Raw genomic sequence first — 56,418 nt, 5'->3', positions numbered from 1 at the left:
TTCTCGCGGTCGTTGGGCGCGGGCAGCGCCACCACCCGGCAGACGCGCGGATTCAGGCGCTGGGTGATGCGCTTGATGACGCCACCCTTGCCGGCCGCGTCCCGCCCCTCGAACAGGATGACCACGCGGTGGCCGGTGTGGGCCACCCAGTCCTGGAGTTTGACCAGCTCGGCCTGCAGGCGGAACAGCTCGCGGAAGTAGTGCTGGCGGGCGCTGCGGGTCTCGGGCGTGTCCTCGGTCGAGAGGCCGGGCACGGCCAGGTGGCGGTCCTCGATCTCGAGCTCCAGCTCCTCGTCGTAGCCGTCGATGAGGTCGCGCTCGATGCGGCGCATCAGTTCAAGATGGTTTTCGGGCGTCATGCAGGCAGGCTGCCGCACGTCGATGACGGGCCCATGACAAGCACCGCGGCCGGATACTTGCTTGGGGACTGTGGCAGCATCGCCGCCCCCGCCGTGGCGCCCGGGTACCGCGGGCCCGCAACGACGGACCCGTGGCCACCGCCCTCTGACCGCCGACCGGCCGCCCGAGCGTCCAGGCCGCCCGCCCTTCCCGTCTCCGCCTCTGATCCCGTCGTCCGCCGTGCGCCTCGAACATCTGTCCACCGACTGGAACCGCCTCTGGCGCCAGGCCCGCCAGCATGATGGCCTGATGCACGGCCTGAGGGCCCTGGCCGCACTCGTCGCGGTGCTGGGCCTGGCCTGGGTGCGCGACTGGAGCTGGCAGGTGATGCCGGTGCTGCTGGGCGTGGTGGCCAGCGCGCTGACCGAGACCGACGACCCCTGGCGCGGCCGGCTGCGCATGCAGCTGTGCACGCTGGCGGTCTTCGGCCTGCTGGCGGCCGTCGTCGGTGCGGTGCTGCCCTGGCCGCTGGCGCTGACGGCGGCCACGGCGGTCGGCGCGGTGGTGCTGACGCTGGCCGGAGCGCTCGGCGAGCGCTGGCGCGCGCTCGGCTTCGGCGCGCTGGTGTTCGGCCTCTACGTCGCGCTGTCGGCCCAGTCCAGCCGGCGGCCGGCCGGTGAGCTGACCCCGCTGCTGCTGGGCGGTGCGGCCTGGTACGGCCTGGTCTCGGTGCTGTGGTCGGCCGCCGTGGCGCGCGCGCCGGTGCGCCAGCGCCTGGCCCAGGTCTATGCGCTGCTGGGCGAGTACCTGCAGTTGAAGTCACGCCTGCTGGAGCCGATCCGCGATGCCGACATCGCCCAGCGCCGCATGGCGCTGGCGCTCTACAACGGCCTGGTCGTCGATGCGCTGGGCGCGGCGCGCGATGCGCTGTTCTGCCGCCTGCGCGGCCGCAGGGCGCCACCGGCCTGGCTGCAGGACGCACTGCACCAGTACCTGAGCGCGCAGGACATCCACGAGCGCACCTCGTCCTCGCATGAGGACTACGCGCGCCTGGCCGACGCCTTCTTCCGCAGCGATGCGCTCTACCGCTGCCAACGCGTCCTGGGGCTGCAGGGCCAGCAATGCCTGAAGCTGTCGCTGGCCATCGGCCGCCGCCAGCCACTGCGCCACCAGGGCGCCACTGCCCGCGCGATCGAGGACATGCACGGCGCGATCGCCCTCCAGCTGAGCGGATCGGGCATCGGCGCCGGCCCGGGCGCGGATGCGGGTCGCGATGACGGCGCCGGCAGGGATGGCGACCCCGGTCGCCACGCCCGGGCAGGGATCCCGCCCGCGGCCCGCGCGCTGCAGGCCCTGCAGGGCCTGGGCACCAATCTGACCGAGCAGGCCACGGTGCTGGCCCGCGTGCTGCCGATGGACGCCGCGAGCGCGCCGGCCGGTACCGCCGGGGCCACGCCTCAGACCGGCGGCGACCGCAGCCTGGTCGACACCGAGCCGCGCAGCTGGGCCGAGGCCCGCGCCCGCATCCGCGCCCAGTGCCATCTTCGCAGCCCGCTGCTGCGTCACGGGCTGCGGCTGGCGCTGGCGCTGTGCGCCGGCTTCGCGCTGATGACCGCGACCGCTGATCCGCACGGTTACTGGACGCTGCTGACCATCGTCTTCGTCAGCCAGCCACACTACGCGGCCACGCTCAAGCGCCTGGGCCAGCGGCTGACCGGCACGCTGGTGGGCCTGGCGGTCGGCTGGGCGCTGGTGCGGCTGTTCCCGGACGATCTGGCCGGCAGCGTGCTGACGGCGCTCAGCGGCGCGCTGTTCCTGGGCACGCGACGCAGCCACTACGCGCTGGCCACCGGCGCCATCACCACCTTGCTGCTGCTGGCCTTCCACCAGCTGGGCATGAGCGACGGCGTGATCAGCGGCCGCCTGCTCGACACCCTGGCCGGTGGCGGCATCGCCGCGCTGGCGGCTTGGCTGGTGCTGCCGAACTGGCAGGCACGGCAATGGCCGGCGCTGGCCGCGGCCACGCTGCGGGCCCAGGCGCACTACCTGGACCAGGTGCTGGCGCAGGTGGCCGGCGGCACGCCGGACGCGCGCCCCGCCGCCCGTCAGGACCACCTGGATTACCGCATCGCACGTCGCAATGCCCACGTGGCCGATGCCGCGCTGGCCAACGCACTGGCGGCCATGCTGAAGGAGCCGGCCCGCGTGCGCCTGGACACCGGCGCCTGCGGCGCCTTTCTGATCGCCTCACACACGCTGCTGAACTACCTGTCGGCGCTCGGTGCGCATCGGGGGGAGGCGGTGGGCCGGAGCACCGATCCGAGCCTGCTGCCGCAGGCCCGGGCCCTGCGGGAGGACCTGCTGGCGCTCGCCGCCAACATCGTCAGGCCCGCCGCCGAGGAGCGGCCTGCGCCGGCTGGCGGTCACGCCGCCAGCGGCGATCCCGACGCGACGGCCTTCGCGAGCGACCCGGCCTTGCTGCACACGCAGATCGGGTTGGCCCGTGGCCTGCTGCCCGAACTGACAAGGCTGGCGCCACACATGCGCTGAAGGTCGGCGGCATCCGGGGCCGGATTCAGCGCGGCCTGGCCGTCGACCGCCGCGCTCTGACCGACACCCGCCCGCGCGGGTTGCCGTCGGATCTGGATCTGCGTGACACGCCCATCCCAGAACGGATACCGCTGGCCAGCGGCCTGGCGCGAGATCCGGAAGGCCATCGGCAGCCGCACGCCATCGACCCAGCGGTAGTCGCCGCGCGCCACGTGCTCACCCGAGCCGTGCCACGGCGTGTCCAGATCACCGTCCTCCTCGGCCTCGAAGGACAGCAGCGCGCCGTCGGGGGCGAAGCGCGCCAGCAGACGGGCCTCCAGTCCACGCCAGCGCGCGACGGCCCGCGCACGGTCCGGGCCGACGGCCTCCCAGTGCACGATGCCGCCGGGCTGCAGCGCCTGCGGCCAGAGCGGGCTCTCCAGCAGCCAGCGGCGCAGCGAGACCTGGTCGAGGGCGGGCGAGCTGCGCTCATCGACCACCGTCCACACCGACAGCACGCGGGCCTGCATCTCCATGCGGCCGTCGATCCACGCATCCCAGGCCCGTGCCCAGAGGCCGGGCCCGATGCCGGTGGTGGCATCGAACATCAGCGCGGGCACGCCCGAGCTCGCGGTCTGGCGGGCGGTGGTGGCCGAGAAGCTCTGGCTGCGCGGACGACGGAACTGCCCGGCCATCTCCAGCTCGACGACCACCGGCGGCTGCGGACCGCCCGGCATCGCGTAGCGCAGATAGCGCAGCACCGGCGGGGGCAGACCGGCGCTCTCCCAGTCCGGCTGCGCGGCAGCGGCCGGTGATGGCGCCACGGCCGCGGCGACCTGCCGCACCTGGCGGTGGTGCGCGCGCAGTTCCCGCGACAGCGCGGCATCGACCCCCCACAGCAGCAGCGCACCCAGGCCCGCGCCGACCACCAGCCCCCCGGCGACCCTCCGTGCCCACCGTGCCCGCCACCCACCGCGCCCGACGCGCTCCGATGCATCCATGTCCGCCCTCCTTCGATCGCCCCACCCCGGGGCCTGCGGCTGTCGCCGGCGACTCTAGGCAGGACCGGACGCCCAGGCCTTAACCCGGGTTCAGACGCCGCCGGATGCGTGACAGCGCGACATCGGTGATGCCCAGCCAGGAAGCCAGGTGGCGCAGCGGCAGCGCCTGCACCCAATCCGCATGGCGTTCCTGCAGCAGGCGCCAGCGCTCGGTGGCGTCGCAGTGCAGGAACTGGCGCTCGCGCTCCATCTTGTCCTCCAGCAGCGCGGTCAGGGTGCGCAGCTGCAGGGCCTGCCAGTGCGGGTCCGGCGCGGCGGCGGCCGACCAGCCGGCCCAGTCCAGCTGCCAGACCTCGCACGGGGTGACCGCCTCCACACAGAAGGCAGACGGCTGACGCTGCAGGCCCGGCGTCACCGGCCAGAGCAGCGCGCCGGGCAGGAAGAAGTTCTTGGTCGCGGTGCGGCCGCGGCGGTCCAGGTGGTAGAGGCGCAGCGCGCCATCGGTGACGATCCACAACCGGTCCCAGACCTGACCGGGCGCCAGCAGCACCTGGCCGGCCGCCAGGCGGCGCGAGCGCGCGGCGCCGGCGGCCCGCTGCAAGTCGGGCGACAGCGCGCCGAGGGCCGCGCGCAGACGCTGCGCACAGTCCGTCGGCAGATCCGGCGGACCGCCGTCCGGCTGCGTGGCCGCAACGGAACCCACGCCCGGCCCGTGATTCGAAGTGCTCATCCGGTCCGAGTGTCGCGTGCCGGCGGCGCGTCGGCAGCGTCACCCGGCGCCTGCAGCCACACCGTTCACGACCACCGCCCCGACACCCGCCGCCCTCGCCCACGTCCGCGTGGGCCAGACGCTACACTTCACGCCATGCCCCACCGGGTGATCGCCTTCTTCCTGTCGCTGTTCCTGCTGCTCGGGTCCGGTCTGGCCTCGGCCCAGGTCGGTCGCGTCCTGGCCGCTCCGGCGGACGGGGCGGCAGCGGGCCTCACCCTGGTCCAGGTGGCCGAAGCCCTCGCCACCGAAGGCGATGCCGGACACGAGACCGGCACGCCCACCGACCCGCTGACGGAAGAACGCCCCGGCCCGGCCGAGCTGGAGTCCGTCAGCGAACCTCCGGCCCTGCCGCCGCCGCCCGGTCTGCCGACCGGCAACGTGATGGTGGCCGGCCCGCCCGTGGCCGCCATCGAGCCGGGCTTCACCCCGCCCTTCCTGGCCGGCCCCCTGCGCCCGCCCTGCAACGGCCGCCTCCCGGCGGCCTGAAGGCCCGGCTGCGCACGGTCGCCCGTCGACCGTCAGCGCCGCCCCACCGACACGCCGCCGCGACGCCCGCAGGCCCGGATCCGTCCGCGCGCCAGCCGGTCGTCCGTCGACTCCCCCCTTTTCAAACCGCTTTCCGACCCCATACTGCACACCATGAACCAGCCCACCTTCTCCCTGTTCCAGAACGCCGGGACGCTGAGTCCGGCCGAGCGCAACCGCGTGCTGCGCAACACCTACTGGCTGCTGGCCCTGTCGATGGTGCCCACCGTGCTGGGCGCCTGGCTGGGCGTGGCCACCGGCCTGTCGCGCGCGATGTCGCCGATCGTCGGCATGGTCGTCTTCCTGGCCGGCTCGTTCGGCTTCATGTTCGCGATCGAGCGCACGAAGAACTCGGCGGCCGGCGTACCCGTGCTGCTGGCCTTCACCTTCTTCATGGGCCTGATGCTGTCGCGCCTGATCGGCTCGGTGCTGGGCCTGGCCAACGGCGCCTCGCTGATCATGATGGCCTTCAGCGGCACCGGCCTGATCTTCCTGGGCATGGCCACGCTGTCGACCGTCATCAAGCGCGATCTGGGCTCGATGGGCAAGTTCCTGTTCATCGGCATGATCATGCTGTTGGTGGCCGGTGTCGCGAACATCTTCATCCAGTCCAGCGCGCTGATGATCACCCTGTCGGTGCTGGCCATCGGCATCTTCTCGGCCTTCATCCTGCATGACCTGAAGGCGGTGCAGGACGGCTACGAGACCAACTACATCAGCGCCACGCTGAACGTCTACCTGAGCCTGTACAACGTGTTCCAGTCGCTGCTGTCGCTGCTGGGCATCTTCGGCAGCCGCGACGAGTGAGTCTGCCGACCGGCGGGGACCGGCCGGAAGGCCGCGCCCCGCTGTCCCTGATGTTGCAGACCCTGGCCGGCGATGCGCGACGCGAGCGCATCACGATGGCCGATCTGCTGGACTTCCTGGGTGACCGCGCACTGGCCGCCCTGCTCTTCGTCTTCGCGGTGCCCAACGTGCTGCCGATGCCGCCGGGCACGTCCATCCTGCTGGGGGCACCGCTGGTGTTCCTGGCCGCCCAGCTGGCGCTCGGTCGCCGGCCGTGGCTGCCCGCGGTGATCGCCCAGCGCTCGCTGCGGCGCGAGGACTTCGCCGCCATCGTGCGCCGCATCCATCCCTGGCTGACCCGGGCCGAGCGCATGCTGCGCCCGCGCGCGGTGCTGCTGGCCCGGCCACCGCTCGAGTACCTGGTCGGTCTGGTCTGCCTGCTGCTGGCCATCGTCGTGCTGCTGCCGGTGCCGCTGGGCAACATGCTGCCGGCGCTCGCCATCAGCCTGATGGCGCTCGGCATCCTGGAGCACGACGGGCTGTGGATCCTGATCGGCCTGGTCACCGCGGTGATCTCGGCCGTCGTGGTCTCGGGCGTGGTGTTCGCGATGGTCAAGGCGGCGGTCTTCTTCATCACCCAGGTGCTGTGAGGCACCGCCTCCGGCCTCCCGGGCCGGACGGCAAACACGGCCGCCCGGCAGGACCTGCGGGTGCGCCGGGCCTGAGCCCGACCGCGGCACTCAGGTCGCGCGGGCGATGTTGAGCCCGCCGGCAACCCAGATCGGCTGGCCCGTCATGTACGGCAGGCGGCCGGCCGCCAGCGCGGCCACCACCTGCCCGACATCCTGCGGCGTGCCCCAGCGCGGCACCGGCACGCGGCCCTCGGCGATCCAGCGGTCGATCACCTCGCTGCCGGCCGAGGCCGTCATGTCGGTGCGGATGAAGCCCGGACGCACCTCGTGCACGGCGATACCGTGGGCCGCCAGCCGGGTCGCGAACAGCCGCGTGACGGTCGACAAGCCGGCCTTGCTGATGCAGTAGGGCGCTCGGTCCGGCGAGACCAGCTCGGCCGCGATCGAGGTGATGAAGACGATGGACGGCGGCGGCCCGTCAGCCGCAGCGACCACCGCATCCTCCGGCATCGGCACGGCCACCAGCCGCCGCGCCACCGCCTGGGTGAGAAAGAAGCTGCCCCGCAGATTGATGCCCAGGTTGCGGTCGAAGGCCTCGGGGCCGATCTCCAGCAGATCGGTCAGCGGCCGGCTGGCGATGCCGGCGTTGTTGACGAGACAGCGCGGCGGCGCGCCGAAGGCCGCCTCCAGCGCCTGCAGCACCGGGCCGTGCTGCGCCAGATCAGCGATGTCCAGCCGCTGGTAGACGACGCGCACCGCACCGCCCTGGGTAGCGGCCAGCGCCTGCACGGTGGCCTCGGTGTCCGGGCCGGGCGCATCGAGATCGACGATGGCCACGTCCAGGCCCTGGGCGCACAGGCTGTGGGCGATGGCGTGGCCGATGCCCCTCAGGCCGCCGGTGACGAGGGCCCAGGGGCGGGCGGAAGAACGGGATGCGGACATGGGGCGACAGGCTCCGTGACAGGTCAATCGATCAGTTGGCCGATGGCCTCGGCGGCCTCCAGCAGACGGGGGGCGAGGTCGCGCACGCGCTCGGGCAGCAGGCGCTGCTCGACCGCCGAGATCGACACCGCCATGTAGGGCGCTCGGCTGCGCGAGGGCACCGGTGCGGCCATGCCGGCCACGCCCGGCATCACCACGTTGGGCCCGGCGCAGTAACCCAGACGGCGCACCTCGTCGAGCTTCTCGCGCAGGCTGCGCTCGACGCCCCAGCGGTTGTGTTCCAGCCAGTCGGCCGGCGCGTCGAGCGCCAGACGCTGGATGCGCTGGCGCTGCTCGCCCTCGTCCATCGAGGCCAGCAGCGCCAGACCGGCATAGCCGGCGGTCAGCGGCTTGGTGTCGCCAGCGGCCACCAGATGGGTGCGGATCGGGTAGCTGCCCTCACAGCGCAACAGGTAGTGCACGCCGTCGAGCCGGCGCAGCGCCACGTAGACCACGTCGCCGCAGGCATCGGCCAGGCCCTGGGCGATGCGGCGCACCGCGTGCAGGTCGTGGATGGGCGTCGGTGCGGCCAGGCCGAGCGCGAACAGCGCGGGCCCCAGCACCCAGCGCCGGTCCGGCTGCTGCTGCACATAGCCGACCGCGGCCAGTTCGCCCAGCAGGCGGTGCACGGTGGGCCGGGCGATGCCGGTGTCCAGCGCCAGCTCCTTCAGTCGCGCACCCGCCGCCCCCTGGCGCGAGACGGCCGCCAGCAGGCGCGCGATGCGCTCGACGAGCTGTGGCCGGATGGCCTCGGCGACGGGTGGCGAGACGACGTCCGACGCCGCAGCGACGCGTCCGGAAGGCTCAGGGTTAGCGAGAGGCAGTACGTCCATGGGGCGGACTCAATCGATGGGTATTGATGCACGACAAACCCAATACTAAGCCTCAGACAACGCGCCTCACCCAGGTGACAGCCCTGGACAAGGCGCTGAATGTAGTCCGCTCAACGGACTCTCGACAGTCCACCTCTCGGTCCTTTTCCCTCACCGACCATGCAGACCACGATCCAGCTCAGCGGCCAGTCGGCCATCGTCACCGGTGCCGGCAGTGGCATCGGCCAGGCCGTCAGCCGGCGCTTGGGCGCCCTCGGCGTCGGTGTGCTGACGGTCGACCTCGACGGCACGGCGGCCGAGGCCACCGCCGCCCAGGTGCGAGCAGCCGGCGGCCGGGCCGAGGGCTGCGCCGGCGACGTGCGCGACGAGGCGCTGGGCCCGCGGCTGCTGGCCCGCGCGCTGGAGGCCCACGGCCGGCTCGACATCCTGGTCAACAACGCCGGTCGCGGCAGCGCGATGAAGCCGATCTGGGAGATCGATCCGGCCACCTGGCGGGAGGACCTGGAGCTCAACCTGACGAGCCAGTTCCTGCTGTGCCGCGCGGTCGTGCCGCACCTGCGCGCCGCCGGCTACGGCCGCATCGTCAACGTCGCGTCCTCGGCCGGCATGGAGGGCCATGCCCGTGCCGGCGCCTATGCGGCCGCCAAGGCCGGCGTCATCGCGCTGACCAAGACGCTGGGCAAGGAGCTGGCGGCCGACGGCGTGCTGGTCAACGCCATCGCCCCGGCGCTGATCGACTCGCCGCTGCTGCGCAGCGCCTGGTTCGACCCCGCCGTGCGCGAGGACCTGCTGCGCCGCATCCCGATGGGGCGCGCCGGCCGGCCCGAGGAAGTGGCCGAGATGGTGGCCTTCCTGGTCAGCCCGGGCCTGAGCTTCTCGACCGGCGCCGTCTTCGATCTGTCCGGCGGACGGGCCACCTATTGATCCATCGACGCGTCCTTGCGCCACCCTGCCGCTTCCGATGTCCATGCGCCACACCCCTTCAGCCCCGACCATGACCCCGACCGATCCCACCACCCGCCAGACGCTGACCGTCCGCGTCGACGACACCGACGTGCGCCTGCACGTCGCCGGCCAGCGCCGCCCGGGCCAACGCCCGCTGGTGCTGGTGCACGGCAGCACCGGCAGCACCGACAGCCACTACGGCTACCTGTTCCCGATGCTGGCCTTCGACCGCCAGGTGGTCTCGATCGACCTGGCGGCGCCGGCCGGCGACGCCCCCCTGGTGCTGGAGCAGCTCGAACGCCAGGTGCTGGCCGCCATCGAGGCAGCGTGCGGCGACCAGACGGTCGACCTGATGGGCTACTCGCTGGGCGCGGTGCTGGCCGCCGACCTCGCGGCACGGCATCCGGCGCGCGTGGGCTCGCTGGTGCTGGTGGCCGGCTGGATGCAGACCGACGGCCACCAGCGCCTGCGCAACCGCATCTGGCACGAGCTGCGTGCCGCCCGGGCCGAATCGCTGCCCGCCTACATGATGTTCTGTGCGTTCAGCCCGGCCTTCATCCGCCTGCGCACCGAGGCCGAACTGGCGCAGATGGCCGCCCGCATCCCGCTCGACGGCTTCGTCGACCGCCAGATGGCGCTGAACGCCGCCATCGACATCCGCGAGCGCATCGGCGACATCCGCGCCACCACGCTGGTGGTCGGCTGCACGCATGACCAGATGGTGCCGCCCGAGCATGCGCGGCTGCTGTTCGGTGGCATCGATGACGCCCGCTACACGCAGATCGACGCCGGCCACGCGGTGGTCTTCGAGCGCCCGGCCGAGCTGCTGTGCCAGGTCAGCCGCTTCCTCGATGCGCCGCAGCGCCATCCGGCCGGCAGCGTGATCGAGCCCGACCGCCCCTGAGCACGGCCGCCCCGTCGCCCCGCAGATCCACCGCACTGGACACCCCTCATGGACACCGTCACTTCCGCCACCCCCGTGTCACCCGAGGCACCCGACATCCTGATCATCGGCAGCGGCTTCGCCGGCCTGGGCATGGCCATCCGCCTGCTGCGCAGCGGCTGCACCTCATTCCTGGTGCTGGAACGCGCCGACGACGTCGGCGGCACCTGGCGCGACAACCACTACCCGGGCATCGCCTGCGATGTGCCCTCGCACCTGTACTCCTTCTCCTTCCGGCCCAAGGCCGACTGGTCGCGCGTGTTCTCGCCCGGCGGCGAGATCCACGCGTACCTGCGTGACTGTGCCCGCGAGGAAGGGTTGCTGCCCTACATCCGCTTCGGCACGCCGATGCTGGACGCACACTGGGACGAGGCCGCCGCCTGCTGGCACGTGCGTACGCCACAGGGCGTCCACACCTGCCGTTATCTGATCGCCTGCCCCGGCCACCTGGCCGATGCCCACCAGCCCGACATCCCGGGCCTGGAAAGCTTCAGCGGCGAGGTCTTCCACTCCGCACGTTGGCGCCATGACGTGGCGCTGGAGGGCAAGCGCATCGGCGTCGTCGGCTCCGGCGCCTCGGCGATCCAGATCGTGCCCGAGATGGCCAAGGTGGCCGGCGAGCTGACGGTGTTCCAGCGCAGCGCACCCTACATGATCCCGCGCCCCGACCGGGCCTACAGCCTGGCCGAGCGGCGGCTGTTCGTGCGCGACCCGCAGGCCGTCACCCGCGCCCGCGCCGAGATCTTCTGGGGCGGCGAGCACAACTTCATCCAGCGCCGCAACGTGCCGCGCTTCGTCGCCGAGGCCAAGGCCCTGGCACTCGGCCACCTGCACGCCCAGGTGCCGCCCGGCCCGTTGCGTGACGCGCTGACGCCGCGCTACGAGATCGGCTGCAAGCGCGTGCTGATCTCCGACACCTACTACCCCGCGCTGCAGCAGCCCCATGTGCGGCTGGTGCCGTCGGCCCTTGAACGGCTGGACGGCGACGAGGCCATCAGCGCCGACGGCCAGCGCCACCGGCTCGACGTGCTGGTGTGCGCGACCGGCTTCGAGGCCACCCGCCCGCCGTTCGCCCAGCTCATCCACGGCCGTTCAGGCATCAGCCTGGACGCGCACTGGTCCGGCGGCATGCTGGCCCACGACTCGATCGCGGTGCACGGCTGGCCCAACCTGTTCATCATCAACGGCCCCAACACCGGCCTGGGCCACAACTCGGTGGTCTACATCATCGAGGCCCAGATCGACTACATCCTGGGTGCGCTCGACCATGCCCGTCAGGCCGGCGTCGGCGTGCTGGAAGCCCAGGCGCAGGCCCAGGACGACTACATGGCCGCCCTCGACCAGCGGGCCCAGGGCAGCGTCTGGCTGGCCGGGGGCTGCCGCAGCTGGTACGTGGACGAACGCAGCCAGCGCCTGACCCTGGTGTGGCCCGGCTATGCCTGGGCCTTCCGCGACGCCAATTCCCGCTTCCGCCCCGAGACCTACCGGCAGACGCCGATGGCCGCTGCAGCCACGACCCGCCCGGTGCAGAACATCCCCCAGGAGACCGCATGACCCTCTCTCGCCGCCCCTTCCTGCGCCGGCTGGCCGCGCTGACGACCGGGCCTCTGGCCGTCACGGTGGCCACCGCGCTGGCGTTGCTGGCACCTCAGGCCAACGCCCAGAGCGAGCCGACGCCGGCCCGCATCCTGGTCGGCTTCAGCGCCGGTGGCTCCTTCGATGCCGTGGCCCGGCTGCTGGCCGAGCGGCTGCGGCTGGAGCTCAAGCGCCCGGTGATGGTCGAGAACCGGCCCGGGGCCGGCGGCCGGCTGGCCGTCGATGCGCTCAAGAGCGGCCCGCGCGACGGCAGCACCGTGATGCTGGGCCCGGACGCGCTGACCGCGATGTACCCGTTCACGCTCGCCCGCATCCAGTACGACCCGAAGAAGGACCTGCTGCCGATCGGCACCGTCACCGAGTTCCCCTTCGTGCTGGCCGTCAGTGCCCAGGCCCGTACCGCCACACTGGCCGACTACGTGCGCTGGGCCAAGGCCAATCCCCAACAGGCCAACTACGGTGTTCCGGCACGCGGCGCGCCGCACCATTTCTTCGGCATCACGCTGGGCCAGGCCATCGGGGTGCCGCTGCAGGACGTGCCCTTCCAGGGCAGCGCGCCGATGCTGGTGGGCGTGATCGGCGAGCAGGTCTCGGCCGGCATCGACGCCTACGGCAGCGTGCTGGAGCAGCACCGTGCCGGCAAGCTGCGGATGCTGGCGATCTCCGCGCCGCAGCGCATGCCGCAGACGCCCGACGTGCCCACCTTCACCGAGCAGGGCTACAAGGGCATCCAGGGCATGGGCTTCAACGCCCTGTATGCGCCGGCCGGCACGCCGCCCGCCGCCGTCAGCGCCTGGAGCCAGGCCCTGGCCCGCGTGCTCGGCCAGCCCCAGGTGCGCGAGCAGCTGCTGGCCATGGGCATGCTGCCCGTGGGCAAGGGCCCGGACGAGCTGATCGAACGCCAGCGCCAGGCCATCGCCCGTTGGGAGCCGGTGATCCGCGCCTCCGGCTTCCGCGCAGACTGAGGAGACATCGCCATGCTCACGAACAAGACCCTCGTCATCACCGGTGCCGCTTCGGGCATCGGTGCAGCCACCGCCGCGCATTGCGCCGCGCTCGGCGCACGTGTGCTGTGCGTCGACATGCGCCCGCCAGCCCGGCAGCACGCAGGCTTCTTCCAGGCCGATCTGTCGGACCCTGCGGCGATCGACCGTCTGGTCGCCGAGCTGCCCGCGGGCATCGACGGCCTGGCCAACATTGCCGGCCTGCCGCCGACCCGCCCGGCGGCCGACGTGCTCAAGGTCAATCTGCTGGGCCTCAGGCACCTGACCCTGGGTCTGCTGCCCAAGCTGGCCGATGGCGCGTCCATCGTCAACCTGGCCTCGCTGGCCGGCTTCGAGTGGCCGCAGGCCCTGCCCGCCATCCAGGCCAGCGAGGACCTGGACTTCGCCGCCGTGCCCGCCTTCTGCGAGCGCTTCGGCATCCACGGTGCCCGCAGCTACTTCTTCTCGAAGGAGGCACTGATCGCCTGGACGTTGCGTCACCGCTGGAGCTGGCGTGCGCGCGGTATCCGCATGAACGCCGTCAGCCCCGGCCCGGTCGACACGCCGATCCTGCAGGACTTCATCGAGACGCTGGGCGAGCGCGCCGAGGAGGACATGCGCATCATGGACCGGCCCGGCCGTGCCGATGACATCGCCCCGGTGGTGGCCTTCCTGCTGTCGGACGGCGCCGCCTGGATCCGTGGCACCAACGTGCCGGTGGACGGCGGCATGCACGCCCACATCCTGGCCCAGATCCACGGCCTGTGAGGCCGCATCCCCGAACGGAGCCCGAGATGGACCTGCCCGAGATCACCCCGATGCACATCGGCGGCGAAGCCACGCTGGCGCGCGACGGCCACTGCTTCGAACGCCGCAACCCGCTGGACCACCGCGTGGCCAGCCGCGCCCCGGCCGCCCGCGCCGACGACGCGCTGAGCGCGGTCGAGGCCGCCGCGGCCGCCTTTCCCGCCTGGTCGGCCACCGGTCCGACCGAGCGCCGCACGCGGCTGGTGGCGGCTGCCGCGGCGCTGGAGGCCCGCGCGCCGGAGATCACCCGTGCGATGGCCGCCGAGACAGGCGCCTCGGCCCAGTGGGCCGGCTTCAACGTCCACCTGGCCGCCGACATGCTGCGCGAGGCCGCCGCCCTGACCACGCAGATCGGCGGTGAGGTGATCCCGTCGGACGTGCCCGGCAACCTCGCGCTGGCCGTGCGCCAGGGCGCCGGCGTGGTGCTGGCCATCGCGCCCTGGAACGCGCCGGTCATTCTGGCGGTGCGCAGCCTGGCCGTGCCGCTGGCCTGCGGCAACACCGTCGTGCTCAAGGGCAGCGAGCTGTGCCCGGCCACCCAGGGCCTGGTGGTGCAGGCCCTGCAGGACGCCGGCCTGCCGCGCGGTGTCGTCAACTACGTCACCCATGCACCCGAACATGCGGCCGAGGTGGTCGAGGCGATGATCGCCCACCCGGCCGTGCGGCGGGTGAACTTCACCGGCTCGACCCACGTCGGCCGGCTGATCGCCGCGGCCTGTGCGCGTCACCTCAAGCGCAGCGTGCTGGAGCTTGGCGGCAAGGCGCCGCTGCTGGTGCTCGACGACGCCGACCTGGACGCGGCCGTGGCCGCCGCCACCTTCGGCGCCTTCGCCAACTCGGGCCAGATCTGCATGTCGACCGAGCGCCTGATCGTCGACGAGACGGTGGCCGACGCCTTCGTCGACCGTCTGGCGGCACGCGCCTGCGCGTTGCCGTTGGGCGATCCGCGGCTCGGGCCGGTGGTGCTGGGCTCGGTGATCGACCGGCAGACCGTCGAGCGCTGCAACGCCCTGATCGACGACGCGCTGGCCAAGGGCGCGGTGCTGCGCTGCGGCGGCCGCGCCGACAGCACGCTGATGCCGGCCACGCTGCTCGATCATGTGCGACCCGACATGCGCATCTACCACGAGGAGACCTTCGGCCCGGTCAAGGCCATCGTGCGGGTGCGCGGCGTGGACGCGGCCGTGGCCTGCGCCAACGACAACGCCTTCGGCCTGTCGGCCGCGGTCTTCGGCCGCGACATTGCACGGGCCTGGCAGGTGGCCGGTCGCATCGACAGCGGCATCTGCCACGTCAACGGCCCGACCGTGCACGACGAGGCCCAGATGCCCTTCGGCGGCGTCAAGGGCAGCGGCTGGGGCCGCTTCGGCGGCCGCGCCGGCATCGAGGAGTTCAGCGAACTGCGCTGGATCACGGTGCAGACGACACCGCGCCAACTGCCGTTCTGAGGCGACTGCGCGGGGCCGGCTCAGACCGTGGAGGCGATGCCCACCGGCATCACGTCCGGCGTCTCCTCGCACGCCCGCCCCCGCCCCTGCCCCTTGGCCGCGTAGAGCAGCGCGTCCGCGCGCTGCATCAGCATCGCCAGTGACTCGCCCTCGGGCCGGGACAGTGCCATGCCGACGCTGGCGCTGATGCGCAGCTCGCGCCCCTCGAACAGACAGGGGGCCTCGGCGGCGGCCAGCACGGTGTCGGCGATGCGGCGCACGACGGCCGGATCGTGGCAACCGACCAGCAGCACCGCGAACTCGTCGCCGCCCAGACGCACCACCAGATCGCTGCTGCGCACCGCGCGCTGCAACCGGTTGGCGAACTCGCACAGCAGGGCATCGCCAGCGGCATGGCCGTGGCGGTCGTTGACCGGTTTGAAGTGGTCGAGGTCGATGTAGAGCAGGGCCAGGCGGCCGTCCTCGCCGGTGGCCTCGCGGGCGGCCATGCGCTGCTGCAGGCCGGTGCGGTTGTACAGGCCGGTCAGCGGGTCGCGCTCGGCCAGCTCGGCCAGGCGCTGCTGCTCCAGGCGCTGGGCGGTGATGTCCTGGCTGATACCGACGAAGCCGTCGACCTGGCCATCGAGCTTCATCGGGATGCAACTCAGGGCCAGCCAGCGGGTCCCGTCCGCACCGGGATAGTCGAGCACGAAGTCCACCGCCTCGCCGGCGAAGGCCTTGAGCATCCAGGGCTTGCGTCGCGCCACCTCGGCCGCGCCCAGCACCTCGATGGCGGTGCGGCCGATGATCTCGGAGGCCGGCTTGCCGACATGGCGCTCGAAGGCGCCGTTGACGAAGCGGTAGCGGCCCTGGGCATCGACGATGACGACGGTGGCCGGGATGGCCTCGGTGATGGCCGCGAGCACGTCGGTGTGGCGCTGGACCTGCTGGCGCGACTGCACGTCGGCGGTGATGTCGCGCATCACGGCCGAGAAGCGCTGCAGCCGGCCGTCGGCATCGCGGTGGGCCATCGCCATGTGGCTGAAGGGCACGCCTTCGCGCTCGCCGATGTTCATCGTCGTCTCGCCGACCCAGACGCCACGCTGGCGCAGCACCGGACCGACCTGTTCGGCGAACAGGCGTCGGGTGGTGGCGGTGGCCAGGGTCTGGAAGCTCAGGCCGCCCAGCGGGTCTTCGGGCCTCAGGCCGAGGGCCTCGCGCGCCGCGGGGTTCAGCCAGGTGATGGCGCCGCGGACGTCGGTCTGCACCACGTAGTCGGTGCTGCGCTGCAGGACCTCGACCAGCTGGGCACACGGGGGACCATCGGCCGGCAAGGGCGCGGCGACCGGAGGGGCGGACGGGCGCGGTGCGGGGGCAGGCTCGGGGGCAGGATCGACGGCGGTGGCGGCGAGGTCCGGCGCCGCCTCGGCGGCCGACCAGGCGGCTCGCGCGGCCCGCCACGCGGCCCGCAACCGGCACCCGAAGGTGGCATCGGACATGGATCGAGGGAAAGTCAGGGGCAGACAGGTGACGATCTGGCCTGCACGCGCCTGGGCGCCCGACCGTCCTGGAACGGTTGTCGGCCGCTGCGGCGCGAACTTGAGCCCCGGATGCCTGCGGCCTCAGCCCAGCAGGCGCCGGATCTCGCCGCTGTCGATCAGGGCCCGCAGATCGCTCGCGCCACCGACCAGCTGGCCGCGGACGAAGACCATCGGGAAGGTGGGCCAGCCGGTCCACATCTTCAGTGCGTTGCGACGACGCCAGCCGCTGACATAACTGCCGTAGTCGAGATCGTGATGGGCGATGCCGGCGGCGTCCAGCGCGCGGCGGGCCCGCTTCGGGAACGGGTTGCCGGCCATGCCGACCACCACCACCGGATGCCGGGCGATGGCGGCCTGCACCTGCTGCACGATGTCGGTGTGCAGCGTGGCCACCTGGCTGCGGATGGCCGGGTGGATGGCGGACTCTTCAAGCACGGGACGGGGCATGGCAGGACGGCGGGCGGAGCGCACGGGGCGCGGGCCGACCAGCATAACGCCGGCATCCAGCGGTGTGGCGCCCTCAATCCGGCCGGCGATGCAGCCGCACGATGGCCAGCCCGGTCGGCCCGCGCAACGCATCGGCCAGCGTGTGGCGATCCAGCTCGGCATAGAAGACCCCGCGCGCCTGCTCCAGCAGACCCTTGAGGCCACAGCCGCCCCGCAGCGCGCACGGCGGATCGGCGCAGTCGATCAGCTCGGCGCTGCGCTCCAGCCCCTGCACCACCTCGCCCAGCCGGTACTGCTCGACCGCGCGCGCCAGACGGATGCCCCCACCCTTGCCGCGCACCGTCACCAGCCAGCCCTGCTGCCCCATGAACTGCACGACCTTGGTCAGGTGGTGGTGGGCCACCTCGAAGCGGCCGGTGATCTCGGCGATGGTGGTGACCTGCTCGGCCGGCGCGGCGCTGAGGTACATCAGCACCCGCAGGCCCAGATCGGTGAAGTGCGTGAGTTGCATGGCGGCGGGTGTGGGCAGGCCCGGGCGGGCGGGCGCCTCAGTCTGCCACGCCCCCGGTGCCGAAGGCCTCGACATGCACCCGCGCATCCGGCACGCCGAGCGCCCGCAGGGCCGCGCGCTGGGCGCTCATGAAGCCGGCCGGTCCGCACAGCCAGTGGTCGGCATCGGCGGGCAGCAGGCCATCGCGCTGCAGATCGGCCAGCATCAGGCGGCCGATGGCGTCCGGGGTCGGCGCGCCGGCCGTGGCCGCCGGCGTCTCGTGCACGAAGAAGGTCCGCGCATCCGCGCAGCGCGCGGCCAGCGCCCGCACCTCGCCGGCGAAGGCCTGGACACCCGCATCGCGGGCGGCGTGCAGGAAGCGCACCGGCCGCTGCGGCTGCTCGCGCGCCAGCCAGGCCAGCATCGACATCATCGGCGTGATGCCGACGCCGGCGCTGATCAGCACCACCGGCGTGTCGCGGTCGGTGTGCAGGCGGAAGTCACCGGCCGGCGGCGAGACCTCGACCACATCACCCGCCTGCACCTGACGGTGCAGATGACCGGACACCTGCCCCTCATCCCGCACGTCATCACCGGCCTCGCGCTTGACCGAGATGCGCAGGTGATCGAGCCCGGGCGCGTTCGACAGGCTGTACTGGCGCGGCTGGCGGTAACCCAGCTGCGGCAGCAGCACGCGCACCGACACGTACTGGCCGGGCTGGAAGGCCGGCACCGGGCCGCCATCGGCCGGCACCAGCTCGAAGGAGGTGATCTCGGCGCTTTCCTCGTGCCGCGCGCGCACCCGCAGGCTGCGCCAGCCGCTCCAGCCGCCGGGCTGGGCCGCCGTGGCATCGTACTGGCGCTGCTCCAGTCCGATCAGGATGTCGGCCAGCTGCCCGTAGGCCTGGGCCCAGGCATCGACCAGCGCCGGCGTGGCGGCCTCGCCCAGCACCTCGCCGATCGAGGCCAGCAGGTGGCGGCCGACGATGGCGTAGTGCTCGCGCCGGATGCCCAGGCTGACATGGCGCGCGGCGATGCGCTCGAGCACCGGCATCAGCACCTCGGGCGCATCGATGTGCAGCGCATAGGCGGCCACGGCGCCGGCCAGCGCCTGCTGCTGGGCGCCGCTGCGCTGGTGGCCCTGGTTGAACAGCTCCTTGAGTTCCGGGTTGTGGCGGAACATGCGGGCGTAGAAGTGGCGGGTCAGGTCCAGGCCATGGGCCTGCAGCACGGGGGCGGTGGCCTTGACCTGGGCACGGACGGTGGCGTCGAGCATGGGGATCCTCGGGAGACGGCGGAAGGTTTCAGGGAGAGTCTATTGATGCATCTGTTATGCATCTTATGACATCGGAACCCGGCCTGCACGCAAGCCCGTGCGTCAGCCACGGGCTTGGCGGCCGGCCACGACACCGCACCGTCAACACACGGTCATGCCCGGTTTCCAGAATCCGCCGGCCCGTGCGGGGGCACGGATCGAGGATGGAGCAGGACATGAAGATGACACGCTGGAAGGCGACCGCGTGCGCGGCCGCGATGCTGGCCGCCGGTGCGGCCCAGGCCGCCGGTGCGAGCCTCAGTGGCTGGGCGCTGATGCCCGCGGCCACGTTCTCCGACGGCCCGACCTCGGGCCAGTTCGCGTTCAGCAACGCGGCCAGCCCGGCCAACGATCCGCCCTGGATCGGCCTGCAGCCGGTGCAGGGCTTCTCCGGCGTGCTGGCCGGTGCGGCCGGCAGCTGGCAGATGCTGGTCGACAACGGCTTCGGCAGCAAGGCCAACTCGGCCGATGCGCTGCTGCGCATGTACGCGGTGCAGGTCGACTGGGCCGCCCACACCGTCGGCGCGGCCGACTTCAGCACGGGCACGGCACTCGGCGGCTTCACCGCCGCCTCCCGCCTGCAGCTCAGCGACCCCAATGGCGTGCTGCAGGCCATGGGTCTGAACCCGGTCTACGCGGGCGCCACCTACCCGGGCAGCAGCATCGCCGTCGACAGCCGCATCACCAGCGGCAAGCTGCTGACCGGTGCCGACCTGGATGTCGAATCGGTGCGCCGTGACGCCCAGGGCAACCTGTGGTTCGGCGAGGAATTCGGCCCCTTCCTGGTCAAGGCCGACGCCAACGGCGTGGTGCAGAACATCTACCGCACACCCAACGTGCTGGGTCTGGATGCCAACCCCTACGTGCAGTCGCCGTCCAACACCATCGGCACCGGTGCGGTCAACCTGCCGGGCTCGGGCGGCTTCGAGGGCATGGCGCTGAACGCCAGCGGCACCACGCTGCACACGCTGCTGGAGCGCCCGCTGACCAGCGACACCGACCCGAAGCGCCTGCTGGTGCAGTCCTTCGACCTCGCCACCGAGAGCTGGACCGGCGACTGGTTCGGCTACCGGCTGGAGGCCGCCGGCACCAACATCGGCGACATGACGGCGATCGACGACCAGCGCTTCATCGTCATCGAGCGCAACGGCGGCACCGCCACCAACGGCGCGACGCCGTTCAAGAAGCTGTTCCTGGTCGACAGCAGCCAGCTCGACGCCGACGGCTACGCGCGCAAGACCGAGCTGGTCGACCTGATGAACCTGGCCGATCCGCTGGACCTCGACGGCGACGGCTCGACCACCTTCACCTTCCCCTACGTGACCATCGAGAACGTGGCCGTGATCGACGCGAACACGCTGCTGGTGGTCAACGACAACAACTTCCCCGGTGGCGGCGGCCGTGCCCTGACCTCGGATTCGACCGAGTTCCTGCGCATCAGCCTGACCAGTGCCGTGCCCGAGCCGTCGAGCTACGCGCTGATGGGCGCGGGCCTGGCGCTGCTGGGCGGCCTGGCGCGTCGCCGCAAGGCCTGAGCCCCCCCCCCCCGCGTTCCACGACAAGTCCGCCGCGGCCGTACCGGCCGACGGCGGCCCACCCCTCAGAAAGAACGTCAGCCCATGAACCGCAAGACCCTGATCGCCCTGGCCGCCGCCGGCCTGTGCGCGCACGGCGCCGCGCTCGCGGCCGCCAGCTGCCCGATCGGCAGCGCCACCGGCACCGTCACCCTCGGCACCACCGCCACCACCGTGCCCGACCGCGTGGCGGCCGACTGCCGCACCGTGGACGCCTGGATCAACGACGAATCGCCCTGGGGCAGCCAGGCCGCCTTCCTGGCCCATGTCTCCAGCGTCACGATGTCGCTGCACAAGGCCGGCACACTGACGGCCGCCGAACGCGCCCGCCTGCTGGCGGCCGCCCAGGCCAGCCGCATCGGCGCCGAGATCACGGTCAAGCTGATCGCCTTCAACGACTTCCACGGCTACGTCAAGCCCTTCGAAGGTTCGAGCAGCAACCCGGGCGTGGCCCGCTTCTCGACCCGCATCAAGGCACTGAAGGCCGCCAATCCGCTGCACGCGGTGGTCTCGGCCGGCGACATGATCGGCGCCAGCCCGCTGACCTCGGCCCTGTTCAAGGACGAGCCGACGATCGAGGCGATGAACCGCATCGGCATCGACTTCAACGCCGTGGGCAACCACGAGTTCGACGAAGGCCGCGCCGAGCTGCTGCGCATGCAGCGCGGCGGCAACCACCCGAGCGACGCCTTCTCGGGCCTGGGCCTGCCGGTGGACAAGCGCGCCGACGGCCAGTTCGCCGGGGCGAAGTTCGACTTCCTGGCCGCCAACGTGAGCGACACCGCCACCGGCCGCACCCTGTTGCCCGCCTACGGCGTCAAGGACTTCCTGGGCAACAAGATGGCCTTCATCGGCATGACGCTGGAGGGCACGCCCACCATCGTCTCGCCAGCCGGCGTCGCTGGCCTGCGCTTCGCCGACGAGGCCGACACCGTCAACGCGCTGATCCCGAAGCTGCGCGCCGAGGGCATCCAGAGCATCGTCGTGCTGATCCACGAAGGCGGCGCCGCCGTCAGCGGCACGGCCGGCTGCCCGAGCATCTCCGGGCCCATCGTCGACATCGTCAACCGGCTCGATCCGGCGGTCGATCTGGTGATCTCCGGCCACACCCACCAGGCCTACAACTGCAGGATCGCCAAGCGCGACGGCAGCCTGGTGCGCGTGACCTCGCAAGGCCAGTACGCGCGCAATCTGGGCGACATCGACGTCACCATCGACACCCGGACCAAGGACGTGATCGCCACCAGCGCCACCATCCTGACCACCGGCACCACCACCGCCGAGGACCCGGCACTGACCGACCTGATCGCCCACTACGACAACCTGGCGGCCGTGCCCAAGTCGCGCGTGATCGGCCAGATCACCCAGGCCATCAGCCGCACGCAGAACGCCGCCGGCGAGTCGCCGCTGGGTGACGTGATCGCCGACGCCCAGCTGGCGGCCACCCGCAGTGCCGGCACCGGCGCGGCCGTCATCGCCTTCATGAACCCGGGCGGCATCCGCGCCGACCTGCCGTACAACGCCGCCCGCACCACGCCCGGCAGCGCCCCGGCCGGCCACGTGACCTACGGTGACGCCTTCACCGTCCAGCCCTTCGGCAACAGCCTGGTGACGATGACGCTGAGCGGCGCACAGATCCAGACCCTGCTGGAGACGCAGTTCGTCGGCTGCAACGGCCAGACGGTGGAGCGCATGCTGCAGGTCTCCGACGGCTTCCGCTACAGCTACGCGGCCAACAACGGCTGCGGCCTGCGCGTGACCGGCATGACCCTCAACGGCGTCGTCATCCAGCCGGCGGCCAGCTACCGCGTGACGGTCAACAGCTTCCTTGCCGACGGTGGCGACGGCTTCGCCGTGCTGACCCAGGGCGGCAACCGCCTGGGCGGCGATGTCGACACCGACGCCTTCGAGAAGTACCTGCAGGCCAACCCGAGCGGCGTGGCCCCGGGCCCGGTCAACCGCATCGTCCGTCAGAACTGAGCGGCCGCCGACCCGCATCACAGGAGTTCCCATGAACACGATCAAGACCACCCTGGCGCTGGCCGCCCTGAGTCTGGCCGCGGCCGCCGGCAGCGCGCAGGCCGCCCGTCTGCAACTGGTCAGCGGCAGCAGCTCGGGCAGCGTGGCCACCACCGTCAGCAGCGGCGCCGGCGACAGCGTCCAGCTGAGCGGCAGCACCGTCGACCTGTCCGGCACGGCCGAACTGCTGGGCTTCGGCGCCGGCAGCGACACCGGCGCGCTGGCCGGCGGCAGCGTCCCGCTCAGCCAGGACTGGAGCCAGCTGGCCGTGCTGGACGCCAGCGGCGCCACCACCACCTTCCAGATGGACCTCAGCCACAGCCTGAGCGTCAGCGGCCCGGCCACGGTCGGCATCACACAGCGCTCGACACTGGACCTGACCGGCGAGCTGAGGGTCGCCTCCGACGGCGAGGCCCTGGGCCAGGACGTGGCCGTGCGCCTGCAGCTCGACGCCGACGGTCTGCTCACGTCCGACTTCAGCGGCACGTCCAGCACCGCGGGCTTCACGCTGGAGGTGCGCGACAGCGCCAACCAGCTGCTGGCATCCTACACCGGCCCGCTGGCCGGCGCCAGCGACTCGCTGGACCTCAGCTTCGCCAGCACGGTGGGCCAGACGCTGCTGTTCTCGATGCACTGGGACGGACTGACCGATGTCGCGCTGACGGCCAGCCCGCTGGCGACCGCCACCCTGGCATCGAGCTACCTGATGGGCGGCACCCTGGCCGTGACCGCCGTGCCCGAGCCGCAGAGCGCCCTGCTGCTGCTGGCCGGACTCGGCCTGGTGGCCGTGCGCGCCGCCCGCCGCGAAGCGCGCCACTGAGCCCGACGGGCCCCCACGCGCGACGACGGAACCGGGCCGCCCCGGCCCGACTCCATGGAGCACGGCGCACACGCCGCCCGGGCCTCACCGGCCCGGCGGCCGGCGCGCCGACCGTCCGTCGGATGCCCGGTGCATCCGGCGCCCGCCCTGCCCCACCGTCACGCCCGATCCGATGAGTGCCCCGTCCATGCTCGAGAACCTGCTGCGCCAGGGCCTGTCCCTGCTGGACACATCCGGCCCTTTGCAGCAGACCCCGCGCCGCCCCGAGGCGGCCGACCGCGCCCGTCACCGGCCGGGCGCGGAGCCCGCACCTCGGCAAACTCACGACCGGCGCAGCATGGACTGGACCCGCTTCGGCGCCGGGGCGGCCACCGGCTCGGCCGCCACCGGCGCCCTCGGCCTGCTGCTGGGCCGCAAGCAGGTGCAGCGCCACGCCGGCAAGGTGCTGAAGTACGGCGGCATCGCCGCCATCGGCCTGATGGCCTGGCAGGCCTGGAGCCGCTGGCAGGCGGATGCGGCCGCCCGCACGCCGGCGTCGCCCGCATCGCCCCCACTGGCCGGACCACTGGCCGGACCACTGGCGGGACCACTTGCGGCACCACCGGCGGCAGCCACCCAACCATCGGGCATGCCGCCCCACCCCGCGGGCACGGGCCACGCCGCGGACCACCACACGGCCCAGGCCGCGTCCAGCCCCCCGCCCGGGCGTGGCCTGCCCTGGCCGACCACGCCACACGCCCACCACGCCCCGCTCACACCGGCGGCCACGGCCACCGTGCCCGAGGCCTTCGACGCAGCCCACGACGAGACCCGCAGCCGCGCGTTGCTGCAGGCCATGATCGCCGCGGCCAAGGCCGACGGCCATCTGGATGCCCGCGAGCGCGAGCTGCTGGACGCCGAACTGATGCGTCTGGCCGGCGACCACGCGCTGCGCGACTGGATGCGCCAGGAGCTCGACCGCCCGCTCGATCCGGCGGCCGTGGCCCGCGCAGCCGGCGGCGATCCGGCACTGGCCGCCCAGATGTACCTGGCCAGCCTGCTGGTGGCCGACGAGCAGAACTTCATGGAGCGCGCCTGGCTGGACGAACTCGCCCGTCAGCTGGGGCTGGCGCCGGCGCTGCAGCGCAGCCTGGAGGCGCAGGCGGGGGAGGCCGCGGCACGAGAGGCGATCGACTGAAGGCGACGGTCTGAGGCCGGACACCCGGCGCGGTGCCGCGCGCAACGGCCACCGGCCGTCGGTCGGCACCGTGTGAAGGCTGCGCGATCAACCGGCCTGCCGTCGGGCACGCCTCCTGCAAGGCTCGCCCATCTGCTCAGCACACCCGCACCATGTCCACGTCCGTCCTGATCGCCGGTTTCCAGCACGAGACCAACACCTTCGCCCCGACGCTGGCCGACTGGTCCGCCTTCACCTGCGGCGCATGCTTTCCGCCGCTGCGCCGCGGCGCCGAGGTGCTGGCGGCCAACCGCGACAGCCAGCTGCCGGTCAGCGGCTTCATCGCCCGAGCCACGGCGCTGGGCTGGCAACTGAGCGCCTCGGTCTGGGCGGGTGCCAACCCTTCGGCCCAGGTCACCGAGGAGGCTTTCGAGCGCATCAGCGCGATGCTGCTCGACGACATCGATGCCGGGCTGGCCACCGGCAGGCTGGACGCCGTCTATCTGGACCTGCACGGCGCGGCGGTCTGCACCCACGTCGACGACCCGGAAGGCGAGCTGTTGCGCCGCGTCCGCACGCGCATCGGACCGGATCGCCCACTGGTGGCGAGCCTGGACCTGCACGCCAATGTCAGTGACCTGATGCTGGCGGCGGCCGATGCGCTGATCGCCTACCGTGCCTATCCGCACGTGGACATGGCCGAGGCCGGTGGCCGCGCCGCCGATGCATTGGCCCGGCGTCTGACGGCTGGCCAGCGCGAACCCATGAGCAGCCGACGGGTGCCCTTCCTGATCCCGCTGTCGACCCAGTGCACGCTGTTCGAGCCGGCCCGCGGCGTGTACGCCGAGCTGGCGCGCCTGGAAGCGCAACACGGCGTGCTGCTGAATTTCGCCACGGGCTTTCCGGCCGCCGACGTCGCCTGCTGTGGGCCGCGGGTGTGGGCGCACGGCGCGGACGCCCAGGCCGCTGTCGACGCGCTGAGCACGCGCATCGCCGGTGAACGCGCGCGCTGGCGCGCCGCCCTGCCCGATGCCGACGCCGCTATCGCTCAGGCGCTGGCCCTGCTGATGACGGCCGCGCCGGACGCCCCCGATGCAGTCGCCATCGACAGGCCGTCCACCGCCGACGACGGCCGAACCGATGACGGCCGGCCGGACGGACCGGTGGTGATCGCAGACACCCAGGACAACCCCGGCGCCGGCGGCGACAGCAACACCACCGGCCTGCTGCATGCGTTGCTGCGCGCGGGTGCCGGACAGCAACACCCGGACCGCGTCGCCCTCGGCCTGCTGTGTGATCCACAGGCCGCCGCCGCGGCCCATGCGGCAGGTCCCGGGGCCGTGCTGGACATCGCCATCGGCCAGTCCATCCGCGACTGGGCCGGACGCGACAGCGAGCCCCCGGTGCCCGGCCCCTGGACCGTACGCGCGGTGCATGCCGGAGACATCGTGCTCAAGGGTCCGATGTCGATGGGCGGCGAGGCCCGGCTCGGCCTCTGCGCACGGCTCGAACGCGAGGGCATCCAGGTGGTGGTGAGCACCGGCAAGACCCAGATGCTGGACCGCGAGCTCTACCGCGCGCTCGGCATCGTGCCGGAGACGATGGCCCTGCTGGTCAACAAGAGCTCGGTGCACTTCCGCGCCGACTTCGCGCCGATCGCCCGCGCCATCCTGGTGGCCAAGGCCACGGGCCCGATGCCCGCCGACCCGGGCGACCTGCCCTGGACGCGGCTGGATCCGGCCATCGCCACCCGGCCCTGACGCCGGACCTGCGGCGTACGCCGGTCAGCGCAGCGCGGCCGACAGCAGCAGCACCGCCGTGCCCGCCAGCGTCGGACTGATCACGTCACGCCGCCAGGCATAGGCGAGCAATGCGGCCGCCACCGACCAGAAGCGCGGATCGGCCCAGGCCGCGAGGCCGGCGGCCGGCTGCAGTTCGGGCGCGATCAGCGCCGCCAGCGCGGCCAGCGGCGCATAGGACAGGCCGCGCCAGAGCCAGCCGGGCAGGCGCGGCGTGCGGCGCGGCAGCAGGAAGACGGCGCGCGTGAAGACGGTGACCAGCGCGAGCCCGACCACGCCCCAGGCGGCCTGTGCATCACCCCAGGACAGGGCGGCCGCACTCATGGCGCGCGGTGCCGCACGCGCCCGACGGCCGCGCCGACCAGCATCGCCGCGGCGATGGCCGCCACCATCGGCGCGCCCAGCGGCCAGGCGGTACCGGCCAGGGCCACCAGGGCCGCGGCGGCCGCGGCACAGCCGGCCGCGGGGCGGTCGAGCATCGGCAGCGCCAGCCCCAGCAAGGCCAGCACGCCGATGAAGCGCAGCGTCTGCGGATCGCCCAGCCTCCCGGCCAGCGCCATGCCCAGCAGCGAGCTGAGCTGCCAGACCAGCCAGTTGCTGCCGGCCGCGCCCCAGAAGTAACGATGCATCTGTTGCTGCCGGGCCGGCGTCAGGCGCTCGTCGGGCCCGAGCGGGAAGCGCCGATGCACGCAGGCGTAGATCGGGTCCCCGGCGACGTAGGCGGCGAGCAGCCGCCGGCCCCAGGGCAGGTCACCCAGGTAGCGTCGCCACTGCACGCTGAAGACGATGAAGCGCACGTTGAGCAGCACGGCGATCAGCAGCACCGACGGCCAGGGCACGCCGGCCACCAGCAACGGTGCGCCCACCAGCTGGCTGGCGCTCGAGAACACCGTCAGCGACATCAACAGCACCAGCGGCAGCGGCAGGCCGCTGTGCACCATGGCCGCGCCCACCGTCAGTCCCATGGCCAGCGTACCGAGCGCGGGGCCGGCGATGTCCCGGGCACCCGTCCGCCAGGCCGCATCGGTAGGCCCGGCATCGGTGGCGGCCGGCGGCATGGGCGCTGGGCGAGCGCTCACGCCCGGCCCGACGCGATGGCTTCCGGCCAGGGCCGGGCCGGGCCGCGCAGATCGGCCTCCCACAGCCGGGCCAGGCGCAGCACGCCCAGATCATCGAAGCGCCGGCCGGCGATCTGCAGGCCGATCGGTACCCCGGCCTCGTCGAAGCCGCAGGGCACCGAGATCGCCGGCTGTTCGCTCATGTTGAAGGGCAGCGTGAAGCCGATGTGGTCCATCGCCTGGGCCACGTCGTTGCTGGGGTAGGCCCATTCGGCCGGGAAGGCGGTGTTGGGCGAGATGGGCGAGAGCACGAAGTCGAAGGCCTGCGTGGCGGCGGCGGTGATCATGCGCATGCGGTGGGTCTGCGCATAGCCGTGGTAGGCCGCCTCGCCGCTGATGCCCAGACCGCTCTCGGCCCACTGGCGCACGATGGGCAGCAGCTTGTCGCGGCGCTCGGGCGGCAGCGCGGCCACGTCCATGCCCGAGCGCAGGCGCCAGAAGCGGTCCACGCCGTGCAGCATCTCGTTGTCCATCCAGGGCTGCATCGGCTCGACGATGGCGCCGGCGTCGGCGAAGCGCTGCGCCGCCGCGGCCACCGCTTCGCGCACCACCGGCTGCACGGCCAGGCCGCAGCCGGCGTCCAGCAGCAGGCCGATGCGCAGGCCCTTGACGCCACGCTTCAGGTAGTGGTCCAGCGACAGCCAGTCGATGTCGGCCGGCGGCAGGCTCATCGCGTCGCGGGCGTCGGGCTGGGACAGCACCGCCATCATCAGCGCGCTGTCGGTGACGGTGCGGGTCATCGGGCCGGCGCAACGGCCCATGAAGGGCGGATCGATCGGGATGCGGCCCAGGCTGGGCTTGTGGCCCACCACGCCGCACCAGGCCGCCGGCAGGCGCACCGAGCCGCCGATGTCGGTGCCCACGTGCAACGGACCGTAGCCGGCCGCAGCCGCCGCACCGGCGCCGGCGCTGGAGCCGCCCGGGTTCATCGCCAGGTTCCAGGGGTTGCGGGTCAGCGCATGGAAGCTCGACAGGCCGGAGGACAGCATGCCGTACTCGGGCATCGTGGTCTTGCCCAGGAAGACGGCGCCGGCCTCGCGCATGCGGGCCGCCGGCGGCGCGTCGGCCGCGGCCGGCGTCAGCACGGTGGCGGCCGTGCCCAGTGGCACCGGCACGCCGCGGGTGGCGATGTTCTCCTTGATCGTGCAGGGCACGCCGTCCAGCGTCACGCCGCCCACCTGCTGCGGCGTGCCGGTGCGCCAGCGGGCCTCGCTGGCGCGGGCCATCGCCAGCGCACCCTCGGGGTCCAGCGCCCAGGTGGCGTGCAGCTGCGGCTCGCAGCGGACGATGTGGTCGAGCACGGCCTGCGTCACCTCGACGGGCGACAGGCGGGCGGTGCGGAAGCCGTCGACCATGTCGGCGGCGCTGAGCTGGTGCAAGGCGGTCATGGGGATCCTGGTGGAAGGGTGCGGCACGCAAGGCCGGGCGCTCAGAGCGCGTCCAGCGGATGGATGGGGCGGCGCACGCGCTGGAAGCGCAGCTGGCCGTAATCGGAGGTGGTCACGCCCAGGCCGTCGCACTCGACGACCGCGCGGGCCAACGCGCCGAAGCCGGCGCGCCAGTGCACCCGGCTCTTGAGCACGATGGCCCGCTGCTGCAGCGGGTCGATGCCGACCGACGACAGGCAGTTCAGATCGAAAGGTTCCTGGTGCACCGAGATGACGACGATGTCGAGCGTGCCGGTGTCGATGACCACGCTGGGGCCGAAGTCGCCCGGCACGTCGCGGTACATCGGGCCGCGGTGGCGGAAGCGGCCGTCGAAGGCCAGCTTGACGCGGCCGGTGACGGTCAGCGGCGCGCCCTGCTCGGCCAGTGCCGGCATCGCGGTCTTGCCGCCCAGGCTCAGCGTGACCTCGGCGCCCACGCCGGCGGCCAGCGCCTGCTGCACGGCCTGAGGGTCCCAGATGGCCCAGAACACCGCCTTCGGCAGGCCCTGACGCAGCACCTCGGCCAGCACGGTGGTGGTGTCCATGCTGCCGCCCGAGGCACAGTTGTCGCAGTGGTCCAGCAGCACCACCGGCCCGGGCTCGCCGTCCTCGGCCAAGGCCTTGGCGCGGGCCACCGCCTGGGCCAGCGGCTCGGGCCGGAAGACGAAATCGGCCCTATGTTCCCAGGCCTGGCCCAACAGCTGATCGCGCAGGGCCGTGGCCTGCCGTGCGCCCGGGTCGGCGGTGGCATCGGTGCACACCACGGCGCTCAGCCCGGCCTCGCGGATGTCGGCATGTGGAAAGCCGACGAAGACCGAAGCGGCCAGCACCTCGCCGGCCGCCTCGGCAGCGATGCAGCGCGCCTGCAGTCCGCGGTTGGGTTCCTGGTGCGTGCCCTGGCGCATCACGTGCGGCAGCATCGGACGGTTGGCCCAGACCATCCGCGGCCGGATCTCGCAGCGGATCGTGCGGATCAGCAGCTCGGCCGCGCGCCGGCCCGCGGCATTCATGTCGACGTGCGGATAGGTGTGATAACCGGTGACCACCGTCGCCTGAGAGACGATAGCGTCGTACACGTTGGCGTGCATGTCCAGCGTCACGCCCACCGGCAGATCCGGCGCGATGGCACGCAGGCGCGTCAGCAGCAGGCCTTCGGCGTCCTCGGTCTCGGTCGTCACCATCGCACCGTGCAGATCGAGCAGCACGCCGTCCCAGCCACCATCGGCCACGCGGGCCAGGATCTGACCGGCGATGCGGTCGTAGGTGGCCGCGTCGGTCGGCCCGCTGGGCTGGGCCTCGGCCGTCACGCCGACCACGACCTCGGCGCCCTCGGCCTCGCAGACGTCGATGAAGCCACCGATGGCCAGACCGGTGCCGCGGTAGGTGGCCAGGCGCTGCGCATCGGTGCTCTCGGCCGGCTGGCCACGCATGAAGCGTGCATACGGCGTAGGCACTGGCGAGAAGGTGTTGGTCTCGTGCTTGAACATCGCCAGCAGCAGGCGCATCGGAGCTCCTCGGAAGGACGGTTGGGGGTGGAGCGGCTGGCCGGCTCAGGCCGCAGCGGCCAGCACGGCGACGGGCGCATCCAGCGGCGCGGCGGCGGGCATGCCCGAACCGGGCGCAGCCGCGAGCCCCTGGGGAGCGGCCGCCAGAAGCCGCCGCGTGTAGTCATGGGTCGGTGCCGCGAAGACCTCGGCCGTCGGGCCAGCCTCGACGATGCGGCCCTGGCTCATCACCACGACCCGATCGCACAGCTGGGCCGCGACCCTCAGGTCATGCGTGATGAACAGGATGCCGAGCCCCAGATCCGCCTGGATCTCGCGCAGCAGGTCCAGGATCTGCGCCTGCACCGAGACATCGAGCGCCGACACCGCCTCATCGGCCACCAGCACGCGCGGCTGGCAGGCCACCGCACGGGCGATCGCCAGCCGCTGACGCTGGCCGCCGGAGAACTGGTGCGGGTAGCGCTGCAGGGCCTGGCGCGGCAGCTGGATGCGGTCCATCAGCTCCTCGGCGGTGCGCCACGCTTGACGCGCATCCATGCCGAAGTTCATCGCGCCCTCGACCAGCGAGTCGCCGACGGTGCGGCGTGGATTGAGCGAGCGGTTCGGATCCTGGAACACCACCTGCACGCGCGAACGCAGCGGCCGCAGCCGGCGTTCGTTCAGCGCGTGCACCGGGGTGTCGGCCCAGTGGATCTCACCGGCGCTCGGGTCGATCAGGCGGATCAGGCAGCGCGCCAGCGTGGACTTTCCTGAGCCCGATTCGCCGACCACGCCCACCGTCTCGCCGGGGCCCACCTGGAGATCAGCGCCGTGCAGCGCGGTGTTCGGCCGGGCGCGGCCCAGCCAGTCACGGCGCACATAGGTCTTGGCCACCTGGCGGCCCTGCAGCAGCGGCGGGCCCTTGAGCAGGGTGCGCGGCGGCGGCGGCACCATGCCGGGCACGGCGGCCAGCAGCTCACGCGTGTAGGCCTCGCGCGGCTGCTGCAGCACCTGGACGGCCGGGCCGCGTTCGACCTGGCGGCCGCGGTGCATCACCAGCACCTCGTCGGCGATCTCGGCCACCACGCCCATGTCGTGGGTGATGAACAGCACCGCCGTGCCGTGCTGCGCCTGAAGATCGTCGATCAGTCGCAGGATCTCGGCCTGGGTGGTGACGTCCAGCGCGGTGGTCGGCTCGTCGCAGATCAGCAGACGCGGCTTGAGCAGCATGGCCATGGCAATGACGATGCGCTGGCGCTGACCGCCCGACAGCTGATGGGGATGGCTGGCCCAGATGCGTGGCGGATCGGGCAGACGCACCTGTTGCAACAACGCCATCACCCGGGCCTTGCGCTCGGCCGCGCCCCAGCGGGTGTGGGTGCGCAGCAGCTCATCGAGCTGCTCGCCACAGCTCAGTACCGGGTTGAGCGCCGTCATCGGTTCCTGGAACACCATGCCCATCACCTGGCCGCGCAGCGCCCGCCAACGCGACTCCGACACACTTCGGGCGCCGTCCACCAGCGTCTCACCCGCCAGCACCACCCGGCCCTGGCTGACCTGCAGGCCCTTGGCCAGCAGGCCCATCACGGTGGTGGCCAGCACCGACTTTCCGGAACCGGACTCCCCCACCACGCACAGCGTGCGGCCCGCGTCGATGCGCAGGTCCAGACGTTCAATGGCGTGCGGGCGGTCGGCATCGGGTGGCAGCGCCACCTGCAGGCCCTCGATCAGCAGCACCGGGGCATCAGGCAGCGGGGCATCAGGCATCGGGGTGTCGGTCATGGCGTCCACGGTCGCGGGGTCGGAACTTCGGAGCACTTCAGAAGCGCTTGGCGAACTTGGGGTCGAGCACGTCACGCAGCCCGTCGCCCAGCAGATTGACGGCCAGCACCGTCGGCACCAGGAACAGCGCCGGGAACAGCACGTTGCCCGGCGCCTGGGAGAACTGCACCCGCCCTTCGGCCATGATGTTTCCCCAGGTCGGCACCTCGGCCGGCAGACCCAGGCCGAGAAAGCTCAGGATGGCCTCGGTCATCACCGCCGAGGCCGCGATGAAGGTGCCCTGCACGATCAGCGGCGCCAGGGCATTGGGCAGGATGTGGCGCCAGAGGATCACGCCGTCGGGCGTGGCCAGCGCGCGCGCGGCCTCGACGAAGGGCTCCTCACGCAGGCTCATCACCAGGGCGCGCACCAGACGGGTCACGCGCGGCACCTCGGGCAGCGCGATGGCCAGGATCACCGTCGGCAGGCTGGCACCCAGCACCGCCACCAGGGTGATGGCCAGCAGCACGGCGGGGATGGCCATCAGGCCGTCGAGCACGCGCATCAGTACCGCATCCAGTGACCGGAAGAAGCCCGCCAGCAGGCCGAGCAGGCAACCGCCGGCCACCGCCACCGCAGCGGTGAACAGGCCGACCAGCAGCGACACCCGGGTGCCGTAGACCACCCGGCTCCAGATGTCGCGACCGACGTTGTCGCTGCCCATCCAGAAGGTGTGGGCCACGCTGCGCCCGTCGGGCAGCGCGACCTGCGCGGCTGTGCCAGCGGGCACCGAGATGTGGTCGTAGTCCATCGCGGTGGGCTCGATGGTGCCCATCCAGGGGGCCATCAGGGCCACCAGCAGCAGGACCAGCAGCACGCCGCCCCCCATGCGCACCGCGCCATTGCACGCCAGGGATCGCCAGGGGATCTGCATGTTCAGCCTCGCTCGGGTTCGGTGGGCCAGGGCCTCAGTGGCGGATCCGTGGATCCAGGAACAGGTAGCTCACGTCCACCAGCAGATTGATCACCACATACATCAGGGCGAAGAACAGCACCACGCCCTGCAGCACCGGAAAGTCGCGGTTGAGCACCGCGTCCACCGTCAACTGGCCCAGGCCGGGAATGGCGTACACCGTCTCGGTCACCACCACGCCGCCCAGCAGCAGCGCCGCACTGACACCGATGATGGTCACCACCGGCACCGCCGCGTTGCGCAGCGCGTGGTGGCTCAGCACCTGGCGCTCGGCCAGTCCCTTGGCGCGGGCGGTGCGGATGTAGTCCTCGGTCAGCGCCTCGCTGACCGAGGCCCGGGTCACCCGCGCCAGCAGCGCCACGTAGGTGATGGCCAGGGTCAGGCAGGGCAGTACCAGATGCCACAGCCACAGGCCCGGGCCCTCGGCCAGCCGGCGGTAGCCCTGCACCGGGAACCACTGCAGCTCCAGCGCCAGCGCCCAGATCAGCAGGTAGCCGACCACGAACACCGGCACGGAGAAGCCAGCCACCGAGAAGCTCATCACCGCCCGGTCCAGCCAGCCGCCCATGCGCCAGGCCGCCAGCGTGCCCAGCGGCAGCGCCACCAGCACCGCGAGCAGCAACGTGCCACCGGCCAGCGAGAGCGTGGGCTCCATGCGCTGGGCGATCAGCTCGACCACCGGCTTGTTGAGGAAGTAGGAGTGGCCCAGATCACCGTGCAGCAGCCCCTGGCACCAGACCCAGAACTGCACCGGCAGCGGCTCGGCCAGGCCCAGCTGGATGCGGATGCGCGCCAGGTCTTCGCTGGTGGCGCTGTTGCCGCCGATCACCGCGGCTGGATCACCCGGGGTCAGACGCACGATCATGAAGACCGCGACCGCCACGACCACCAGCACCGGCAAGGTCGCCAGCAAGCGCCGCGCGATGAAGCTCAGCATGGTCAGGCCCCTGCCTTACGGCTTGCGGATGTTCCAGTAGACCTGGGCACCGGCCGGCACCAGGCCGGTGATGCCCTGGCGCACGGCCGCCGGCTGGTTGTACTGGCCGACCGGCACATGGCTGACCGTCTCGAAGGCGCGCAGCTGGGCCTGCTCGGCCAGCTGTTTCTTCTCGGCATCGCTGCCGGCCTTGGAGAAGCGCAGCTTGATGTCCTGCAGCGTGGGATCGTCCTGCCAACCGAACCAGCCCTTGTCGCCGGACGCGTTCATCATCGCCATGGTCAGCGGATTGAGGATGTCGGACGCTGTCCACGAAGTCATGAAGACGTTCCAGCCGCCGGCCGAAGGCAGGTCCTTCTTGGCGCGGCGCGCCACCAGCGTCTGCCAGTCCATGGTCTGCAGATCGACCTTGAAGCCGGCCGCTTCGAGTTGCTGCTTGGCCACCAGCGGCAGCTTGGTGATGGCCGACAGATCGGTCGGGCGCATCAGCACCACCGGCTCGCCCTTGTAGCCGGCCTCGGCCAGCAGCGCCTTGGCCTTGGCCGGATCGGCAGTGCCGGTGTAGGCACCGGTGCTGGACGATTCGAAGGGCGTGCCGCAGGGGAACATGCTCTTGCAGAAGCGCATCAGTCCGGGCGCACCCACCTGGGCCTTCAGGAAGGCCTCCTGGCCCAGCGCGAGCATGGCCGCACGGCGGATCTTCTCGTTGTTGAACGGCGGATGCAGATGGTTGAAGCGCAGGATGAACTGGCTGCCCGCGGGCTGCGCGTCGATCAGCTGGATTTCGGGCTTGCTGCGCAGCGTCGCGTACTGCTCGAAGGCCGGCTGCTCCAGGATGTCGGCCTCGCCATTGAGCAGCGCGTTCAGCTGGGTCTGGGCGTCGCGGATGATCAACCACTCGACGCGGTCGACATGCACCTGCTTGCCGCCAGTGGTGCCCGAGGGCGGCTCGGCGCGGGGCTTGTAGGCCGTGTTCTTGACGAACACCAGCTTGTCGCCGGGCCGGAACTCGTCGGCCTTGAACATGTACGGCCCGGAGCCCACCGTCTCCTTGATCTGCGTGTCACCCGGGGTGTCGGCCACGCGCTTGGGCATGATGAAGGGCACGTTGGCCGAGGGTTTGCCCAAGGCTTCCAGCACCAGGCCGAACGGCTCGTTGAACTTCAGCACGAAGGTCTTCGCGTCCGGCGTCTCGTAACCCGCGAGGCCCTTGGCCAGCTGGCCGCCGAAGGTGTCACGGCTGGCCCAGCGTTTGAGCGAGGCCACCACGTCCTCGCTGGTCACCGGCTTGCCGTCGTGGAAGGCCAGGCCCTCGCGCAGGGTGAAGGTCCAGGTCTTTCCATCCTTGGAGACGCTCCACCTGTCGACCATCTGTGGCTTGATCGCGCCCTTGGCATCGGTGCCGAACAGGGTGTCGTAGATCATGTAGCCGAAGTTGCGCGAGATGTACGCGGTGGTCCAGATCGGATCGAGCACCGTCACGTTCGAGTGCGGGATGATCTTGAGCGTCGTCGGTGCGGCAACGGCCGCGAGCGGCCCGGCAGCCAGGCCGAGTGCCAGCACGACACCGGCCCACTGGCGACGCGTCGGGTGCGGCAGGAGATTCTGGAGAGTCAGGGTCGACGGGGTCATGCACGGTTCCTGTTCGAGACAGCCATGGCAGTCGATGGCCATGAGCGATTGACGCATCAAGACCGTCGATCGCATATATACAGTTGGGCACTTCACTGCCATAACAGCCCCCGGGCAAACACGCACCGGACTGGGCTTCCTGCACCCGATTGGGGAACCCATGCGAGCCCTGCCCCTGGACCCGGACGCCGAAACACCGCTGGTGCGCCAGATCGTCGAGGCGTTGACGCGACGCATCGAGCACGGCGAGCTGACGCCTGGACAACGGCTGCTGTCGGTGCGTGAACTGGCCCGCTCCAGCGGCGTCAGCACGATGACGGTGATCAACGCCTACCAGCGATTGCTGGCGGAAGGGCTGGTCACCTCGCGCCGGGCCAGCGGCTACTTCGTCGCCGAACGCCGGCCAGCCCAGACGCCCCGCCGCAGCCCCTTCGTCGGCCAGACCACGGTCGACGAGCAGTGGATGCTGCGCCGCATCTACGAGGACGGCCCGGAGCTGGTGCGCGCAGGCAGCGCGGCCTTGCCCGCGGACTGGCTGGACGAGACCGGTGTGCGACAGGCGATGGCGGCCCTGTCGCGCAAGCGCAACGCCAGCCCGGCGCACTATGGCTCGCCCAACGGCTACCTGCCGTTGCGCCAGCAGATCGCCGCCCTGTTGGCCCAGCGCCAGATCCTGGCGGCACCGCACCAGATCGTGCTGACCCATGGCGCCTCGCAGGCGCTGGAGCTGATCACTCGGGTACTGCTGCGCCCGCAGGAGGCCGTGCTGGTCGATGACCCGGGCTCGACCAATCTGTTCGCGATGCTGCGCGCCAACGGCCACCGCCTGGTCGGCGTGCCCCGCAGGGCAGACGGTCCGGACCTGAGCAGCCTGCGTACGCTGGCCCTGCGCCACCAGGCGCGGGTCATGGTGCTGATGACGCATCTGCACAACCCGACGGGCAGCTGCTGTACGCCGGAGGTCAAGCGCGAGATCCTGAAGCTGGCACGAGAGCTGGACCTGCGGATCGTCGAACTCGACGCGATGGGCGGACTGGAACCGCCCGGATTGGACACGCTGGCCGGCCTGGACGGCCTGCAACGCGTGATCCATGTCGGCACCTTCTCCAAGACCCTGTCGCCCAGCCTGAGGGTCGGCCACGTCTGCGCTGACGAGGACACGGTGGAGCGCTTGCTGCTGCAGAAGATGCGCTCGACGCTGACCAGCAGCGAGCTGGTCGAGCGCCTGCTGCACACCCTGCTGGCCGAGGGCCGTCATCTGGCCCATGTCCGCCGCCTGTCGGACCGCCTGCGCGAGACGGGTGTCCGCGTCGGCCAAGCCCTGGCCAGCCGTGGCCTCCAGATCTTCCTGCAGCCCGCGGGCGGCCCCTTCATCTGGGCCCGCCTTCCGGGCGATGACGTCGACATGCGCCAGGTCGCGCAGCGGGCGATCGAAGCCGGCATCATGCTGGCACCCGGCGAGCTCTTCCACGCTCAGCCACAGCGCTCACCCTGGACGCGGCTGAACGTCGCCTATGCCGACGATGCCCGGGTCATGGACTGGCTGGCCGACGAGGCACAGCGCGGCAGCCCGCCGCGCCGCAGGAACGCGCCGCGCGATCCGCTGACCGCATGACCGCATGACTGCTGGCCGCCCGGACCGAGGTCCGGACAGAAAGGTCCGCGAACGTCCATGACCTTTCATCTGAAGCGTTATGCTCCCCCCATGCGCCCGACGAGCCCGCCCGCCCCGGCGAACCGCACCAGGTCCCCTCCCCTGTCCTGGACACGGTGCCGACGGTTCGACGACGACGGCGACAGCGTCAACGGTCCGTCGCCCTGGTGCTGGCGATCAGCCTGGTCTTGCCGGCCTGCGCCAATCTGCAGGGGCTGAAGCTGCTGACGCCGCAGTCCTTCGGCCTGGAGCGCATCGCGCCGCAGGTCTGGATCGAGCGCGAGGCCGATGAGGTGCAGCGTCAGGCGCTCCTGTCGGCGGTGCGGGTGGCCGAGCAGCGCATGCGTGTCGTCTGGGGGCCGCCGGTCTCCGCGCCCCGTGTGCATGCCTGCGTCAGCGAGGGCTGCTACGAAGCCTTCGGCGGCCAGGGCTCGCGGGCCAGGATCCACGGGCACGAGATCCTGCTGTCACCCCGTGGCTTCAATGGCGACTTCCTGGCCCACGAGTGGTCGCATGACGAGATCCGCACCCGGCTGGGCTGGCGTGCCTGGATGGCGCTGCCAACCTGGTTCGATGAGGGGCTGGCGGTGGCCGTCAGCCAGGCCCCCGAACACGATGACGGCCACTGGGACTGGCTGGCACAGCAGCAGGTGCCGCGGCCGACGCGGGCGCAGCTCATGGCGCTGCGCACCCAGGCGCAATGGCTGGAGGGCGTGCGCCGCTGGGGCGAGGCCGACCATGCGGCCCGCCGCGCCCGCGGGGAGCCCGAGATCCGCCCGCTCTACACCGCGGCCGGCCATGAGGTGCGCACCTGGCTCGCCCAGGGCGACCCGCTGGCCCTGCAGCGCCTGCTGCAGCGGCTGGAGGACGGGACGGATTTCAACACCGCCTATCGCCTGACGGACGCGACAGCCTCGTCGGCCACCGGGCGCTGAACCCGCGCTGAATCCGCGCTGAACCCGCGAAGATGGCGCGCCGTGGGTCAGCGCCGGCCGTGGCGCTCGATCAGCGCACCGATCTGCGTGCGCATCGCCCGGCTGGACTCGGCCGCGCGCTCCTCCCAGGCGAACACGCAGGCCGAGACCAGCCCGTCGAAGCCGATCGCGCCCATCGCCGCGAACAGTGCGTCGAAGTCCACCTCACCCTGGCCGATGTCCAGGTGCTGGTGCACCCGCACCTGGCTGGAGCCCGGCGGGTTCACGATGTAGCGCAGCTGGCTGCTCTTGCGGTGGTCGAAGGTGTCGGCCACCCGCACATGGGCCAGCAGATCGCCCGCCTCGCGCACCATCGCCCCGATCTCGCCGCCGTAGAAGAACGCGTGCGGCGCGATGAAGCTGAGCTTGAGCGCCTCGGATCCGATGTTGCGCACGATGTCGCAGGCCGGCTGGTACTGCTCGATCCAGTCCTCCGGATGCGGCTCGACGCTGAGCGTGATCCCCTCACGTTCGAGGATGGGCAGCAGCTCGTCCATCGAGCGGAACCAGGCGGCCTCGCAGGCTTCCCGGGTGTTGAGGTTCGTCGCCAGGCCGTTGCGCTCGGCCACCGTGCGCTCGGGCGAGGCGCCGCGGCCGAACTCGCTGACCATCAACTGGCAGTCCATCTCGACGGCCACCTCGACGGCCTTCTTCCAGCAGCGCACGGCCCACTGGCGCTCGTCCTCGAAGGGGCTGGCCCAGCGGTACATCGGCTGCACCGAGGCCAGGCCGACGCCGGCCGCGCGCATCGCGGCCTTGAAGCCGGCCATGCGCGCGCCGGTGGCGCGCGGCATCACCCACCAGTCGAGGAAGTCGCTGCGCGGCGACAGCTCGATCTGGTCGTAGCCGAGTTCGGCCACGGCCGCCGGCAGCTCGGTCAGCGGCAGGTGCCGGATCATGTAGGGGTCGAGCGCGATCTTCATCGGGGGTCTCCTGTCGGGATGGGGCCGGCAACGCTGGCCGGATGGGGGGGTGGATGGAACAGCGGGCCCACCGGAGGGCGGGCCGCGCCGGGCGTGAGGCAGGGCGTGAGGTCTCAGCGCGGGTCGTAGAGTGCGGGGCGGGCCATCGTCTCCAGCGGCTCGATGGCGCCGGAGCGGCGGGCACGGATGCAGGCCTCGGCGGTGGCGGAGGCCAGATAGCCATCCCAGGCCGTCGGCCCGCTGACCTGGCCCGCCGCGGTGTCGGCCAGCCAGGCCGCCAGCTCGACGTCATAGGCCTCGATGAAGCGGCGCTTCCAGTCCATCAGGATGGCGCCGCCCTGGCGGCCGCCCTCGCGCAGCGTGACGCTCATCGGCTCGGGCAGGCTGGCGGCGCCGGTCTCGCCGACGATCTGGCACTGGATGTCGTAGCCGAAGCGGCAGGCGACGAAGATCTCGGTGTCGATCAGCACGCCGCCCCGGGTCTGCAGCGTGACCATCAGCGGGTCGTGCAGGCCGGCATGGGCATGGCGGGTCTTGCGGCCCTCCCGCACCTGAACATTGGCGTAATCGTCGTCCAGCAGCCAGCGCAGCGTGTCGATCTCGTGGATGAAGGTGTCGGTGATGCCCATGTCGCCGACATAACTGTCCGGTACGGCCGGATTGCGGTGGGCGCAGTGGGCCAGCAGCGGTGCACCGATGGCCCCGCTGGTGACCGTCTGCTTGAGCAGGCGATAGCCGGCATCGAAGCGCCGCATGAAGCCGACCTGCACCAGGCGACGGCCAGCGGCCACCTCGGCCTCGACGATGCGCCGTGCGCCGTCGGCGGTGGTGGCCAGCGGCTTCTCGCAGAACACCGGCTTGCCGGCGTCGATGCAGGCCAGCACCTGGGCCTCGTGGGCCGGCCCCCAACTGGCCACCAGCACGGCATCGACCTCGGGCGAGGCGATCAGGTCTTCCATGCGCTCGTGCACCCGGGCGCGCAGGCCGGCCTGCTCGTTGAAGGCGAGTGCGGTGTCGCGACGCAGGTCCTGCAGGGCGACCACGCGGGCGCCGGGCAGCTGGACGTGCAGTCGACGGGCGTGTTCCTGGCCGATGCCGCCACAGCCGATGATGCCGATACGCAGGGTCATGATGCGATCCTTGAAGGGAAATGAGAGGTTTCGGTGCCGGCCACCATCGGCCGGCGCGACCGTGCCGCGGCGCCGTCCTGGCCTTCGTGCCGGACCGTGCAGCGGATGAGCCGCATGCTAGAAAGCGGGTTCGCCCACGGCGCGACCCGACTCCGGAACCTGTCAGAACCTTTCATGACAGCCTGAAAGAATGAGAGCCATGCGCCCGCCTGCTGACCAGCCCTCCCCCTCGCCTGCCGCGCCTGACTCGCCTGCAGGGCCCGCCGCCGGCCCACGCCGCCGCGCCACCATCGAGGACGTGGCCCGCGCCGCGGGCCTGAGCGTGTCGACGGTCGACCGGGTGCTCAATGCCCGCGCGCCGGTGCGCGCCGACACCGCCGAGCAGGTGCGCCAGGCGGCCGAGGCACTGGACTTCCGCGGCGCCGCCGTGATCCGCGAGCGCGTGCGCGGCAGCCGCCCGCCGCGCACCTTCGGCTTCCTGCTGCTGGGCTCGGAGCCGGCCTTCTACCGCCGCCTGGCCCAGGCCCTGTGCGAGGCGGTGGAGGCCGAGCCGACGGTCCGCGGCCGGGCGCTGGTGGCCTACATGGCCGACATCGCGCCCGATGCGGTCAGCGACAGCCTGCTGGAGATGGGCCGGCGGGTGGACGCGGTGGCGGTGGTGGCGGCCGACCATCCGCAGGTCAGCGCGGCCGTCGAGCAGCTGCGCGCACGCGGCGTGCCGACCTTCGCGCTGATGCACGATCTGAGCGCCCCCGGCCGTGCCGGCTGCATCAGCGTCGACTGGCGGCGGGTGGGCCGCACCGCCGCCTGGTTCCTGACCCGGCTGGCGCCGCGGCCGGGCCGGCTGGCGCTGTTCGTCGGCTCGCACCGCTACCAGGGTCAGGAGCTGTTCGAGATGAGCTTTCGCGCCTATGTGCGGGCCCATGCCCCTCAGTTCGAGGTGCTGGAGGCGCTGGTCACGCTGGAGAACGAACGCATGGCCGGCGAGATCCTGCGCGAGCTGCTGCACCGCGAGAGCGAGCTGGTGGGCTTCTACGTCGCCGGCGGCGGCCTGGAGGGCGTGCTGCAGGCGCTGCAGGCCGAACGGGCGGCCGGCAGCCCCGCCGGGGCCGCGGGCACCGAGCTGATCGGCGCCTGCCACGAGCTGACCGAGATCTCGCGCCTGGGCCTGCTGCGCGGGCAGCTGCATCTGGTGCAGTCGCACCCCTTGCCGGCCCTCGCGCGCCAGGCCGTGCAGGCGATGGCGCGCGCGCTGGCCCCGCCACAGACCGGGCTGCACGTCGGCTTGCCGATCGGGCTGCAACAGCACCTGCTGCCGATGGATCTGCACACGCCCGAAAGCGTCTGAGCGCCGACCGACAGATCGGCCACCGGCCGCCGCCTGCCGCGCCGTGAGGCACCGGACCGGCCTCATGCCACCTCCGGCGCATCATGAGGAGACGGGCCGCCCGGCAGACCCTCGCGGCGCGCCAGATGGGCGCAGCAGATCAGCAAGGCCTCGGCCAGCCACAGCGCGGGCAAGGCGCTGCCATCGGCCAAGGCCGGCCGGACACCGCTGCCCGCCCCAGCCATCGGGCCCACCAGCGCCGGCCAGGGCTCGACCAGCAGGCGCACATCGGCCTGCTGGCCCAGCCGCGGCAGGCGGCTGTCGGTCAGCACGATGACCGGCGCCCCCATGCGCCGCGCCTGGGCGGCCAGGCCGGGCAGCGGCCCGTCGTGCGGAGCCAGATGCACCAGCAGGCAGAGATCGTCACGGTCCATCGCCGTGGCCAGCGGCGGATCCAGCAGGCGCAGCGCGGGCGCAGGGCCGGTGGACACCCCGCCGGACCAGCCGCAGGCCAGACGGCGGGCGACGGCCGCACCCGGCCCTTCGCCCGCGATCCAGACCCGGCGGGCCTGCAGCAGCAGGCGTGCCGCCGGCGCCAGCTCGGGCGGCAGGTCGCGGGCGAGCTGGCGCACCAGGCCCTGCCGCTGGCGGTCCAGCGCTGACCGGGCCTCGGACGACCAGTCGGCCAGGGGCAGCCCCTCCGCGCCCGGGACATCGGCCCCCGGCGTGGCACGGATCGCCCCGCCGGCACCCGCGGCCGCTGCCGCCCGGGCGGTGGCCAGCGCCCCCGGCACCGCCAGCCGCTTCAGCGCATGGAAGCCCCTCAGTCCGAAGCACTGGGCGAAGCGCACCACGGCCGAGGGCTGCACGCCGCAGGCCGCCGCCACGTCCTGGATGCGCTCCAGCGCCAGCGTGCTGCGGTGGCGCTCGACATGGCGGGCGATGCGCTGCAGCTGCGGGCTGAGCGCCGCATGGCGCCGCGCCACCTGATCCAGCAGCGCGTCCATGTCCGTCGGCGGCGTGGCCGGGGCGGCCGCATCGGCGAGGCCGTGTGCGCCGGTGTGCGCGAAGGCCGTGACGGGGGTGGCATGCACGCCGATCTCCAGAGTCAGGGGCGGGTCGACAGCGGTGATGGTGGCTTCAGAGGCTTCAGGGGCCTCAGTCGCCTCAATTACCTCAATAGCGCGCCACGTTGTCCTTGCTGATGGACTCGAAGGGCACCAGCACGTCGGCCGGCGCGGCCTTGCCGGCCTTCAGCTCGGTCAGCACCTTGAACGCGCCCTGGGCCTGGGCCTGGCCGTTCTGCAGCACCGACTGCGCCATCTCGCCGGCCTTGATCGCCGTCTTGGCATCCGCCGTGCCGTCGATGCCCGAGATCAGCACGCCCTTGCGGCCGGCCGTCTTCAGCGCCTGCAGCGCACCCAGCGCCATCTGGTCATTGGCCGCGACGATGGCGTCGAACTTCGGATAGCGCTGCACCCAGTCCTCGGTGATCTTCATGCCCTCGGCGCGGCTGTAGTTGCCCGACAGCGAGGACAGCACGTTCACGTCCTTGCGCGCCTTGAGCGCGGCCATGAAGCCCTGCTCACGCTCCATCGAGTGGTACAGGCCCGGCGTGCCCTGCAGGTACAGCACCTTGGCGCCCTGCGGCAGCGCCTTGGCCATGAACTCGCCCTGCATGCGGCCGGCATCGATGTTCTTCGAACCGACGAAGGTGGACTTGCCGCCCTTGGCCTGGATGTTGAGGGTCACGACCGGAATGCCGGCCTTGTTGGCCCGCTCGATGCCCGGGGTGATGCCCTCGTAGTCGACCGGCACGACGACGATGGCCTTGACCTTCTGCGCGATGAAGTTGTCGATCTGGTCGAGCTGTCGGGTGACGTCGTTGTTCGCGTCGGCGAACTTCACGTCGACCGCTGCATCGGCCTTGGCCGCGTCGATGAAGGCCTTCTTGACCATGTTGGGGAAGAAGTCCGAATCGGCGATGTTGGTGTAGCCGACGGCGAACTTCGCCGACTGGGCCTGGGCCGTCATCACGGCCGTGCCGAGGGCGGCGGCCAGCAGGCTCAGGCTGAAAAGGCGCTTGGTGATCGTCATGGTGGGGGCTCCGGGATCTCGTTCCATCTGGGTGGCGCCGGCCGGGGCCCGTGGTGGGCTCGAACGTTGGGCCGGCGATGTCTCTGTCGTGCGGGAAGGGCGTGGGGCGGGTACTGCGGGCGTGCGGCGTCCTCCGTGGGTCGGATGGGGAGATGAAGGTTCGGCGGTGGTCGGGTCCAGGGGCACCGAGGACCCTCGTTTCAGGCGTCAGGCTTCAGGCCTCAGACATCAGCCACGCCGGCCACCGCCCTTGGTCTTGACGTCCAGGATCACCGCCACGGCGATGATCAGGCCCTTGACCACCTGCTGCCAGTACGAGCTGACGTTCATCAGGTTCAGCAGGTTGTTGATGACGCCGATGATCATCGCGCCCACCAGCGTGCCGCCGATGGTGCCGGTGCCGCCCATCAGGCTGGTACCGCCGATGACGACCGCGGTGATGGCATCGAACTCGTAGGACACGCCCGCGGCCGGCTGGCCCGAGTTGATGCGCGACATCAGCACGATGCCGGCCAACGCCACCAGCACGCCGTTGAGGACGAAGGCCAGGCGCACCACACGGTCGGTGTCGATGCCCGAGGCGGTGGCGGCGCGCAGATTGCCGCCGGTGGCCACCACATGGCGACCGAAGCGCGTGCGGTTGAGCAGCACCCAGCACAGCCCGGCCGCGGCCGCCAGGATCAGCACCGAGATCGGCACCGGCCCGATGTCACCCTGGCCGATGATCCTGAAGTCGTCGCCCAGGCCGCTGACGGGCAGGCCGCCGGTGTAGAGCAGCACGATGCCGCGCGCCACCGTCATCATCGCCAGCGTCAGGATGAAGGACGGGATCTTGAAGTGCGTCACCACCCAGCCGTTGATGAAGCCGGTGACCACGCCCACGCCCATGCCGGCGCTCAGGGCCAGGCCGAGGTTGCCGGTCTCGGCCATCACGCTGGCCGCCACCGTGCCGGCCAGCGCCAGCACCGAACCCAGCGAGACGTCGATGTGGCCCAGGATGATGATGAAGGTGACACCACAGGCCAGCAGGCTGACGACCACCACCTGGCGCAGCACGTTGGTCAGGTTGCCCACCGTCAGGAAGGTCTCGCTGAGCACCGAGGCCAGCAGGCACAGCCCGATGAAGATCAGCATCGTGCCGTAGCGGCGGTAGATGTCGGAGAAGTTCGGGTAGCGGGTCTGGAAGCTGCCGCTCCATTCGGCGATCAGGCTCGTGGTCTTGTTCATTGTCTCGCTCCGGTGGCCAGGGCCATGATGGATTCCTGTGTCGCGTCGGCCCGGCTCAGCTGGCCGGTGACGTGTCCTTCCTGCATCACGATCACCCGGTCGCTCATGCCGAGCACTTCCGGCAGCTCCGAGGAGATCATGATGATCGCCAGGCCCTGCCTGGCGAAGTCGGTCATCAAGCGGTGGATCTCGGATTTCGAGCCCACGTCGATGCCGCGTGTGGGCTCGTCGAGGATCAGCACCTTCAGGTCGCCCAGCAGCCACTTGGCCAGCACGATCTTCTGCTGGTTGCCGCCGCTGAGCGTGCCAGCGCCGGTGTCCAGGCTGGCGGTCTTGATGCGCAGCAGCTTGCGCATGCGCTCGGCCTCCCGCTGCTCGTCCGCGCGGTCCAGCAGGCCGACGGGGCCGCGCACGAAGCGCGTCAGGTTGGCCAGCGCGATGTTCTCGCCAACCGATCGGCACAGCACCAGCCCCTCACCCTTGCGGTCTTCCGAGACCATCGCGATGCCGCGTCCGATGGCGTCGGCCGGGCGCCGGATCGTCACCGGCCGGCCGTCCAGCAGGATCTGCCCGGCGTCCAGCGGGTCGAGCCCGAACAGCGCGCGCACCACCTCGGTCCGTCCGGCGCCGATCAGGCCGGCCAGGCCGACGATCTCGCCGGCGGCGACCTGGAAGCTGATGTCCTCGAACACGCCGCGCCGCGTGAGCCCGCGCAGCTCCAGCACGGTGGCACCGATGGGCACCGTCTCCTTCGGGAAGATGCGCTCGATGCTGCGGCCCACCATCTGCGCGATCAGCCGCGGCTCGTCGTAATCGGTGGCCGCACCGGAGGCCACGTACTGGCCGTCCCGGATCACCGTGATGTCGTCGGCGATGCGGAAGATCTCGTCCATCTTGTGCGAGATGTAGATGATGGCCACGCCACGCGACTTCAGGTCGTCGATCTGGCGGAACAGCATCTCGACCTCGGTGTCGCTGATGGCCGAGGTCGGCTCGTCCATGATCACCAGCGAAGCCCCGCGCGAGATCGCCTTGCCGATCTCCACCAGCTGCATGCCCGCGATGCTCAGCTCGCCCATGCGCTGGGTCGGCGCATAGCGCAGGCCCAGCCGATCGAACAGGGCCTGGGTCTGGCGCGCCATCTCGGCGAAGTCGACGAAGCTGCGCAAGGCGGCCAGCGGCCCGTGGCGCAGCGTCGGCTCACGGCCGAGGAAGATGTTCTCGGCGATCGTCATCTCCGGCACCGGGCTGAGCTCCTGGTGGATCATCGCGATGCCGCGGGCCAGCGCATCGCGCGTGCCGCCACCGTCCAGGCGCTCGCCACGGAACCAGATCTCGCCCTCGTCGATCGCGTGCTCGCCGCTGAGCACCTTCATCAGCGTGGACTTGCCGGCGCCGTTCTCGCCGACCAGCACGTGCACCGTGCCCGGCCGCACCTTCAGGTGCACGCCGTCCAGCGCCTTGACGCCCGGAAAGCTCTTGCAGATGCCCCTCATCTCCAGCACATGGCCGGCATCGGGCGTGGCCCTGTTCATCGGCTTGTCTCCTGCTTGCAGGCTGCCCCGGGCGGCCACGCGACATCGGCGTGGCCTGAGGGCCCGGGGTCAGCGGACTCAGACGCTGATGGTCTGCTTGAGGGCGTCGACGGAGGTGCGCACGCCGGCCTCGATGGACATCGTCAGGTCCTCCATCTCCAGCGAGACGTGGCCGTCGTAGCCGCCCATGCGGCAGACCGAGAAGAACTCCTTCCACCACTGCAGGTCCTGGCCGCAGCCGACCGCCACGTAGTTCCAGGTGCGGGTCTCGGCCGCGGTGACGGGCTGGGTCTCCAGCAGGCCGTTGATGTCGGCCAGACCACGCTCGATGCGCGCATCCTTGCCGTGGATGTGGTGGATGGCGCCCTTGAGCGCCCGCGCCGAGGCGATCGGGTCCGCGCCCATCGCGATCAGGTGCGAGGGGTCGAGGTTGATGCCGACCACCGGGCCCACCGCCGCACGCAGGCGCAGCAGCGTGGCCGGGTTGTAGACCAGCATGCAGGGGAACTCCTCGATCGCGATCTGCGTGACGCCGTGCGCCTCGCAGTGCTGCACGAAGGCCTTCCACCAGGGGATGGCCACCTCGTTCCACTGGTAGTCCAGCGCCGGGGCCATGTAGTCGGGCCAGGAGACGGTGGAGGTGATCCAGTTCGGCGTCCGGTCACCGGGGGCGCCGGCCGGGCAGCCCGACATCATCACCACCTTCTTCACGCCCAGCAGGCCGGCCAGGCGGATGGTGTCGTAGGTGGAGGCGGTGTGGCGTTCGCCCATCTCGCCGGGCGACAGCGGGTTGCCCGAGCAGTTCAGCGCGGCGATCTCCATGCCGCGGCTCTCCAGCTCGGCCATGAAGGCGATGCGCGCGGATTCGCTGTCGAGCAGCTCCTGGCGCTTGACGTGAGGGCAGCCGGCCCAGCCGCCGGCGGTCATCTCGACCGCGTCGATGCCGAGGGATTTCACCTTGTCCAGCATCTCGGTGTAGGACAGGTTGCCGTAGACGTCCGTGCAGATGGCGAGTTTCATGAGGGTTCAGTTCCGGAGGATGTCGAAGAGGGAATGCGGGGGGGCTTCAGCGGAAGTCGACCCAGGCGGCACCGGCGTCGGCCGAGCGCACGCAGTTCTCCAGCCAGCGCACGCCTTCGAGGCCGGCCTGGATGTCGGGGTAGTGGTGGGTGGCCAGGAAGGCCTCGTCGCCGCGCTGACGGGCGTCGATGGCCTGGGCGATCCACAGATAGATGTTGGCCCAGCTGTCGCCCAGGCCCTCGGTGTGCAGCGCGCCCATGCGGTCGGCCGCCAGGCTCTCGTCTTCCAGATAGGGCATGCCGTGGTGCAGCACGCGGCCGGGCTCGCCCTGCACCTCGTAGTGCAGCTGATCCGGATGCGCATCCGACCAGGACACGCTGGCCTTGCTGCCGACGAAGCGGTAGCGCTGCGAGCCCATGTTGCCGGCATCCACCGACGACACCCACAGCCGGCCGCGCGCGCCGTTGTCGTAGTGCATCAGCACGGTGGCGTGGTCTTCCAGCGGCGCGCGGGTCGGGATGAAGGCCTTGCGGTCGCACAGCAGGCGCTCGACCTTGAGCTGCGGCAGCACCACTTCCGACAGGTAGTACAGATGGGTGCCGATGTCGCCCAGCACGAAGGTCGGGCCGGCGGTGCGCGGGTTGGTGCGCCACTTCACGGCCTCGCCGGCGCCGGTGTCGTCACCGGCGTTGAAGCCGTGGGTGTAGGCCATGTCGACCAGGCGGATGTCACCCAGCAGGCCCTTCTTGACCATCGCGGCCATCTGGTGCACCAGCGGGTGGCCGGTGAAGCCGTAGGTGACGCCGACGATCAGGCCCTTGTCGCGGGCCAGCGCGGCGATCTCCTCACATTCGGTCACCGAGAAGAACAGCGGCTTCTCGCAGATCACGTGGATGCCGGCCTGCAGCAGCGCCTTGGTGATCTCGTAATGGGTGAAGTTGGGGGTCGCCACCGAGACCACCTCGACGCCATCGGCGCGGCCGGCCTCGCCCTGGATCAGCGCCTGCACGTCGGCGTAGCAGCGCTCGGCGGCCACGCCCAGGTTCACGCCGAAGTCACGGCCGCGCGCCTCGTCGAGATCGAAGGCACCGCAGACCAGGCGGTAGGTGCCGTCGCGCAGCGCGCCGCTGCGGTGCTTGTAGCCGACCTGGCCGGTACGGCCACCGCCGACCATGCCCCAGCGCAGCGGGCGGGAGATGCGTTGTTCACCGTTGATCATGAAGCGGTTCCTGAGTGGACCTTGATTTGCTCACGTGTGCAAATCGGGTTGAAAAAAATGGGAGGGATCGAAGACGATCACCCGCCCGGAATCAGGGCAAGGCCCGGCCAGCCGGTGCTTGGCCGTGGCTCCTCTTGCCATCCGGAAGCCGGACCTCACCGGCACTCCGTCTTGCACAGGTGTGCATTGTGGGCAGGCCTTCCGGGCCGCGCATCAGGGTTTGCACTCGTGTGCATCGCCTCGTGCATCCCGCACCGCTGCGGGCGGGCGCGGCATCCGGCGCGACGGCGTCCGCCGGACCGCTGGCTATCATCGGCCGATGCCCCGCCGCTCCACCCCCTCGTCCGACCCCGTGCCCGCCGCCGATCCCGCACGTCCCGACGACGACGCACCGCCGCGCCCGGCGGCCCCTGGCGAGTCGCGCAAGGTGACCGCGATCGACGTGGCCGAGCGGGCCGGCGTCTCGCGCTGGACCGTCTCGCGCGCCTTCACCGATGGCGCGTCCGTCGCCCCCGAGGTGCGTGAGCGCATCCTGGAAGTGGCCACCGAGCTCGGCTACCGGCCCAATCTGCTGGCCCGGGGCCTGATCAAGCGCCGCAGCCAGCTGATCGGCGTGGTGGTCGACGAGCTGGCCAACCCCAACCTGATGCCGGTGCTCGACGAGATCACGCGGCAGCTGCAGCGCGAGGGCCACCTCAGCATCCTGCTCAACATCAGCGACCGCACGGCGCAACGCCCGCTGCTGACGCTGGCCGACCAGTTCCAGGTCGATGGCCTGATCTTCCTGGGCACGGTGCTGACCGATGACCTGGTGCGCCTGGCGCTCGAAGTGCGGCACATCCCGCTGGTGGTGCTCTACCGCAGCACCGTCCACCCCGAGATCCAGGTCGTCAGCACCGACGGCCGCGCCGCCGGCCGTGCGCTGGCCGATCTGGTCGCGGCCGAGGGCGCCGGCCACGTCGCCTACATGTCCGGCACGCCGTCGGAGTCGACCCAGCTGCGCCGGCTCGACGGCTTCCGCGAAGGCCTGAGCGGCCACGGCCTGGCCCTGCGCACCGTGATCGGCACCGATCACTACCGCCGGGACTGCGGGGCCAGCGCGCTGCACGCGCTGCTGGAGAGCCGGGCGCCGCAGGACTGGCCCGACATGCTGTTCTGCGAGACCGACATCCTGGCCATCGGCGCCATCGATCTGCTGCGCCAGCGCGGGCTGGAGGGCCGCATCGGCATCCTCGGCTTCGACGACATCGAGCTGGCGTCCTCACCGACCTACGACCTGACGACCTGGCACCAGCCGATGAAGGCCCTGGTGACCGAGGGCGTGCGCCGCCTGCTCGGCGGCGAGGTGACGCAGCCGCAGCAGCACCTGTCGGGCTGGCTGGTGCGGCGGGGTTCGCACCGGCGCACGCGGCCGCCGGTGGCGGGCTGAGCGGCTGAACCGCCGGTCGGGCGCGTCCTCGCTCAGCGGCTTTCCGGGGTCTGCGTCTCCAGCGGGACCAGCAGGTTGCCGGGTGGGCGCTCCGGCTCGTCGAGCGCCGCCACCATGCGGCTGACCAGTCCGGCCGCCAGGGCCGGCAAGGGGTGGGACAGCACGGCCATCAGGTCGCCCCGCATCAGGCCGTCGCGGGTGCAGTCCATCAGCTCTCGGGCCACCCCCACCACCGGCGCGCCGCCGGCCTCGCGGTGCTCGCGCAAGGCCCGCAGCACGCCGCCGGTGCCGTCGCCGGCCACGAACACGCCGACGATCTCGGGATAGCGCTGCAGCAGCTCGCGCATGCCCTCCTCGGCCAGCGCGTTGCTTTCCAGCGTGACGAAGGGCTCCAGCAGCTCGAACTGAGGGGCATGCTCGCGCACATAGGAGCGGAAGCTCATCTCCGCCAGCTCCTGGCACTGGAAGCGGTGGCTGCCGACGAAGATCACCACCTTGCCCGGCTCACGCGCCAGCTTGGTGATGAACCAGGCCGCCGTGCGGCCGACGCTGCGGTTGTCGAGGCCCGCATAACCGGTGCGGTCAGGGGAGCTGAGCTCGGAGATCAGCGCGAAGACCGGCACGCCGCGCGCCTTCAGCCGCGCGATCTCGGCACCGATCAGCGCATGGTCGGCCGCCACCAGGGCCACCGCATCCACCCGCTCGCCGAGCCGGCGCAGGCGCTGCGACACGGCCTCGGGCGCGATGTCGTCCATGAACTCGATCTCGGCCTGGGGCAGGCAGCCGGGATGGGCCTCGGCCGCCTGGGCGATGGCCTGGCCCAGCGTGCGGTGGAAGTCCAGGTCCGGATGCTCCAGCAGGAAGCCCAGCCGGTGGCGCGGCCGCTTGCCCTGCACCCGCTCGCGGATGACGGCCGCCGCATGGAAGCCCATGGACTCGGCGATCTGCTGGATGCGCTGCGCGGTGTCCAGCCGCACCGGCGCGCGGCCGTTGAGCACCCGGTCGACGGTGGACGGGCTCACGCCGGCGGCCTGGGCCACGTCCGTGATGGTGGCGCGACGGCTTCGTGAAGGTGATGACATTTTTACGTCAATGGAAACCCTGATCTTCTGATCAGTCATGACAGGATTTATAGCACGCGATGTCAAGAAGGACCGCGCGCTGGCTAGCATCCGTCCCGCTCACCCACCGAGGTCAGCACGGCCGGATGCCCGGCCCCCGCGCCGTACCCAGGAGACCGACCGATGACCTTGACCGCCGCCCCCGAACCCGTGCTGGAGATGCGCGGCATCACCAAGAGCTTTCCCGGCGTCAAGGCGCTCGACGGCGTGAACCTGAAGGTGCGTCCCGGCACGGTGCACGTGCTGGTCGGCGAGAACGGCGCCGGCAAGTCCACGCTGATGAAGATCCTCAGCGGCGAGCACACGATCGACGGCGGCGAGATCCGCTTCAAGGGCCAGCGCCTGGACAGCCGCAACACCCGCGCCGCGCTGGAGATCGGCATCTCCATGATCCACCAGGAGCTCAGCCCGGTGCTGGACCTGAGCATCGCCGAGAACATCTTCCTCGGCCGAGAGCCGATGCACGGACCGCTGGGCCTGTTCGTCGACTTCACCCGCATGCGCACCGAGACCCAGGCCCTGCTGGACCGCCTGGGCCTGCGCTACCGCGCCGACCAGCGCATGGGCGATCTGAGCATCGCCGGCATGCAGTTGATCGAGATCGCCAAGGCCATCTCCCGCCATGCCTCGCTGGTGATCATGGACGAGCCCACCTCGGCCATCAGCGACACCGAGGTGGCGATGCTGTTCCGCCAGATCGACGACCTGAGGGCCCACGGCGTGGCCATCATCTACATCACGCACAAGATGGACGAGATCTTCCGCATCGCGGACGACATCACCATCATCCGTGACGGTCAGTTCGTCGAAGCCGGTGAGGCCAGCCGTTATGACGAATCCCGCCTGATCTCGCTGATGGTCGGCCGCACCATCTCCAGCATCTTCCCGAAGGAGACGGTGCCGATCGGCGAGGTGGCGCTGGAGGTCCAGGGCCTGAGCCGCAAGGGCGTGTTCCAGGACATCAGCTTCCAGGTGCGGCGCGGCGAGATCCTGGGCCTGGCCGGCCTGGTGGGCGCCGGGCGCACCGAGGTGGTCCGCGCCATCTTCGGCCTCGATCCGGTCGACCGCGGCGAGATCCGGATCAACGGCCGGACGGTCGACATCCGCAAGCCGGCCGACGCCATCGCCCACGGCATCGCGATGGTGTCCGAGGACCGCAAGGCCGAAGGCCTGGTGCTGTGCCGCTCGGTGGGCGAGAACATCTCGCTGGCCAATCTGCAGAAATTCATTCCCGGCCTGTTCATCGACCGCCAGCGCGAGAACGCCGAAGGCGAGCGCATGCGCGGCCTGTTGCGCATCAAGAGCGCCAGCCTCGACACCGTCGTCGGCACGCTCAGCGGCGGCAACCAGCAGAAGATCGTGATCGCCAAGTGGCTGCTGGGTGACCTGACCGTGCTGATCCTCGACGAGCCCACCCGCGGCATCGACGTGGGCTCCAAGTCGGAGATCCACAAGCTGATGACCCAGTTCGCCCGCCAGGGCCTGGCCATCATCATGATCTCCTCGGAACTTCCCGAAGTGCTGGGCATGAGCGACCGCGTGGTCGTGATGCAGGAAGGCCACTTCAAGGGCGAGCTGCCGCGCAGCGAAGCCACCCAGGAAAACATCATGCGGCTGGCCACCAGCGGCGTGCATTGAACCCCACACGCCTGACACGCATTCGACGGAGACAAGCAACATGAGCAGCACCGCCCCGACGCTGGGCCAGACCAGCGGCACCATTCCCCAGCGCACCGGCTGGGACGCCATCCGCCACATGGGCTTCGCCGAGATCTACCGCAAGTACGGCACGATCCTCATCTTCATCGGCATCTTCATCCTGGCCTCGGTGCTGGACGAGACCTTCCTGACCGCCGGCAACCTGACCAACGTGCTGCGCCAGGTGGTGGTCGTCAGCCTGCTGGCCTGCGGCGTCACCTTCATCATCATCCTGGGCCACATCGATGTCTCGCTGGGCTCGGTGCTGGCGCTGTGCGGCACGCTCGCGGCCAGCGTGATGTCGATGACCGGCAGCCTGTCGCTGGCGCTCGGCGCCGGCGTGCTGGCCGGCATCGTCACCGGCCTGCTCAACGGCTGGGTGGTCACGTACTTCAAGATCCCGTCGTTCATCATGACGCTGGCGATGACGACCGTCGCCCGTGGCGCCATCCTGCTCTACACGGCCGGCGTGCCGGTGAGCGATCTGGGCCACTTCTCGGTCATCGGCCAGGGCTTCATCGGGCCGGTGCCGATCTCCGTGATCATCCTGATCGCCGTGGTGATCGTGTCCTGGGTGTTGCTCAACCGCACGCAGTTCGGACGTCATGTCTATGCGGTGGGCGGCAACATCAAGGCGGCCCAGGCCTCGGGCATCGACACCGACAGCGTCATCCGCAAGGCCTTCATCTACAACGGCATCCTGGTGGCCATCGCCGGCATCGTGCTGATGTCGCGGGTCAACTCGGGCCAGCCGGCGGCCGGCGTCGCCTACGAGTTCGACGCCATCACCGCGGTGGTGGTCGGTGGCACCAGCCTGATGGGTGGCACCGGCACGATCACCGGCACCGTCATCGGCGCCATGATCATCGGCGTCATCAACAACATCCTCAACCTGATGAACGTCAGCTCGTACTGGCAGATGATCATCAAGGGTCTGATCATCGCCGTGGCGGTGATCCTGGACGTGAAGACGAAATCGGCGGGCGCGGGCAGGAAGGCCTGATCAACCGGAACGCACGGGCCGCATCGATCGACCGTTTGCCGGGAAGGAGTCCCAACGCCCAGAGCACGCATCGCCTCATCCACCGGAGCAGCAACACGAGAGACAGGTGCGACGGCCCGACATCGACATCACGCCCGGACCGCCGCACGACCACGAACGAGAGACCGCACCATGATCAAGATCCTGAACATCGCCGCCGCCGTCACCCTGGCCTTCGCCGCGGCCGCCCCGGGCGCCGCCTTCGCCCAGAAGGCCTTCAGCGTCGGCTATGCCAACCTGGCCGACACCGACGTGTTCACCATGAGCCGCAAGAACGCCTTCATCGAGGCGGTCAAGGCCAGCCCGAGCGTCAAGGTGTCGTTCGCCGACGCCAACGGCGACATCAGCCGTCAGCTCGACCAGATCGACAACTTCATCGCGCAGAAGGTCAACGTCATCGTCGTGGTGCCGGTGGACTACCGCGGCATCGTCCCGGGTGTCGAGAAGGCCAACAAGGCCGGCATTCCGGTGATCGCGCTGGGCATCGAGTCGGCCGGTGGCAAGACCACCTTCGTCGGCTCGAAGAACCTGGATGCCGGCCGCATGCAGGGCGAGTACATGGCCAAGGTGCTGCCGAAGAACGCGAAGATCGTCTACCTGCAGGGTCAGCCCGGCCTGTACCACAGCAAGGAGCGTCTGGACGGCTTCACCAAGGCCCTGGCCACCCGCGCGGACGTCAAGGTCCTGGCCAACCTGCCGGCCAACTACGACCGCAACGAGGGCATGAAGGTCACCGAGGACTGGGTGCAGAAGTTCCCGCAGTTCGACGCGCTGATCGCGGCCAACGACCAGATGGCGCTCGGTGCGCTGCAGGCGCTGAAGGCGGCCAACCGCAAGGGCGTGCTGATCTCCGGCATCGACGGCACCAAGGATGCGCTGACGGCGATCAAGGCCGGCGAGATGGCGCAGTCGATCTTCCAGAACGCCAAGGGCCAGGCCGACGGCGCCTACCAGATCGTCAAGCTGGCGATGGACGGCAAGCCCCTGCCCAAGGAACTGCTGATCCCCTTCGAGTCGATCGTCAAGGACAACGTCGACAAGTACGCCAAGTGATCCGCCAGTGATCCGGGCAGCGCGGCGGCACACCCTGCCCGCCCGCCATCGCCCCTGACGGGTCCGGCCCGTCCCCTTCCCCCACCAGCGCCCGGCCCGGGCCCGTGCCCCGGGTTGCGCCGCCGCATGGGCGGACAGGGCCGGCCGGACCCACCCTGCGCCTCCCGTCCCCTTTCCTTTCCTTCCAGACCCCAAGGACATCCCATCATGAGCACGCACGCGCTGCGCATCGGCATCATCGGCTGTGGCGGCATCGGCCAGGACCACGCCCGCCGCCTGCACTACAAGCTCCAGGGCGCACGCGTCGTCGCGCTCAACGACATCGACCGGGCGGGCACCGAGGCCTTCAATGCCGCGGCCGGTCTGGGCGCCACGGTCCATGACCGTTATCAGGACGTCATCGACTCACCCGAGGTCGACGCCCTGCTGATCGCCTCCTGGGGCCCCGCCCACGAGGAGCAGGTGCTGGCCTGCATCGCCGCCGGCAAGCCCGTCTTCTGCGAGAAGCCGCTGGCCACCAGCGCCGCCGGTGCGCTGCGCATCGTCGAGGCCGAGGTGCGTGCCGGCCGGCCGCTGGTGCAGGTCGGCTTCATGCGCCGCTACGACGCGGGCTACCGCCAGCTCAAGCAGACGCTGAAGGCCGGCACCATCGGCGAGGCGCTGATGGTGCACTGCGCCCACCGCAACCCCTCGGTGCCGGACATGTACGTCGATGACATGAACATCACCGACACCCATGTGCACGAGATCGACGTGCTGCGCTGGCTGCTCGACGACGACTACGTCACCGCCCAGGTGGTGTCGGGCCGCAGGACGCGCAACGCCCACAACGGCCTGACCGACCCGATCATGGTGCTGCTGGAGACCCGCTCGGGCATCCGCATCGACACCGAGATCTTCGTCTCCTGCCGCTTCGGCTACGACATCCAGTGCCACGTCGTCGGCGAGACCGGCGTGGCCAGCCTGCCCGAGCCGATGAGCGTGCCGTTGCGCTCGGGCGGCCGCCAGTCCACCGAGATCCTGATGGACTGGAAGCGCCGCTTCATCGACAGCTACGACGTCGAACTGCAGGAATGGCTGGACGACACGCGCAAGGGCATCGTCACCGGCCCGACCGCCTGGGACGGCTACTTCGCCTCGGCCACGGCCGAGGCCTGCGTCGAGGCCCGCCACAGCCAGCGGATCACGCCGATCCGCATCGCCGACCGCCCGGCCTTCTACGGCCGCTGACCGATGCCCGATGCCGGAGCGTCTTCCGGGGCGGTCTCAAGTCCGAAATGCAACACCCCACCGGATTGCTGCATCATCAATGAACCGCTGCCACGTCCTGTTCGGCAACGGTCTGCATCATCTCGCGGAACGCCTGGATCGGACTGC

At 71.3% G+C, this 56,418-nt stretch carries 48 protein-coding genes and 1 pseudogene (1 of these 49 only partly in view); 23 read left to right on the top strand and 26 right to left on the bottom strand.

Annotation, left to right across the window (positions count from 1 at the left end; translation table 11 throughout):
* Positions 1–359, bottom strand: partial view of a polyphosphate kinase 2 gene (gene ppk2 / locus AACH11_RS22750; protein WP_341376577.1) — the 5' end (the start) only. 589 nt of this gene lie to the left of the window's left edge; only the first 359 of its 948 coding nucleotides appear in the window; it begins with the start codon at positions 357–359; its stop codon lies off the left edge, out of view.
* A 220-nt stretch (positions 360–579) separates the two neighbouring features.
* On the opposite strand from ppk2, the gene AACH11_RS22745 reads away from it, so the two are divergent.
* Positions 580–2,889, top strand: coding sequence for an FUSC family membrane protein (locus AACH11_RS22745; protein WP_423228801.1), 2,310 nt, complete (start codon positions 580–582; stop codon positions 2,887–2,889).
* Between the two features lie 104 nt (positions 2,890–2,993).
* On the opposite strand, the pseudogene AACH11_RS22740 reads toward AACH11_RS22745, so the two are convergent.
* A pseudogene (locus AACH11_RS22740) lies at positions 2,994–3,869 on the bottom strand (DUF6920 family protein); the annotation flags it as partial.
* 79 nt (positions 3,870–3,948) lie between these two features.
* Positions 3,949–4,599 (bottom strand): Crp/Fnr family transcriptional regulator, encoded by a 651-nt coding sequence (locus AACH11_RS22735; protein ID WP_341376575.1) that lies wholly within the window; start codon positions 4,597–4,599, stop codon positions 3,949–3,951.
* 135 nt (positions 4,600–4,734) lie between these two features.
* Between AACH11_RS22735 and AACH11_RS22730 the strand changes: the two genes are divergently transcribed.
* The 3 genes from AACH11_RS22730 to AACH11_RS22720 all read left to right on the top strand — a co-directional run bounded on the left by AACH11_RS22730 (position 4,735) and on the right by AACH11_RS22720 (position 6,602).
* Positions 4,735–5,127: a hypothetical protein gene (locus AACH11_RS22730; protein ID WP_341376574.1), complete on the top strand. Its 393-nt coding sequence runs from the start codon at positions 4,735–4,737 to the stop codon at positions 5,125–5,127.
* Between the two features lie 153 nt (positions 5,128–5,280).
* Positions 5,281–5,973 (top strand): Bax inhibitor-1/YccA family protein, encoded by a 693-nt coding sequence (locus AACH11_RS22725; protein WP_341376573.1) that lies wholly within the window; start codon positions 5,281–5,283, stop codon positions 5,971–5,973.
* 50 nt (positions 5,974–6,023) lie between these two features.
* Complete coding sequence (locus AACH11_RS22720; RefSeq protein WP_341376572.1) at positions 6,024–6,602, top strand: exopolysaccharide biosynthesis protein; 579 nt, start codon at positions 6,024–6,026, stop codon at positions 6,600–6,602.
* 90 nt (positions 6,603–6,692) lie between these two features.
* Here the strand turns inward: AACH11_RS22720 and AACH11_RS22715 are convergent, their stop codons facing one another.
* Both AACH11_RS22715 and AACH11_RS22710 read right to left on the bottom strand, forming a co-directional pair.
* Positions 6,693–7,526, bottom strand: a complete 834-nt coding sequence (locus AACH11_RS22715; protein ID WP_341376571.1) for a 3-ketoacyl-ACP reductase — start codon at positions 7,524–7,526, stop codon at positions 6,693–6,695.
* 23 nt (positions 7,527–7,549) lie between these two features.
* A complete protein-coding gene (locus tag AACH11_RS22710; RefSeq protein WP_341376570.1) occupies positions 7,550–8,398 on the bottom strand; it encodes an IclR family transcriptional regulator in 849 nt (282 codons plus the stop codon).
* Between the two features lie 159 nt (positions 8,399–8,557).
* On the opposite strand from AACH11_RS22710, the gene AACH11_RS22705 reads away from it, so the two are divergent.
* The 6 genes from AACH11_RS22705 to AACH11_RS22680 all read left to right on the top strand — a co-directional run bounded on the left by AACH11_RS22705 (position 8,558) and on the right by AACH11_RS22680 (position 15,120).
* Positions 8,558–9,322 (top strand): SDR family NAD(P)-dependent oxidoreductase, encoded by a 765-nt coding sequence (locus tag AACH11_RS22705; RefSeq protein WP_341376569.1) that lies wholly within the window; start codon positions 8,558–8,560, stop codon positions 9,320–9,322.
* A 70-nt stretch (positions 9,323–9,392) separates the two neighbouring features.
* Positions 9,393–10,247 carry an alpha/beta fold hydrolase gene (locus AACH11_RS22700; RefSeq protein ID WP_341376568.1) on the top strand — a complete coding sequence of 285 codons (855 nt, stop codon included), beginning with the start codon at positions 9,393–9,395 and terminating at the stop codon, positions 10,245–10,247.
* Between the two features lie 48 nt (positions 10,248–10,295).
* Positions 10,296–11,840, top strand: coding sequence for a flavin-containing monooxygenase (locus tag AACH11_RS22695; protein ID WP_341376567.1), 1,545 nt, complete (start codon positions 10,296–10,298; stop codon positions 11,838–11,840).
* Complete coding sequence (locus AACH11_RS22690) at positions 11,837–12,847, top strand: tripartite tricarboxylate transporter substrate-binding protein (RefSeq protein ID WP_341376566.1); 1,011 nt, start codon at positions 11,837–11,839, stop codon at positions 12,845–12,847. The genes AACH11_RS22695 and AACH11_RS22690 overlap by 4 nt, the downstream gene beginning before the upstream one ends.
* Positions 12,848–12,859: 12 nt before the next feature.
* Positions 12,860–13,633, top strand: coding sequence for a coniferyl-alcohol dehydrogenase (locus AACH11_RS22685; protein ID WP_341376565.1), 774 nt, complete (start codon positions 12,860–12,862; stop codon positions 13,631–13,633).
* 26 nt (positions 13,634–13,659) lie between these two features.
* The gene (locus AACH11_RS22680; protein WP_341376564.1) at positions 13,660–15,120 is read left to right on the top strand and encodes an aldehyde dehydrogenase family protein; all 1,461 of its coding nucleotides are present in this window, start codon (positions 13,660–13,662) and stop codon (positions 15,118–15,120) included.
* A 20-nt stretch (positions 15,121–15,140) separates the two neighbouring features.
* Here the strand turns inward: AACH11_RS22680 and AACH11_RS22675 are convergent, their stop codons facing one another.
* The 4 genes from AACH11_RS22675 to hmpA all read right to left on the bottom strand — a co-directional run bounded on the left by AACH11_RS22675 (position 15,141) and on the right by hmpA (position 18,853).
* Positions 15,141–16,598 carry a diguanylate cyclase domain-containing protein gene (locus AACH11_RS22675; protein WP_341376563.1) on the bottom strand — a complete coding sequence of 486 codons (1,458 nt, stop codon included), beginning with the start codon at positions 16,596–16,598 and terminating at the stop codon, positions 15,141–15,143.
* A 123-nt stretch (positions 16,599–16,721) separates the two neighbouring features.
* Positions 16,722–17,087 carry a glutaredoxin domain-containing protein gene (locus AACH11_RS22670; protein WP_341376562.1) on the bottom strand — a complete coding sequence of 122 codons (366 nt, stop codon included), beginning with the start codon at positions 17,085–17,087 and terminating at the stop codon, positions 16,722–16,724.
* Between the two features lie 73 nt (positions 17,088–17,160).
* Positions 17,161–17,598 (bottom strand): Rrf2 family transcriptional regulator, encoded by a 438-nt coding sequence (locus AACH11_RS22665; RefSeq protein ID WP_341376561.1) that lies wholly within the window; start codon positions 17,596–17,598, stop codon positions 17,161–17,163.
* Between the two features lie 37 nt (positions 17,599–17,635).
* Positions 17,636–18,853: an NO-inducible flavohemoprotein gene (gene hmpA, locus AACH11_RS22660; RefSeq protein ID WP_341376560.1), complete on the bottom strand. Its 1,218-nt coding sequence runs from the start codon at positions 18,851–18,853 to the stop codon at positions 17,636–17,638.
* 215 nt (positions 18,854–19,068) lie between these two features.
* Between hmpA and AACH11_RS22655 the strand changes: the two genes are divergently transcribed.
* The 5 genes from AACH11_RS22655 to AACH11_RS22635 all read left to right on the top strand — a co-directional run bounded on the left by AACH11_RS22655 (position 19,069) and on the right by AACH11_RS22635 (position 26,221).
* Positions 19,069–20,427, top strand: coding sequence for an esterase-like activity of phytase family protein (locus tag AACH11_RS22655; protein ID WP_341376559.1), 1,359 nt, complete (start codon positions 19,069–19,071; stop codon positions 20,425–20,427).
* Between the two features lie 84 nt (positions 20,428–20,511).
* Positions 20,512–22,446: a bifunctional metallophosphatase/5'-nucleotidase gene (locus tag AACH11_RS22650; RefSeq protein ID WP_341376558.1), complete on the top strand. Its 1,935-nt coding sequence runs from the start codon at positions 20,512–20,514 to the stop codon at positions 22,444–22,446.
* 31 nt (positions 22,447–22,477) lie between these two features.
* On the top strand, positions 22,478–23,305 hold the full coding sequence (locus AACH11_RS22645; RefSeq protein WP_341376557.1) for a PEP-CTERM sorting domain-containing protein: 828 nt from the start codon (positions 22,478–22,480) through the stop codon (positions 23,303–23,305).
* Between the two features lie 172 nt (positions 23,306–23,477).
* Positions 23,478–24,482 (top strand): tellurite resistance TerB family protein, encoded by a 1,005-nt coding sequence (locus tag AACH11_RS22640; RefSeq protein ID WP_341376556.1) that lies wholly within the window; start codon positions 23,478–23,480, stop codon positions 24,480–24,482.
* A gap of 152 nt (positions 24,483–24,634) precedes the next feature.
* Positions 24,635–26,221: a M81 family metallopeptidase gene (locus AACH11_RS22635; protein ID WP_341376555.1), complete on the top strand. Its 1,587-nt coding sequence runs from the start codon at positions 24,635–24,637 to the stop codon at positions 26,219–26,221.
* 24 nt (positions 26,222–26,245) lie between these two features.
* Here the strand turns inward: AACH11_RS22635 and AACH11_RS22630 are convergent, their stop codons facing one another.
* The 8 genes from AACH11_RS22630 to AACH11_RS22595 are packed head-to-tail and all read right to left on the bottom strand — an operon-like array spanning position 26,246 to position 35,592.
* Complete coding sequence (locus AACH11_RS22630; RefSeq protein WP_341376554.1) at positions 26,246–26,584, bottom strand: AzlD domain-containing protein; 339 nt, start codon at positions 26,582–26,584, stop codon at positions 26,246–26,248.
* Positions 26,581–27,318, bottom strand: a complete 738-nt coding sequence (locus AACH11_RS22625; protein ID WP_341376553.1) for an AzlC family ABC transporter permease — start codon at positions 27,316–27,318, stop codon at positions 26,581–26,583. Before AACH11_RS22625 ends, AACH11_RS22630 begins: the two co-directional genes overlap by 4 nt.
* Positions 27,319–27,335: 17 nt before the next feature.
* Complete coding sequence (locus AACH11_RS22620; RefSeq protein ID WP_341376552.1) at positions 27,336–28,766, bottom strand: amidase; 1,431 nt, start codon at positions 28,764–28,766, stop codon at positions 27,336–27,338.
* A 41-nt stretch (positions 28,767–28,807) separates the two neighbouring features.
* Complete coding sequence (locus tag AACH11_RS22615) at positions 28,808–30,310, bottom strand: M81 family metallopeptidase (protein WP_341376551.1); 1,503 nt, start codon at positions 30,308–30,310, stop codon at positions 28,808–28,810.
* Positions 30,311–30,355: 45 nt separating this feature from the next.
* Positions 30,356–32,071 carry a dipeptide ABC transporter ATP-binding protein gene (locus AACH11_RS22610; RefSeq protein WP_341376550.1) on the bottom strand — a complete coding sequence of 572 codons (1,716 nt, stop codon included), beginning with the start codon at positions 32,069–32,071 and terminating at the stop codon, positions 30,356–30,358.
* 37 nt (positions 32,072–32,108) lie between these two features.
* Entirely contained in the window at positions 32,109–32,984 is an 876-nt protein-coding gene (locus AACH11_RS22605) for an ABC transporter permease (protein WP_341376549.1), read from the bottom strand.
* A gap of 34 nt (positions 32,985–33,018) precedes the next feature.
* Positions 33,019–33,960, bottom strand: a complete 942-nt coding sequence (locus tag AACH11_RS22600; protein ID WP_341376548.1) for an ABC transporter permease — start codon at positions 33,958–33,960, stop codon at positions 33,019–33,021.
* A 15-nt stretch (positions 33,961–33,975) separates the two neighbouring features.
* Entirely contained in the window at positions 33,976–35,592 is a 1,617-nt protein-coding gene (locus AACH11_RS22595; protein WP_341376547.1) for an ABC transporter substrate-binding protein, read from the bottom strand.
* A gap of 160 nt (positions 35,593–35,752) precedes the next feature.
* Between AACH11_RS22595 and AACH11_RS22590 the strand changes: the two genes are divergently transcribed.
* Together AACH11_RS22590 and AACH11_RS22585 are read left to right on the top strand one after the other, a co-directional pair.
* Positions 35,753–37,207, top strand: a complete 1,455-nt coding sequence (locus AACH11_RS22590; protein ID WP_341376546.1) for an aminotransferase-like domain-containing protein — start codon at positions 35,753–35,755, stop codon at positions 37,205–37,207.
* Between the two features lie 206 nt (positions 37,208–37,413).
* Positions 37,414–38,181 carry a hypothetical protein gene (locus AACH11_RS22585; RefSeq protein ID WP_341376545.1) on the top strand — a complete coding sequence of 256 codons (768 nt, stop codon included), beginning with the start codon at positions 37,414–37,416 and terminating at the stop codon, positions 38,179–38,181.
* A gap of 47 nt (positions 38,182–38,228) precedes the next feature.
* On the opposite strand, the gene AACH11_RS22580 is transcribed toward AACH11_RS22585, so the two are convergent.
* Positions 38,229–39,143, bottom strand: coding sequence for a sugar phosphate isomerase/epimerase family protein (locus AACH11_RS22580; protein ID WP_341376544.1), 915 nt, complete (start codon positions 39,141–39,143; stop codon positions 38,229–38,231).
* Positions 39,144–39,256: 113 nt separating this feature from the next.
* Positions 39,257–40,273, bottom strand: coding sequence for a Gfo/Idh/MocA family protein (locus tag AACH11_RS22575; protein ID WP_341376543.1), 1,017 nt, complete (start codon positions 40,271–40,273; stop codon positions 39,257–39,259).
* A 199-nt stretch (positions 40,274–40,472) separates the two neighbouring features.
* On the opposite strand from AACH11_RS22575, the gene AACH11_RS22570 reads away from it, so the two are divergent.
* A complete protein-coding gene (locus tag AACH11_RS22570) occupies positions 40,473–41,621 on the top strand; it encodes a LacI family DNA-binding transcriptional regulator (protein WP_341376542.1) in 1,149 nt (382 codons plus the stop codon).
* 62 nt (positions 41,622–41,683) lie between these two features.
* On the opposite strand, the gene AACH11_RS22565 is transcribed toward AACH11_RS22570, so the two are convergent.
* From AACH11_RS22565 to AACH11_RS22540, 6 genes are all read right to left on the bottom strand, one after another.
* Positions 41,684–42,694 carry a MurR/RpiR family transcriptional regulator gene (locus AACH11_RS22565; RefSeq protein WP_341376541.1) on the bottom strand — a complete coding sequence of 337 codons (1,011 nt, stop codon included), beginning with the start codon at positions 42,692–42,694 and terminating at the stop codon, positions 41,684–41,686.
* An 82-nt stretch (positions 42,695–42,776) separates the two neighbouring features.
* On the bottom strand, positions 42,777–43,697 hold the full coding sequence (locus AACH11_RS22560; protein WP_341376540.1) for a sugar ABC transporter substrate-binding protein: 921 nt from the start codon (positions 43,695–43,697) through the stop codon (positions 42,777–42,779).
* A gap of 228 nt (positions 43,698–43,925) precedes the next feature.
* Positions 43,926–44,924, bottom strand: coding sequence for an ABC transporter permease (locus tag AACH11_RS22555; RefSeq protein WP_341376539.1), 999 nt, complete (start codon positions 44,922–44,924; stop codon positions 43,926–43,928).
* Complete coding sequence (locus AACH11_RS22550; protein WP_341376538.1) at positions 44,921–46,459, bottom strand: sugar ABC transporter ATP-binding protein; 1,539 nt, start codon at positions 46,457–46,459, stop codon at positions 44,921–44,923. Before AACH11_RS22550 ends, AACH11_RS22555 begins: the two co-directional genes overlap by 4 nt.
* Before the next feature lie 78 nt (positions 46,460–46,537).
* Positions 46,538–47,479 (bottom strand): sugar phosphate isomerase/epimerase family protein, encoded by a 942-nt coding sequence (locus tag AACH11_RS22545; RefSeq protein ID WP_341376536.1) that lies wholly within the window; start codon positions 47,477–47,479, stop codon positions 46,538–46,540.
* 46 nt (positions 47,480–47,525) lie between these two features.
* Complete coding sequence (locus tag AACH11_RS22540; protein ID WP_341376535.1) at positions 47,526–48,698, bottom strand: Gfo/Idh/MocA family protein; 1,173 nt, start codon at positions 48,696–48,698, stop codon at positions 47,526–47,528.
* A gap of 319 nt (positions 48,699–49,017) precedes the next feature.
* Here AACH11_RS22540 and AACH11_RS22535 point away from each other — a divergent pair, with 319 nt between their 5' ends.
* Positions 49,018–50,127 (top strand): LacI family DNA-binding transcriptional regulator, encoded by a 1,110-nt coding sequence (locus AACH11_RS22535; protein ID WP_341376534.1) that lies wholly within the window; start codon positions 49,018–49,020, stop codon positions 50,125–50,127.
* 32 nt (positions 50,128–50,159) lie between these two features.
* Here the strand turns inward: AACH11_RS22535 and AACH11_RS22530 are convergent, their stop codons facing one another.
* Entirely contained in the window at positions 50,160–51,209 is a 1,050-nt protein-coding gene (locus tag AACH11_RS22530) for a LacI family DNA-binding transcriptional regulator (RefSeq protein WP_341376533.1), read from the bottom strand.
* Positions 51,210–51,371: 162 nt separating this feature from the next.
* On the opposite strand from AACH11_RS22530, the gene AACH11_RS22525 reads away from it, so the two are divergent.
* The 4 genes from AACH11_RS22525 (at position 51,372) to AACH11_RS22510 (ending at position 56,271) form a co-directional block, all read left to right on the top strand.
* Entirely contained in the window at positions 51,372–52,886 is a 1,515-nt protein-coding gene (locus tag AACH11_RS22525; protein WP_341376532.1) for a sugar ABC transporter ATP-binding protein, read from the top strand.
* A gap of 40 nt (positions 52,887–52,926) precedes the next feature.
* On the top strand, positions 52,927–53,949 hold the full coding sequence (locus tag AACH11_RS22520) for an ABC transporter permease (protein ID WP_341376531.1): 1,023 nt from the start codon (positions 52,927–52,929) through the stop codon (positions 53,947–53,949).
* A 171-nt stretch (positions 53,950–54,120) separates the two neighbouring features.
* Complete coding sequence (locus AACH11_RS22515; RefSeq protein ID WP_341376530.1) at positions 54,121–55,041, top strand: sugar ABC transporter substrate-binding protein; 921 nt, start codon at positions 54,121–54,123, stop codon at positions 55,039–55,041.
* A 207-nt stretch (positions 55,042–55,248) separates the two neighbouring features.
* Positions 55,249–56,271, top strand: a complete 1,023-nt coding sequence (locus tag AACH11_RS22510) for a Gfo/Idh/MocA family protein (RefSeq protein ID WP_341376529.1) — start codon at positions 55,249–55,251, stop codon at positions 56,269–56,271.
* Positions 56,272–56,418: the final 147 nt, after the last annotated feature.

This window comes from Pseudaquabacterium rugosum, assembly GCF_038066575.1.
GTDB lineage: Bacteria > Pseudomonadota > Gammaproteobacteria > Burkholderiales > Burkholderiaceae_C > Pseudaquabacterium > Pseudaquabacterium rugosum.
This window is presented reverse-complemented; position numbering and strand designations above follow the sequence as displayed.

What these genes read in the sequence shown, in the direction of transcription:
- AACH11_RS22590 (WP_341376546.1), top strand. Translation starts at nt 35,753, where the DNA reads ATGCGAGCCCTGCCCCTGGACCCGGACGCCGAAACACCGCTGGTGCGC.
- AACH11_RS22665 (WP_341376561.1), bottom strand. Translation starts at nt 17,598, where the DNA reads ATGCAACTCACGCACTTCACCGATCTGGGCCTGCGGGTGCTGATGTAC.
- AACH11_RS22575 (WP_341376543.1), bottom strand. Translation starts at nt 40,273, where the DNA reads ATGACCCTGCGTATCGGCATCATCGGCTGTGGCGGCATCGGCCAGGAA.
- AACH11_RS22550 (WP_341376538.1), bottom strand. Translation starts at nt 46,459, where the DNA reads ATGAACAGGGCCACGCCCGATGCCGGCCATGTGCTGGAGATGAGGGGC.
- AACH11_RS22710 (WP_341376570.1), bottom strand. Translation starts at nt 8,398, where the DNA reads ATGGACGTACTGCCTCTCGCTAACCCTGAGCCTTCCGGACGCGTCGCT.
- AACH11_RS22670 (WP_341376562.1), bottom strand. Translation starts at nt 17,087, where the DNA reads ATGCCCCGTCCCGTGCTTGAAGAGTCCGCCATCCACCCGGCCATCCGC.
- AACH11_RS22515 (WP_341376530.1), top strand. Translation starts at nt 54,121, where the DNA reads ATGATCAAGATCCTGAACATCGCCGCCGCCGTCACCCTGGCCTTCGCC.
- AACH11_RS22510 (WP_341376529.1), top strand. Translation starts at nt 55,249, where the DNA reads ATGAGCACGCACGCGCTGCGCATCGGCATCATCGGCTGTGGCGGCATC.
- AACH11_RS22655 (WP_341376559.1), top strand. Translation starts at nt 19,069, where the DNA reads ATGAAGATGACACGCTGGAAGGCGACCGCGTGCGCGGCCGCGATGCTG.
- AACH11_RS22685 (WP_341376565.1), top strand. Translation starts at nt 12,860, where the DNA reads ATGCTCACGAACAAGACCCTCGTCATCACCGGTGCCGCTTCGGGCATC.
- AACH11_RS22645 (WP_341376557.1), top strand. Translation starts at nt 22,478, where the DNA reads ATGAACACGATCAAGACCACCCTGGCGCTGGCCGCCCTGAGTCTGGCC.
- AACH11_RS22650 (WP_341376558.1), top strand. Translation starts at nt 20,512, where the DNA reads ATGAACCGCAAGACCCTGATCGCCCTGGCCGCCGCCGGCCTGTGCGCG.
- AACH11_RS22610 (WP_341376550.1), bottom strand. Translation starts at nt 32,071, where the DNA reads ATGACCGACACCCCGATGCCTGATGCCCCGCTGCCTGATGCCCCGGTG.
- AACH11_RS22640 (WP_341376556.1), top strand. Translation starts at nt 23,478, where the DNA reads ATGAGTGCCCCGTCCATGCTCGAGAACCTGCTGCGCCAGGGCCTGTCC.
- AACH11_RS22690 (WP_341376566.1), top strand. Translation starts at nt 11,837, where the DNA reads ATGACCCTCTCTCGCCGCCCCTTCCTGCGCCGGCTGGCCGCGCTGACG.
- AACH11_RS22520 (WP_341376531.1), top strand. Translation starts at nt 52,927, where the DNA reads ATGAGCAGCACCGCCCCGACGCTGGGCCAGACCAGCGGCACCATTCCC.
- AACH11_RS22570 (WP_341376542.1), top strand. Translation starts at nt 40,473, where the DNA reads ATGCGCCCGCCTGCTGACCAGCCCTCCCCCTCGCCTGCCGCGCCTGAC.
- AACH11_RS22725 (WP_341376573.1), top strand. Translation starts at nt 5,281, where the DNA reads ATGAACCAGCCCACCTTCTCCCTGTTCCAGAACGCCGGGACGCTGAGT.
- AACH11_RS22730 (WP_341376574.1), top strand. Translation starts at nt 4,735, where the DNA reads ATGCCCCACCGGGTGATCGCCTTCTTCCTGTCGCTGTTCCTGCTGCTC.
- AACH11_RS22600 (WP_341376548.1), bottom strand. Translation starts at nt 33,960, where the DNA reads ATGCTGAGCTTCATCGCGCGGCGCTTGCTGGCGACCTTGCCGGTGCTG.
- AACH11_RS22620 (WP_341376552.1), bottom strand. Translation starts at nt 28,766, where the DNA reads ATGACCGCCTTGCACCAGCTCAGCGCCGCCGACATGGTCGACGGCTTC.
- AACH11_RS22540 (WP_341376535.1), bottom strand. Translation starts at nt 48,698, where the DNA reads ATGATCAACGGTGAACAACGCATCTCCCGCCCGCTGCGCTGGGGCATG.
- AACH11_RS22700 (WP_341376568.1), top strand. Translation starts at nt 9,393, where the DNA reads ATGACCCCGACCGATCCCACCACCCGCCAGACGCTGACCGTCCGCGTC.
- AACH11_RS22630 (WP_341376554.1), bottom strand. Translation starts at nt 26,584, where the DNA reads ATGAGTGCGGCCGCCCTGTCCTGGGGTGATGCACAGGCCGCCTGGGGC.
- AACH11_RS22680 (WP_341376564.1), top strand. Translation starts at nt 13,660, where the DNA reads ATGGACCTGCCCGAGATCACCCCGATGCACATCGGCGGCGAAGCCACG.
- AACH11_RS22580 (WP_341376544.1), bottom strand. Translation starts at nt 39,143, where the DNA reads ATGAAGATCGCGCTCGACCCCTACATGATCCGGCACCTGCCGCTGACC.
- AACH11_RS22705 (WP_341376569.1), top strand. Translation starts at nt 8,558, where the DNA reads ATGCAGACCACGATCCAGCTCAGCGGCCAGTCGGCCATCGTCACCGGT.
- AACH11_RS22625 (WP_341376553.1), bottom strand. Translation starts at nt 27,318, where the DNA reads ATGCCGCCGGCCGCCACCGATGCCGGGCCTACCGATGCGGCCTGGCGG.
- AACH11_RS22605 (WP_341376549.1), bottom strand. Translation starts at nt 32,984, where the DNA reads ATGCAGATCCCCTGGCGATCCCTGGCGTGCAATGGCGCGGTGCGCATG.
- AACH11_RS22530 (WP_341376533.1), bottom strand. Translation starts at nt 51,209, where the DNA reads ATGTCATCACCTTCACGAAGCCGTCGCGCCACCATCACGGACGTGGCC.
- AACH11_RS22535 (WP_341376534.1), top strand. Translation starts at nt 49,018, where the DNA reads ATGCCCCGCCGCTCCACCCCCTCGTCCGACCCCGTGCCCGCCGCCGAT.
- AACH11_RS22545 (WP_341376536.1), bottom strand. Translation starts at nt 47,479, where the DNA reads ATGAAACTCGCCATCTGCACGGACGTCTACGGCAACCTGTCCTACACC.
- AACH11_RS22735 (WP_341376575.1), bottom strand. Translation starts at nt 4,599, where the DNA reads ATGAGCACTTCGAATCACGGGCCGGGCGTGGGTTCCGTTGCGGCCACG.
- AACH11_RS22720 (WP_341376572.1), top strand. Translation starts at nt 6,024, where the DNA reads ATGTTGCAGACCCTGGCCGGCGATGCGCGACGCGAGCGCATCACGATG.
- AACH11_RS22695 (WP_341376567.1), top strand. Translation starts at nt 10,296, where the DNA reads ATGGACACCGTCACTTCCGCCACCCCCGTGTCACCCGAGGCACCCGAC.
- AACH11_RS22555 (WP_341376539.1), bottom strand. Translation starts at nt 44,924, where the DNA reads ATGAACAAGACCACGAGCCTGATCGCCGAATGGAGCGGCAGCTTCCAG.
- hmpA (WP_341376560.1), bottom strand. Translation starts at nt 18,853, where the DNA reads ATGCTCGACGCCACCGTCCGTGCCCAGGTCAAGGCCACCGCCCCCGTG.
- AACH11_RS22715 (WP_341376571.1), bottom strand. Translation starts at nt 7,526, where the DNA reads ATGTCCGCATCCCGTTCTTCCGCCCGCCCCTGGGCCCTCGTCACCGGC.
- AACH11_RS22635 (WP_341376555.1), top strand. Translation starts at nt 24,635, where the DNA reads ATGTCCACGTCCGTCCTGATCGCCGGTTTCCAGCACGAGACCAACACC.
- AACH11_RS22615 (WP_341376551.1), bottom strand. Translation starts at nt 30,310, where the DNA reads ATGCGCCTGCTGCTGGCGATGTTCAAGCACGAGACCAACACCTTCTCG.
- AACH11_RS22560 (WP_341376540.1), bottom strand. Translation starts at nt 43,697, where the DNA reads ATGACGATCACCAAGCGCCTTTTCAGCCTGAGCCTGCTGGCCGCCGCC.
- AACH11_RS22675 (WP_341376563.1), bottom strand. Translation starts at nt 16,598, where the DNA reads ATGTCCGATGCCACCTTCGGGTGCCGGTTGCGGGCCGCGTGGCGGGCC.
- AACH11_RS22595 (WP_341376547.1), bottom strand. Translation starts at nt 35,592, where the DNA reads ATGACCCCGTCGACCCTGACTCTCCAGAATCTCCTGCCGCACCCGACG.
- AACH11_RS22525 (WP_341376532.1), top strand. Translation starts at nt 51,372, where the DNA reads ATGACCTTGACCGCCGCCCCCGAACCCGTGCTGGAGATGCGCGGCATC.